Source organism: Shewanella sp. Pdp11 (genome assembly GCF_002838165.1).
GTDB classification, from domain to species: Bacteria; Pseudomonadota; Gammaproteobacteria; order Enterobacterales; family Shewanellaceae; genus Shewanella; species Shewanella hafniensis.
In genome coordinates this window covers 2,414,483-2,472,153 of the sequence record NZ_CP015194.1, presented here as the reverse complement: position 1 = coordinate 2,472,153, position 57,671 = coordinate 2,414,483, and the positions used below count along the sequence as shown (strand labels likewise).

Here is a 57,671-nt window from a genome sequence, read left to right as displayed (position 1 = left end):
TATTCCAAGATACGTTCTTTAACTTTTTCCAGACCGAAATGATCGGTATCGAGCACTTCTTGGGCTTTTGCTAAATCACGTTTGATTTTAGAGCGTTGGCTCCAAGGCACTGACGTCATCCAATCCACATAGCTGCGAACAACTGTGGCTTCTGCCGACATTGGCGACATCATACGTAGCTTGTTAAGCTCGGCTAGGGCTTTTTCTTTCGCCTCGGCGGGCATGTTAGCCTCTTCAATCTTACGATTTAAGGCTTCAAACTCGTCATGGCCTTCGTCTAAGTCACCCAGTTCTTTCTGGATGGCTTTCATCTGTTCGTTCAGATAGTACTCACGCTGACTTTTTTCCATCTGTTTTTTAACGCGGGTACGAATACGTTTCTCAACCTGCAATAGGTCGATCTCCGATTCCATCATCGCCATTAAATATTCCAGACGCTCGCCAACGTTGATCATCTCAAGCACAGATTGCTTATCTTCAAGCTTAAGTGGCATGTGTGCAGCCATAGTATCTGCCAGACGCGCCGCTTCATCGATACCCGATAAAGAGGTCAAGACTTCTGGCGGGATCTTTTTGTTCAGCTTGATATAACCTTCAAACTGACCAATAGCACTGCGCACTAACACTTCTTCTTCTTTGTCTTCCAGCGGTTCTGATTCCAGATACTCAGCTTTAGCCACAAAGAACTCTGTTTCTTGGGTGTAACGGGTAATACGGGCGCGACGACCGCCTTCTACCAACACTTTGACTGTGCCGTCTGGCAGCTTAAGTAACTGTAAAATAGAGGCAACCGTACCCACTTCGAAGATGTCATCTTTTGATGGTTCATCGAGTTCGGCATCACGCTGCGCCACTAAAATAATTTGCTTATCCTGCGCCATTGCGGTTTCGAGACATCGAATAGATTTTTCTCGTCCGACAAATAACGGAATTACCATATGGGGATAGACCACCACATCTCGCAGTGGCAGCACGGGGAGTTCGATATGCGCTTCACGCTCTTGGGTCATAGTTCGATTCCGTTTTGGTGAAATGGATTAATACTGGAGTATATTGGGACGCTTTATTGAGTTTCAATGGCTAATACGAAAAAAGGAGTCCATTGGACTCCTTGTTTTTCAGTTTATTAGCGATCAGTACAATTATTGTTCGCCTGATGCCACTTGGGCCTCATTGTGCTCGTAAATCAAGATTGGGGCAGACTCCCCTTTCACTACTGATTCATCCACAACGGCCTTCACCACACCGTCAACGGATGGGATATCGTACATAGTATCCAGCAGAATACTTTCAACGATGGAGCGTAGGCCACGGGCACCTGTCTTGCGAGACATGGCTTTGTGAGCAATCGCTTTAAGCGCATCTTCGCGGAACTCAAGCTCAACCCCTTCCATCTCAAATAACGCACTGTATTGCTTAGTTAGGGCATTTTTAGGTTGAGATAGAATTTGTACTAAAGCTTCTTCATCCAGCTCAGTCAGAGTCGCAACCACTGGTAGACGACCAATAAACTCAGGGATTAAACCGTATTTGACTAAATCGCCAGGCTCTACTTGCGATAAGGTTTCAGAGATCGTCGCTTTCTCTTTCTCGCCTTTCACCTGTGCACCAAAACCAATCCCCGAGCCAACGTGCGCACGTTGCTCAATCACTTTCTCAAGCCCAGCAAACGCACCACCACAGATAAACAGGATCTTAGAAGTATCGACTTGTAAGAATTCTTGCTGTGGATGCTTACGGCCACCTTGTGGTGGAACCGCGGCAACAGTACCTTCAATCAGCTTAAGCAGCGCTTGCTGTACACCCTCACCCGATACGTCACGGGTGATTGATGGATTGTCTGACTTACGGCTAATTTTATCGATTTCATCGATATAAACGATACCACGCTGCGCTTTCTCAACATCGTAGTCGCACTTTTGCAGCAACTTTTGAATGATGTTTTCAACGTCTTCACCCACATAACCCGCTTCAGTCAGTGTTGTGGCATCGGCCATAGTGAAAGGTACATTGAGTGAGCGCGCAAGGGTTTCAGCCAGTAGGGTTTTACCGCTGCCCGTTGGGCCAATCAGCAAAATATTACTCTTACCCAGCTCGACTCCGTCCTTAGGCGATGCATTTTTTAAGCGCTTATAGTGGTTATACACAGCCACTGATAGCACTTTTTTGGCTCTGTCTTGGCCAATCACATAATCGTCTAAATGTGCACGTAATTCATGTGGTGTTGGTAATTTATCGCTATCACGCTTCGGAGAGATTTCTTTAATCTCTTCGCGAATGATGTCGTTACATAACTCAACACATTCGTCGCATACATACACTGATGGGCCAGCAATGAGTTTTCTGACTTCATGCTGGCTCTTTCCGCAAAAAGAGCAGTACAGCAATTTACCGCTGTCACCATTATTTTTGTTATCGCCCATTAATTACCTCATTTGCAGTCTGCTCTACTGCCTGTCTTAAATTTGCTTAACTTTTACAGAGCATAGCTCAGTCAAAAGCAAAAATCAGCCGCGTTTCGTCATCACAGAGTCAACTAAGCCATATTCGACGGCTTGAGTCGCACTCATGAAGTTGTCACGGTCTGTATCACGTTCAACGACTTCGAGCGGTTGGCCAGTATGCTCGGCTAACATTTGGTTAAGCTTATTCTTAATGCCTAAGATTTCTTTGGCATGGATAGCGATGTCAGAAGCTTGACCTTGAAAACCACCCAGTGGTTGATGGATCATCACGCGAGAGTTTGGTAAACAGTGACGTTTGCCCTTCTCACCACCGGCTAATAAGAATGCACCCATGCTAGCCGCTTGACCGATACACACAGTGCTAACATTTGGTTTGATGAACTGCATAGTATCATAAATCGCCATGCCTGCCGTGACAGAGCCACCTGGAGAGTTTATGTATAAAAAGATATCTTTATCTGGGCTTTCTGATTCTAAGAATAATAATTGCGCCACGATAAGGTTTGCCATGTGTTCTTCAACTTGACCTACCAAAAAGATAATCCGCTCTTTCAACAAACGAGAATAAATATCGTATGAGCGTTCACCCTTAGCAGTCTGTTCGATCACCATAGGCACTAAAGCACTTTGTATGTCTGACGCATTATGCATTATTCACTTCCCTAAATAAAAATGGCTCGCATGAGGAGCCTCATACGAGCCATTATAAATGGCGAACAGCTAATCAAGTCAAGCTTAGCTTATGCGCGACCGGTAGCCTTGTTCATAAATTCTTCAAAAGCGACTTGTTTTTCGGTCACTTTGGCAGATTTCAACAGTGCTTCAACCGCTTGCTCTTCTAAAGCAACGTTGCGCATGTTTTGCATCAGCTCTTTGTTGCTGTTGTAATAAGCAACTACTTCACTTGGATCTTCGTAGGCTGAAGCCATAGAAGCGATCAAGCCTTGTACGCGTTCATCTTCCGCTTTCAGTTCGTTAGTCTTGATGACTTCGCCTAATAGCAGACCGATTTTAACACGACGTGCAGCTTGTTCAGTGAACAATTCAGCTGGCAGTTCTGGCATGTTAGCCGATTGGCCGCCAAAACGTTGCATGGCTTGTTGACGCAAAACGTTAACTTCGCCATCGATCAGTGCTTTTGGCAGAGTGATGTCGTTGTTCGCTAACAGACCGTTGATCACTTGCTCTTTCACGTTAGCTTTTAACGCTTGCTCAAGTTCGCGGTTCATGTTTTTACGGATTTCAGCTTTAAGGGCTTCTAAGCCACCTTCGCTGATACCGAACAGAGCAGCAAACTCATCGTTGACTTCTGGAAGATTAGCGGCTTGAACTTCAGTCAGCGTAATCGCGAACTTAGCGGCTTTACCTTTCAGGTTTTCAGCGTGATATTCTTCTGGGAAGTTCACGTCGATAACAAACTCTTCACCCGCTTTGTGACCTAAGATACCCGCTTCAAAACCTGGGATCATACGGCCGCTTCCTAGTTGCAGTTCGAAATCGTCAGCTTTGCCGCCTTCAAATTCTTCACCGTCAACTGAGCCAACAAAGTTCATCTTCACTTTGTCGCCATCGGCAGCTTCACGCTCAACAGCAGCGAAAGTCGCGTGTTGTTTACGTAGGGTTTCAATCATAGTGTCAACGTCAGCGTCAGTCACTTCAGCTTTTGGCTGTTCTACTTCGATTGCATCTAAGCCTTTCAGCTCAACTTCTGGATAGATTTCAAAGGTAGCGATAAATTCGAATTTTTCGCCATCAGTTGAACCAGGAACAAAAGTCGGTGCACCCGCTGGGTTTAACTTCTCAGCAATAATTGCTTCGATGAAGTTACGTTGCATCACTTCACCCATGATGTCTTGACGAATCGCTGCGCCGTAACGTTTGTTAATCACAGTAATAGGCACTTTACCAGGACGGAAACCTGGGATACGAGCACGCTTAGCTTCACGTTGTAAACTGTCTTTAACCAGCTTTTCAATTTGTTCAGCAGGAACAGAAATGGTCAGGCGACGCTCTAGGCCTTGGGTTGCTTCAACAGAAACTTGCATTGTTTTACCTCGAAATTTGTCTAACGTCCTTTGTAATAGCCGATTCATCAACTATTCAGGTATTCGTTTCTTGATCATTAAATTTGACTACAATGCCCACCACAACTGGCTTTAGGCACAGGTCGCTCATAGTTGATATCTATCAAGACGCGACATTATAGCCACCGTTTTCTGCAGAGTCGAGCCTCAACAGCCGAATCTGAGGTATAAAAAAAGCGACACAAGGTCGCTTTTTTTAATTTGTACTCAAAGTACTAAAAAATGGGGTGACTGATGGGGCTCGAACCCACGACAACCGGAATCACAATCCGGGACTCTACCAACTGAGCTACAATCACCACTGAAACTGGTACGCCCGGCAGGATTCGAACCTGCGACCACCCGCTTAGAAGGCGGGTGCTCTATCCAACTGAGCTACGGGCGCATGGTTTACAGAATTTTCTGTATCCTAACCGATTTGGAAAGCACTTAGCTAACCCTATCATTCGCCTATTTGAGTTCAAATTACTTTTTGAATTCATCGATGCAAATGACAATAAAGTGGTCGGTGATAGAGGATTCGAACCTCTGACCCTCTGGTCCCAAACCAGATGCGCTACCGGACTGCGCTAATCACCGAAGGTCTTACATTTTACTTGGTATCAACTCAGAGGCTCCCCTCTGGTCCGCTCTCGTCCAAAATCTGGATGCGTTACCGGACTGCGCTAATCACCGATGGTCTTACATAACATTTTCAGTGCTAGATGAACACATCTGCCTGAGAACGGAGCGCATCTTATCCCCTCACTTTACAACCGTCAACGATTTTTTTATTGATTGACTCTAGGTGCTGAATTATCAGGCTAATCCGGTTTTTTTTATCCATTTGGCGACGGCTTTAACCATGACACAGTAGCTGTGCCCTGTTAAAATAGCCGCGATTGCCAATCTCTGTGTTAACTACTGTTTTCACCATCGCCCATATAAAGGATATCCTACACCCATGACAGCCCAAATAATCGACGGCAAGGCGATTGCTCAATCCATCCGCACTAAGCTCAGCGAAAAAGTCACCGCCCGCAAAGAGGCTGGACAGCGCATTCCGGGTTTAGCCGTAGTATTAGTGGGAGCCGATCCGGCATCACAGGTTTATGTTGGAAGCAAACGTAAGGCCTGTGAGGAAGTTGGATTTATTTCTCGTTCATACGATTTAGAAACAAGTTGCAGTGAAGATGAGTTGCTGAGCCTTATTGATAGTCTGAATGATGATCCGACCATCGATGGCATTTTAGTGCAACTGCCATTACCTGCCCATATCGAAGATTCAAAAGTCATCGAACGTATTCGTCCAGATAAAGATGTCGATGGATTTCACCCGTATAACGTTGGCCGTTTAGCGCAGCGTATTCCTGTGCTGCGCTCTTGCACGCCGATGGGCATTATGACACTCATCAAATCCACTGGTGTCGATACCTATGGTTTAGATGCTGTTGTGGTTGGCGCGTCTAATATTGTCGGCCGCCCTATGACCTTAGAGTTACTGCTTGCTGGCTGCACCACCACCACTTGCCACCGCTTCACTAAGAATCTTGAGCAAAAGATCCGTCTCGCGGATCTCGTTGTTGTCGCTGTCGGTAAACCCGGCTTCATTCCTGGTGAGTGGATCAAGCCCGGCGCGATTGTAATAGATGTGGGTATTAACCGTTTAGATAACGGCACCTTAGTCGGCGATGTGCAATATGAAGTCGCCGCGCAAAATGCCAGTTTTATCACTCCAGTCCCAGGCGGTGTTGGCCCGATGACAATTGCGAGTCTATTGGAAAATACCTTATACGCTGCCGAGCAATATCACGACTAGCTTCTAGCTTCTAGCAAGCATAAAAAAACCTGCATAATGCAGGTTTTTTTATGCTGAAGATTTTCTTGAATTAAGAATATAGCGAATAAGCTTATTTCTTACGCCAAGTGGTACCACTTGGGCCATCTTCGAGTTCAACGCCTAACTCATTCAAACGGTTACGCGCCACATCCGCCGCAGCCCAGTCCTTTTCAGTACGAGCACGGTTACGTTCAACAATTAAAGCTTCAATTTCAGCCACTTCATCATCACTACCGCCGCCTTGGAAGAAAGCTTCAGGCTCTTGGCTTAATAAGCCTAGCACATCCGCTAACTGCTTTAAGGTGACCGCTAATGCCGATGCCTGTGCCATATCGGTCAGTTTTAAGCGATTAATGTCACGCACCATGTCAAACAGGACTGAATAGGCTTCAGGTGTATTAAAGTCATCATCCATCGCCGCTTTAAATTTAGCGATAAACTCTTCTGCTGGCGCCGCTGCGACAGTCAAGTCGACATCTTTAATAGCGGTATACAAACGCTCTAAGGCTGAGCGAGCTTGTTTCAAGTTATCTTCTGAATAGTTCAGTTGACTACGATAGTGGCCCGATAACAGGAAATAACGCACAGTTTCAGCATCATAGTGACCAAGCACATCGCGAATAGTGAAGAAATTGCCTAACGACTTAGACATTTTTTCACGGTCAACCATCACCATGCCCGTGTGCATCCAATAGTTTACGTATGGCGTGTCATGGGCACAGCAAGACTGGGCGATTTCGTTCTCATGGTGCGGGAACTGCAAGTCAGAGCCGCCGCCATGAATATCAAAATGCAGACCTAAATGTTTGCTGTTCATGGCAGAACATTCGATATGCCAGCCAGGACGACCCGGTCCCCATGGTGATTCCCACGTCGGTTCGCCAGGTTTCGACATTTTCCACAACACAAAATCCATTGGATTTTGTTTGGTTTCGTCCACTTCAACCCGAGCTCCGGCTTGCAGTTGATCTAAATTCTGGCCCGATAAACGGCCGTAATCAGGATAGGAAGCCACGCTGAAAAGCACATCACCATCGCTCGCCACATAGGCATGACCACGGGCGAGTAATAACTCAACCATGTCGATAATTTCGGCAATGTGCAGGGTTGCACGTGGTTCAAAATCGGGGCGCAGCATATTTAAGGCATCGAAGTCTTGATGCATTTCACCGATCAGACGCTCAGTTAAGGCCTCGCAGCTTTCGTTATTCTCGTTAGCACGCTTGATAATTTTGTCATCAACGTCGGTAATATTGCGCTGAAAATTCACTTCATAACCAGCGTAACGCAGGTAGCGCACTATCATGTCAAAGGAAACAAAAGTACGGCCATGACCAATATGACAGAGATCGTATATGGTCACACCACACACGTACATCCCGATTTTTCCGGGAGTAATCGGCTTAAATTCCTGTTTTTGGCGGGTAATACTGTTGTAAATCTTCAACATCGATATTCTCTTCAATGATACATTCAGGTGTAAAATCAAGGAGTCAGTCTATCACGGCCTGACAGGTTTTGAATACTGCACTTTGCGCGCAATCCGAGATAAGTTAGAATCGCGCCACTATTTACAGAGAGTATGAAAACATGATCACATTACACACCAATTTGGGCGACATTAAACTGCAACTGAACGCTGAAAAAGCGCCGTTAACAGTGGCAAACTTCATGAAATATGTTGACGAAGGTTTCTTCGACGGCACTATCTTCCACCGTGTGATTGACGGTTTCATGATCCAAGGTGGTGGCTTCAACGAAGACATGAGCCAAAAACGTTGTAACGAGCCAGTAAAGAACGAAGCCAATAACGGTTTATCAAACCGTACTGGTACTGTCGCTATGGCGCGTACTTCTGATCCTCATTCAGCCACTGCGCAGTTCTTCATTAACGTGAACGACAACACTTTCCTCGATTTTAAATCAGAAACCTCACAGGGCTGGGGCTACTGCGTATTCGGCGAAGTTGTTGAAGGCATGGATATTATCGAAAAAATCAAAGCAGTTAGTACAGGTAACCGTGGTATGCATCAAGATGTACCATTAGAAGCTGTAGTGATTGAAAAAGTCAGCGTTGCGGCATAATCCCTGCGCATGCGAACTTTATTTATAGGCGATCTGCACCTAAGTGCAGATCGTCTTGATATCACCCAAGCGTTCACTCGCTTCCTCGACACTGAACTCGATGATGCCGATGCCCTTTATATCCTAGGTGATTTGTTTGAAGTCTGGGTTGGCGATGATATTGCATTGCCTTTTGCCCTCGAACTCGCCGAAAAACTCAAGCAGGTATCGCAAAAGCTGCCAGTGTATTTCATCCACGGCAACCGTGACTTTATGTTAGGCAAGCAGTATGCACGCGCCGCAGGAATGCAAATCTTACCCGAAGTGACGTGCCTGAATTTATACGGCGTAGACACGGTTATCTTACACGGCGACAGCTTGTGTACTTTGGATAAGGCCTACCAACGCTTTCGAAAACTGCGCAGTTTGTCACTGGCGCGTTGGCTATATGGTTGTTTATCAAAGAAAACCCGTCAGGGTATTGCCGATAAAATTCGCAGCAATAGCAAAAGCAGCAATCAGCAAAAAAGCTATACCATCATGGATGTGGAGCCCAATGCGGTCGATGCGTTATTTGCCAAGACCCACACCAAACATATGATCCACGGTCATACCCACAGACCCGCCATTCATCAACTTGCCAATGGCTGTCAACGTATTGTGGTTGGTGACTGGTATGAGCAAGGCAGTGTGCTGAGTGTCAGCGCCAAAGGAATTAATTTACAATCGTTACCCTTCGAGCAGACAACTTAAGTTAGCTTGCTTTTTATTGACCTTGTTTGAGTTTAAAGACGCTTCATATTAACGGTTCGAGCGAACCGTTAATCGTTTTAGCCATATCGACTTAATTCATCGACTTTTAAAGAGAAGCTACTTTCAAATCAATTTGCTAGCGGCGACCCACTGTGGAAACGAAACTCATCATCCTGCGCCAGAATCAACTCAGCCTCTAACTCGCCAAAATACGTTACACGCTCGCGAATATCTTCAGGTGAAACTAACTGAGCTAACGCAAGATAATCTTGATAGTGGCGGGCTTCAGAGCGCAGCAGTGACACATAAAACTTACCCAGCTCACCGTCTAAATAGGGCGCCAACTTAGCAAAACGCTCGCACGAACGCGCCTCAATATAGGCCCCCACAATCAACTTATCCCGCAGGATATCTTTCTCATGGGTGGTCACATAACTCATCATGCCCTTGGCATATCGGCCTGCGCGAATATTACGGTATTCGATACCGCGTTTGTGCATCAATTCCAATACTTGTTCAAAATGATGAAACTCTTCTTTAATCAAACGGATTAAAGGTGACACTAAATTGGCGGCAAATTTAAAGTTTGGCTTAGGCATCAGTTCGGCCACCAGTTCATTCTTTTTCACATCGCGCGCCAGAAAACTCACCACATCGTGGTCTTGGGAATAGATAAACTCTTCATAGGGTTTAGCCCACGCCAACAGAGCTCGACCACTGTCTTTATCTAACGCATATTTTCGTAGTAAAAATATCGCTGTCTGAGCCGCTTTTAACTCACAGTTACAGTGATCGATCAGCAACTCATCCAAGGAATCTGATTTAATCGCGACATCAATCCAAGTTTGCGGTGTTTCACAGCGAAGAAACGCGTGGATGGGGGCAAGAAGTTGCTGCATGGACTCACTCAATCTCATTCTGAATATCGCGCTATTTTACGCATATTTACTCATAAGCTATAGCATTAGGCTTCAGTAAACTTGACGTGCCGAACTTTTTGTTTAATAAATAATCTACACTCTAAAGAATTGAGATCCTGATCACACAGCTTCTCACTTCTGTATGTGTCACCAATCGTCAGTTAAAGGAACAGGACACCATTTTAACCTCGATTGTGGAGCTGTTATCAGCTCGTCTGACGTTTGGCGAGCCATTCATCAATGCTGAACAAGGATAATTATAATGATACTGAATCACTTAATGGGGCTATACACTCATCCTAAACAAGAGTGGCACACAATTGAGAAAAACCATGAGGCACTAAAAAGTAGCTTAAGTCATGTGGTGCTGATCGCCTTAATTCCTGCGATTTGCAGTTATATTGCTACGGCTTATATTGGCTGGAATCCAGGCGCTGGCGATCCTATTTACCTCACACCTCAAAGCGCCATGTTTATGTCAGCTGGCATGTATTTAGGCCTAATTGCGGGCGTATTCGCCCTCGCCTACTTGGCTTATTGGATGGCAAAAACCTTCGATGCAAACCCAACCTACACCCAAGCGTTAGAACTCGCGTCCTACACAGCTACACCATTGTTTATGGTCGGTTTAGCCGCCTTGTATCCAGTGCTGTGGTTTATCATGATAGTGGGATTGATTGGTCTGGCTTACTCAGTCTACTTACTGTACGCGGGTGTGCCGATTATTATGAATATCCCTGAAGAGAAAGGCTTTATCTATGCCAGCTCTATGGTGACCGCTGGTTTAGTGTTGTTAGTAGGGCTAATGGCAACCAGCGTTATTTTATGGAGCCTAGGTTTTGGTCCTATGTATCAATAACCAGTTGAATTAACTGTCACTCACACCAACCAATAGCTCTATCGCTAATCCATAAAATAAAAAAGAAGGCCTAAAAGGCCTTCTTTTTTTGGGTCTGCTTAATGATCAGAACAACTTAGCTTAATTCAACTTAGCTTAATTGAGTTGAACTGTTTGACTCATTCCATCAAACCAATTCAATCAAGCTAATTCTATTAAATCATTCGAAAGAATCACGCAGCGCTACAGTTAAGTTAAACACTAAATTATCCGCTGACGAATCTTTGCTGTCTGCACAGAAATAACCTTCACGCTCAAACTGATAAGCTTTTTCTGCTGGCGCATTCACTAGGCTTGCTTCAGCAAAACCGTGCACTACCACTAAGGATTCAGGGTTTAATACTTCGTCCACAGTCTCTGCCGCAGCAGGATTAGGATCGGTAAATAAACGCTGATAGAGACGGAATTCAGCTGGTTTAGCAGTAGATGCCTCAACCCAATGGATCACACCTTTAACTTTACGGCCATCAGCAGGATTTTTACCTAAGGTTTCAGGATCATAAGTGCAGTAAACCGTCGTGATATTGCCTTCGCTGTCTTTGTCACAACGCTCAGCTTTAATCACATAGGCATTACGTAAACGCACTTCCTTACCTGCTACCAAACGTTTGTATTGTTTGTTGGCTTCTTCTCTAAAGTCAGCCACATCAATCAATATTTCACGGCCAAAGGCTAATTCACGTGTCCCCATGCTCTCATCATTTGGATGAGCGGCCGCTTGAATATACTCAAGTTCACCTTCAGCATAGTTTTCGATGATCACTTTCAATGGACGTAATACAGCCATCGCACGCGGTGCATGTTCGTTCAATTCTTCACGAATACACGCATCTAACATGCCGACTTCAATCATATTCTCTTGTTTAGTCACGCCGATACGTTGGCAGAACTCGCGAATTGACGCAGGCGTGTAACCACGGCGACGCAGGCCAGCAATCGTTGGCATACGTGGGTCGTCCCAACCTGACACGAGTTTACGGGTCACAAGGTCGTTTAGCTTACGCTTAGACATCAAGGTATATTCAAGATTTAAGCGTGAAAACTCGTATTGACGAGTACGATTCGGCGCTTGAAAATCATTCAAATTATCCAACACCCAGTCGTATAAACGACGGTTGTCTTGGAACTCTAAAGTACATAAAGAGTGGGTAATATGTTCTAACGCATCAGAGATACAATGGGTAAAGTCGTACATTGGGTAAATGCACCACTTGTCACCCGTTTGGTGGTGATGGGCAAAACGAATACGGTAGATGATAGGATCGCGCATACACATGAATGGCGACGCCATATCAATTTTGGCACGCAGCGCACACTCACCTTCTTTAAAACCACCGTCGCGCATCTTAGCGAATAAGGCGAGGTTTTCTTCGACTGATGTGTCGCGGAAAGGACTGTTTTTACCTGGCTCTTTTAACGTGCCACGGTATTCGCGAGTTTCATCAGCATTCAAGAAACACACATAAGCCAAACCTTTATTGATCAGTTCAACTGCATATTGATGTAACTGATCAAAATAGTTTGATGAATAGCGTACATCGCCATCCCACTGGAATCCAAGCCAACGCACATCCGCCTGAATAGAATTAACATAATCAATGTCTTCTTTTTCAGGATTAGTATCGTCAAAACGTAAATTACACAGACCGTTATAGTCTCGCGCTATCCCAAAATTTAAGCAGATAGATTTAGCATGACCAATATGAAGATAGCCATTCGGTTCCGGCGGGAAACGAGTCTGTACACTCGTGTGCTTACCGCTTTGTAAATCTTCATCTATGATATTACGAATAAAGTTACTCGGACGTACTTCAGTGTCCACATGACTCATGGAATTCCTCTTTGCGAACAATGGCAATTTTAAGAAAACCAGCATGATCCTACAGATCACTACTAGTTACAATGCCTAGTGCTAAAAACTATGGTTTTTGACCGGCTAGGTTATAACCGCGATAGTAAAACAATAAAAGCAGCCATGAAAGCTGCTTTTATCTTTGACCTAACTAAGCTGACATTTATTACCCAGTCATACTGACTCAGTAAATCTTACTCTGTGATGATGCGGATCCCTGGAATGATCTGCTGAGTTCTTCTGCCCTTACGTTTCAGCCATTGATAAAAGGCCACTAACGCAAACAGGAAGAAACCAATCCACAGACTCGATTGCACAGGATGCTGCGTAAAGGTTGCCGCTTGATAGACCACAGTCGCAGAACCATAGGCCAGAGAGAAAGTCCACGTAGCCGCAAACGTCGCCCAACGGGAACCAAACTCATGCACTAAGGCGCCCATCGCCGCGACACAAGGGGTATACAACAAGATAAACAGCAAGTAAGAGAACGCCGCAATTTTGCCACTGAAACCAGCTTGCAGGGCACCGAAGGTCGATGTTGCCACGCCTTGCTCTTCCGCTATCGCTTCTTTATTAGTCAAATCACCAACCGACAGTTTTAGCGGATCTTCCAGATCAATTCCAAACAAGTTTGCAGGAATCGTCGCCAGAGCCGCATTAAAGCTTTCACTCAATGGCGTAAGCTCTTCATCAGCGGGCGCTGCAGTGCTGTACAAACTGTTTAAGGTACCAACAACCGCTTCTTTGGCAAAAATACCCGTGATAATACCGACAGTTGCTGGCCAGTTATCCTGCTCTATACCCATAGGCGAGAAGATGGGCGTGATTTTTTGGCTCGCAACACTCAGCAAAGATGCTTGGCTATCTTCATGGCCGAAGGTGCCATCAACACCTATAGCATTGATAAAGTTCAATAAGGTTACCACCAGCACAATCGTTTTCCCCGCACCTAAAATAAAGCTCTTAGTGCGTTTGCCAGTGCGGACCATAACAGCTTTAAATTTGGGCATCTCATAGCTTGGCAGTTCCATCACCACAGCACTGCTGGTGCCGGGCAACAGGGTGCTCCTGAGTAATAAACCCGTACCGATAGCGGCAAAGATACCAATAACGTAAAGCAAGAAGACTAAATTCTGCCCAGAATCGGGAAAGAATGCCGCGGCAAATAACGCATACACTGGCAAACGTGCACCGCAAGACATAAATGGCGCCATCATACCCGTGACAATACGCTCACGTTCACTGCCTAAGGTCCGCGTCGCCATAATCGCCGGCACAGAACAACCAAAACCGACAATCATAGGCACGAAAGCTTTACCGGGCAGACCGATACGGCGCATTAACCCATCAACTACAAATGCAGCGCGGGCCATGTAGCCAGAGCTTTCAAGGACTGACAAACCGAGGAATAAAGCAGCGATCACCGGAATAAACGTGGTCACGGTTTGAATACCTTGGCCAACACCACCAGCGAGAATAGTGACCAACCAAGCTGGAGAGCCCATGTTCGTCAAGAATGCGCCAAAGTGGTCGACAAACAACGCACCCGCAAACACATCGAAGAAATCGATAAAAGCGCTGCCAATATTGATGCTGAACATAAACATCAAATACATCACGAACAAGAACACAGGAATGCCAAGCACGGGATGCAATACGAGTTTATCTAATTTATCACTGAGAGTGAGGAATCCCGACTCTTTCACTGAACCTTGAAACACTTTCTCAACGAAATTAAAGCGCGTGGTAGCCACCATCACTTCAATATCATGGCCTTGCGAAGAGATAATCTGGGTACAGGTATTTACTTCATCCTGCAACTCAGCATTTTGGCAACTGCCACAACCTGAACCATTGCCAAGCATAGCCAAAGCACGGCCACGGCTTAATTGCGCGTCTTTGCTGCAAAGCAACTGCACGCCCGCTTCAATTTGTTCATCGTAATGCAGTACTAATGGTGCTTCAGAGACTCGGCCTTGCAGTAAATCGAGTACCTGTGCCTGCACTTTTTCTACATCGGCAGGATCGCGTGAGCACACACCAATCACAGGGCAGCCCAGCTCTTTGCTCATTTTCTTTAAATCGACTTTGATACCGCGTTTAACTGCAGAATCAATTTTATTCAGCACCACCACCATAGGGATCGCGAGTTCACGCAATTGGGCGGTGAGATATAAATGACGTTCGATATTAGTGGCATCGACTAAATTGATAATGCCGTCGACACGTTGCTCAGCGAGATATTGCTGCGCAATTTGCTCATCGAGTGAACAATCGCAACTATTGCCCGCAGGCAGAAGATCGTAAATACCCGGTAAATCGGTCAGATAGACATCGGCACCGTTTAAGGTGAAATGACCAGTCTTTTTCTCGACCGTCACACCAGACCAGTTACCGACTTGTTGATTCGCGCCGGTTAGCGCGTTAAAGAGCGTCGATTTACCCGCATTCGGGTTACCGACTGTGACGCAATGAAACTGCTTAGCCATTCGTCTTTTCCACCTCAATGATGTCTGCCAAATCTCTGCGCATACAAAGTTTACTACCACGAATATCCAGTTCGAGACCAGAGCCCATAGGTGCGTATCGGATCAATAAAAAACGCGTATTTGGCGTGATCCCCATGGACAACAACTTGCGCTTCACGGTTTGTGGCAGCGCCAAACGCCCCACTTCAGAAATAAGACCGCGATCGCCGGGACTGAGTTCGCTTAACTTCATTACGTATTCCACCTTGCAACAGGTTCAGCTCGAAAAACTGCGCCCATTGTAACCGAGCGATGACCCTAATAACTTTACCTAGATCAAGATTTTTGATTGGTAACGATAATAGTTTTCAATTGTGTTGGGTATTATGTGATAAAAATTCCAATGAATAAACGACCAACCGAAAATAAAAATCCATACCTAAGCGCACAAGAGAATGATGCGATCGGCAGAAGTCAAAAAGCTGTGAACAAAACCCTTACCAAAGCAAACGTGATCAAGGTCACGCTTCCTCTATATCACCAGTAAAATCATCCCTCTTTACAGTGAAAAGACCCTCAGATGTTAAGCGAGTGTCACGCATTTGTTCTAATATTAATCAGCTTTAATAAGCTAAATTAGCAATGTCGAAAGCGTAAAAATAACAAATATAAATGCACTCGGGAAAAGATGAACATGGAAATAAGGCTAAAGTTCAAAAGCATAGCTAAGGCTATGCTATGTATTTTGTTATCAATCGTGAGTATCTCTGTCTCGGCGACGCCTTGGGATGACAAAAAACCAGAGGACGTTGTCGCGACATTAGACAAAAAATTCGCCGAAGGTAAGTATTCTGCCAAAGGGGCTGACACTTGCCTGATGTGCCACAAAAAAAGTGCCGTGGTCATGGCCATTTTTGATGGGGTTCATGGTAATCCTAATGTGAAAGCTTCGCCCATGGCCGATTTGCAGTGTGAAGCTTGCCACGGCCCGTTAGGAAATCATAACAAAGGTGGCAAAGAGCCAATGATCACCTTTGGTGCAAATTCTCCCGTTCCCGCGCAAAAGCAAAACAGTGTTTGTATGAGCTGCCACAATCATAGCCAACGTATCGCGTGGAAAGGCAATCACCACGATAACGCCGATGTGGCTTGCGCAAGTTGCCATCAAGTTCATGTAGCCAAGGATCCTATCAGTGATAAAGCCAATGAAGTCGCCATTTGTACCCAGTGCCATACCCAGCAAAAAGCCGATATGCACAAACGCTCGGCCCATCCATTACAGTGGCAACAGATGGTGTGCAGTGACTGCCATAATCCCCACGGCAGTTTGAACGATTCAAGCTTGAAACAAATGAGCGTCAACGAAAATTGCTATAGCTGCCACGCCGAAAAACGTGGTCCTAAATTATGGGAACATGCCCCCGTCACCGACAACTGCGCGAATTGTCACAATCCCCATGGCAGCGTAAACGACGCCATGCTGATCAGTAAGCCTCCGCAGCTTTGTCAACAGTGCCACGCCTCGGATGGTCATAGCAGCAATGCCTACTTTGGCAATCAAACCAATGCATTTACTTCAGGTAATTCCTGTATGAATTGCCACGGACAAGTGCATGGTTCTAACCATCCTTCTGGCAAATTGCTACAGAGATAACAAGGGAACGATCATGCCAACAGCTAAACTATCTCACCCTAGTGCTTGCTTCTTACTCACGTTACTCGCATGGGTGATAAGCGGTGTTTTATCTCAGGCACATGCCGAAGGTTATGAGCTACAACAGGCGAATCGAAGTGGCATAAAAACAGAAGCATGGAGCTGCAAACAATGCCAACCTAAGTCAGGGCATAGTGGTGATGTCAGTGCCACCCTCGCTTACAACGATGGCGAGGACAGCCGTTTCGGTAACCGCACTGGGACAGATAACGATGGGTTCGTTGGCGCAGTCGGTGCGGATATGCTGTACAAAACACCGTCGGGTTATCAAACTCAATTGATCGCGGATAAGTTAGGTTTTGATGCGGGCTCAGCTAAGCTCACGACAGGAAGGCCAGGGAACTATCAAATCAACTTAGGTTATAGAGGCTTAGCTAACTATAACCATAATCAACTCAAAAGCTCTTATACCTCATCGCAAGATAAGATGTTGTTGCCCGATAACTGGATAACAGGTGGCACAACACAATCTATGCCTATGCTACAGAGCAGCCTTGTTGGCCAAGATTTCAGTATTCAACGTGATCGCTTTATGATCGGTGGTTACTACGCGGGCAAAATATCACCTGAAGGTGACAATACCAGTCACTACAAAGCATCATTAAACTATCAGCATGAAGACCGCAGCGGAGCCAAAAAGACCAGCGCCAATATACTCACCAATAGCGTTATGCTCGCCCAACCAATTGATGACAGTACTGATGAAGTCGATGCGAGAGTTTATTTTAACGGTTCAGGCTGGCAGGTTGGCATCAATAGCCAAGTCAGCCAATATAAAAATGATCACCAAGCCATGCAATGGCAATCCGCCTACACGCCCACCTTTGGCGCGGCATACTTAGGTCAAAATGCGGCCGACCCCGACAGTAAAGCCTATCGCGTTGCCGCAGAAGCCTCTGGGGGAGCGAATGGTCAGAATGTGCTAATGCACGCAGGCTTTAGCCGTATGACCCAAGATGACACTTTTATTCCAGCCACCATCAATGGCCCGTCACCTGTCCTGCCTGCGGATACCTTAGATGGCCAAGTGGATATTATTGAAATGATCCTTAAATATTCGGGCCGGATCACCCAAGATTTAAGTGTACAGGCAAGCTACAACTATCAAGACAGAGATAACAAAACGGCCAAATTAGACTTCCCACAAATCATCACCGACAGTATTAACCAAGGCTCTGCTCAAAATAGCCTTTATGATAAGCGAACCAAAAAACTCGAACTTAAAGGCAAATACCGTTTTACTTCAGCCGCCTATGCCGAAGCAGGCTACAGCCGTAACGAAAACGATTACACTGAACTCGATCGCCAATCCGTCGATGAGTCAGGCGTGTTTGCCAAACTGAGCTATCGCTATTCCCCTGCTTGGTCAGCATGGTTAAAAGGAGAAGCACTAGAGCGCGATGGCAGTGAATACGATCCCGTCACGACCACTCAAAGCCAAAGCAATCCTTGGCTACGTAAATCCTACCTTGCCGACAGAAAAAGGCAAAAAGTCACCTTACACACTGATTATCAAACTGATATCGGCCTCTCGCTGGGCGCCAGCTTGCACAGTGTCGATGACGATTTTCACCACACCCAAGTGGGTCTTACTCAAGTGTCCTACCTAGGTTATGACGTATCGGCCCAATATGCGCTGAGTGACGATCTTCATTTCAGTGCCTTTGTTAACCAAGATTGGCGCGACTCAGATCAAGCAGGCAGCAACCACTTTTCAACGCCCGATTGGTACAGCACTGCCGAGGAAAAATCGACTTTAATTGGGGCAGGTTTTAGTTATCAAAACCTGTTCGATAATCACCTCGACATTGGCTTGGACTACAGCTATTCCGATGGACAGAGTGATACCGAGGTCGTCTACGGCATCACCAGTCCCTATGGCGATTTTTATGCCCGCAAACACAATATTAATGCCTACGCCAAATATAAGTTTGCCGACAGTATGTCGCTACGCGTCGATTGGTTATTCGAGAAGTATCAAGATGCTAACTGGCAAAACCAAGGCACAAATTGGGACACGCTTCCCAACGTACTCAGCTTTGGGGATATGAGCCACGACTACAACGCTCACTATTTAGGCTTGACCTTAAGCTACCAAATGTAACTTAGACACTGACAGCGCATTCCAAGGATAGAAATATGAACAAGTTTGCAAAAATGAGCTCGAAATTCAGTCTGATGCTGGCCTTAGTCTCGCTATTAAGCGCCTGTGGCGGTGATAACGGCCAAGATGGCAATCCCGGTGAACCCGCAAAACCGCCCGCGTTAACCATCACTAGCCTAAAGGTCACGGTCGATAAAGTTCAAATGATAGATGGTATTGCTCAAGTGGATTTTCAAGTGAGCAATCAAGATGATGAAGCCGTGATTGGTGTCCCATCGGCGACGTTTATTGCGGCGCAGCTTCTGCCGCAAGGTTATACAGGTGCGGGTAATAGCAGTGAATGGCAGCATTTTACCGCCGAAACCTGCGCGGCAACTTGCCCTGGCAGTCTCACAGATCATAAAAACGGTCACTACAGCTACATCTTCAGCGCACCGTTTAATGGCATGAATGGGGTGACGTTTATGCCCGAAGCGACCCAAAGAATGGTGGTCAAAATCGGCGGCGATAAACTTGCCGATAACACCCCCTTACCTATTACCAATCAACATTATGACTGGCAATCTTCTGGGGATAATGTCGCTTACACCCGTAACTTAGTCACAATAGAAACCTGTAATAGTTGCCACAGCGATCTTGCTTTCCATGGCAGTAAATATAATCAAATCGAAACCTGCGTCACTTGCCATAACAGCAAAAAAGTCAGTAACCCTGCGGATATTTTCCCGCAAATGGTCCACAGCAAACATCTAACCGGTTTCCCGCAACCCATCAGTGACTGCCAAACCTGTCATGTCGATAAGGCTGAGTTAGCTGAGCAGCAAAATTGGCACAGAGTCCCAACCATGCAAGCCTGTGGCGCCTGTCATACACAAATTAATTTTCCCGCAGGCGAAGGACACCCAGCGCAGGCCGATAACAGTAACTGCGTGGCGTGCCATAATGCCGACTGGACCGCAAGCGTTCACAGTGATGAAGACAAAACTGCGGCACTGATGCAATTTAGCCCAAGCATTACCAGCGCCAGTATGGATGCCAATGGTATAGTCACAGTCGCGGTTAAATTGATGAACCCAGCTACTGGTAGCGTCTACAGCGACAGTGCCGATAAGTTAAAATTCATCAATGATTTAAGGGTATATGCCAACTGGGGAACCAGTTTTGATTACGCGACCCGCTCTGCCCGCTCAATCAAGCTGCCGGAATCCACACCCGAGTCAGGCTCAAATGGCATTTATACCTATACAATAGCGGGCCTTACCGTGCCTGCGGGCACTGAAGCGGATCATGGCGGACTCGCGATCCAAGGCCGAGTCTGCGCCAAAGACAAGGTACTCGTTGATTGCACGACAGAACTGGCGGAAGTGTTAGTGATTAAAGCCAGCCACAGTTATTTTGATACGGCAGCATTAAGCAGTACGGGTCGTCGCACTGTTGTTAGTAATACAAGCTGCGGCAATTGCCATGGCGATCAAAAGCTTAATATCCACGGCTCACGCAACGATCTCGGTGGTCAATGTCAGCTATGTCATAACGCCAATATGCTGGCCGATGCGACGGCAGCCAATCCTTCCACCACATCGTTTGACTTTAAGCAGCTGATCCACGGTATTCACACCAGCCAATTCACAGGTTTTGAAAACCTAAACTACCCAGGAAAAATCGGTAACTGCACCCAATGCCATGTTAACGATTCTGCGGGCATATCTACCGTCGCCCTTCCTTTAAATTCAGCGGTACAACCCCTTGCCCTCGATAACGGCACTTTTACCAGCCCGATTGCCGCTGTGTGTAGCAACTGCCATTCAGCTACCAGCACTCATAACCACATGGCTCAGCAAGGTGCTGTTTTTGCAGGCACAAAAGCCGATGCAACTGCAGGAACTGAAACCTGTGCTTTCTGTCATGGACAAGGCGGCGTCGCGGACGTGTTAAAAGTGCATCCCATAAACTAAACCTATGATGCTGACCTAAAAAGGCCAGCAACTGCAGATATAAAAGGAACTCATACTATGCAGTCATCTACTCCTAAAGAAATAGTCAGATCTCAGTCACATTACCCACCTAAAGTGACTGATTAATACCAGTGACTTAGTTAGCCTTACAGATGGAAAACTAATTCCACACATCCTATGCGGGTAATGAGATTTATTCTTATCTACCAAGCATTTGATGATGATTACAACTATTGCAGGGAAATATCATGATGAAACGGTTCAATTTCAATGCCGCAACAAAAGCGATGTTGGGTGCCGGTTTACTCTCTCTACTACTCGCCGGTTGCGGTGGTAGTGACGGTAAAGATGGTGAAGACGGTAAACCGGGTGTTGTTGGTGTCAATATCGATACAACGCCTACACTGAAAGCAAGTTTTACTAATGCCACTATCGATGCAGGTAAGGTTACGGTCGATTTCACATTAGAAAATGCGAATGGCGTTGCAGTACTAGGCTTAAATAAAACTCACGACATACGTTTTGGTATTGCACAACTCACCCATGTGACTGAAGCAACGGATGATCCAGCCAAACCCGCCGACCGCGGTTACCAATGGCAAGCCTACATTAATGCCAAAAAAGAACCTGGCACAGCGCCTTCTGGCGTGGATAACCTCAATCCATCAGCTCAATTTCAAGCCAACGTTGAAGCCGCTGCCAAGTGTGATACCTGTTTAGTGGATCATGGCGATGGTAACTATAGCTATACCTATCAAGCCAATATCGCCAATGTCACTGAACCCTTAGCGATTACTTACAGTGCTGAAGCGACTCAACGGGCAACATTAGAACTTGAATTACCACAGCTTGCTGCCAACGCCCATTTTGATTGGCAACCTTCTACAGGCAAAACTGAAGGTATTCAAACCCGCAACGTTGTTTCAATAACAGCCTGTTATACCTGTCACCAGCCAGAAAGTTTAGCGTTACACGGTGGCCGTAGAGTTGATATTGAAAACTGTGCTTCTTGTCATACGGCAACCTCTGGCGATCCTGAGTCAGGTAATAGCATTGAATTCACTTACATGATCCATGCTATCCACAAAGGTGGCGAGCGTCATACCTTCGATGAGACAGGCGCTGAAGTACCTGCCCCTTATAAGATTGTCGGTTATGGTGGCAAAGTGATTGACTACGGCAAGGTCGGTTTCCCATTAAAACCTGCAGCGGATTGCGCAGCCTGTCACGTTGAAGGAGCGGGTGCACCAGCTAATGCCGATCTATTTAAAGCCGACTTAAGCAATCAAGCCTGTATTGGTTGCCACACAGAAAAACCATCAGCTCACCACAGCAGCAGTGATTGTGTCGCTTGTCATAATGCAACTGAACCATACAACGGCACAGGTAGTGCTGCTAAACGTCATGGTGATGTGCTGAAAGCTTACACAGAAACTAAAGCCATGGGCATTAAGTTCACTAATGTCGGCGTGAATGACACGGGCAAAATCACTTTTGATGTCCAAGTTGTTGACAAAGAGGGCAATGCCATTGATAAAGCCTTCGTAAATCAAAGCTCACGCGTTGTCGTAGCATGGGATTCTGATAAAGATTACCCAAGCTATGCTGATGCCTCTTATAGCAATCGTCGTATCGCTTTAAGTGAAGGTACCTATAATGAAGCGAATAAAACCTACTCATTAACAGGCACTAAGTTCAGTTTACCCGCTGATGCAAATGGTAAAACATTCGAGCTGTGGTCAACATTAGAAGTGTGCTTCAACAATGGCGGTTATGGCGTTGCTGACGTAGCTATGACAGATTGCACTGCTGACAGTGTAAGTAAAGTCGCGGTTAAACAAGCACCATATCATTTCGTTTGGAAAGATACGGGAGTGGACAGCACTGCCAAGGCAGCGACACGTCGCGACATTATTGATGCAACTAAGTGTCAAGGTTGTCACAATCAAGAAATCCACCACTATGACAACGGTGTAAATTGCCAAACTTGTCATACTTCGGATAAAACCTTGAAAAATGATGCCAACTATCCTGGCGGTAAGATCCCAACTAGCTTTGCGTGGAAAGCTCACGAACGTGAAGGCCATTACCTGAAATATGCGGGTGTACAATCAGGCACTGTGCTAAAAACCGATTGTGCGACATGCCATACAGTTGATAAAGCAAACGTCATTACAGGTATTACCTTAGGACGTCAGCCTGATCGCACATGGCGCTACGGTGATATCAATAATAACGGTGCCGATATTTGGGTATCTTCAGATGCAGGCGCATGTTTAAGCTGTCACCAAAAATATCTGACTGATGCGACAAAATCTCACATTGAGACTAACGGTGGTATTTTAAATGGCAGCAGTGCAGCCGATGTGCAAACTCGTGCATCAGAAAGCTGTGCAACTTGTCATACCCCAGCTCAATTAAGTAAAGTTCACGGTAATTAAGCAGATATAACGCTCTCATTCAGAGCAATGTTTTATCGTTACTAAAGAGAGAGGTTTTTACCTCTCTCTTTATATTCTTGCCATTTAAAAATCCGCTGTTTTTTTGATCTGAAATCGTTTTTACCTCTCGCTTTAAATACCTCTTTAGAAATAGAAAGATCCAAGTCACACATTAGCAAAGGCCTTGGAGATTTTAAGGTCATGTTAGGTTAGCCTTTCCTTGGGGAATTCTATTTCCAGCATCCACTTAAGTCGCTTCTAGTGACCAAAAACACAGACATAGAATCTGTTGGCTCTAGAACATAGCGTTTAAGCAATGCCAAACCTATGCAGGGAAAAAAATGATGAACGCACAAACAACTAAAATCGCACTGCTGTTAGCAGCAAGTGCAGTCACTATGGCCTTAACTGGCTGTGGTGGCAGCGATGGTAATGATGGTAATCCCGGTGAACCTGGTGGCGAACCTGCTCCAGCGATTCAAACCCTTAATTTCACGTTTGATAAATCTGTTATCACTAACGGTGTACCGAGTGTTGAGTTTACTGTGACTAACGAAGATGACTTACCCGTCGTTGGTCTCCAAAAGATGCGCTTCGCCGCAGCACAGTTGATCCCGCAAGGGGCGACAGGTGCCGGTAATGCCTCACAATGGCAATACTTTGGTGATGAAACCTGTGATGTGGCAGCAACATGCCCAGGGACCTTTGTTGACAAGAAAAACGGTCACTACAGCTATACCTTCAACATGAACTTGACCGCTAACGCTAAAATCACCTACAACGATCAGTTAGCTCAACGGGTATTAATCCGCGCTTATAACACGCCGTTACCCGATGGTACTCAAGTCCCTAACAGTAACGCCTTTGTCGACTTTACGGCCGATACCGGTGCTGCAGCGACATACAGCCGCAAGATTGTTGCCACTGAAAGCTGTAATACCTGTCACCAAGATTTAGCCAATGTGAAACACGGCGGCGCGTACTCAGATGTTAACTACTGTGCAACTTGCCACACAGCAGGCAAAGTTGGCGTAGGTAAAGAGTTCAATGTTCTCGTTCACGCTAAACACAAAGACCTGACTTTAGGTTCATTGGAAAGCTGCCAAAGCTGTCATGCTGCAAACGATGCCGCACCAGATTGGGGTAATTGGTCACGTATTCCAACTGCCGCTACCTGTGGAAGCTGTCATAGCGCAGTGGACTTTGCTGCCGGTAAAGGTCACTCACAACAGCTAGATAACTCTAACTGTATCGCCTGTCATAACAGCGACTGGACTGCCGAACTACACACAAGCAAAACTGCAGACAAGAAAGCCGTTATCGCTCAGTTAGGTATGCAAGCGACTCTCGTGGGTCAAGCTGATGATACTGCGGTATTAACTGTCTCTATCTTAGACAAAGACGGTAACGCGATTGATGCGGCAACGGTTCAAGACAAGATTAAACGTTTGGAAACTGTCACTAACGTTGGCCCTAACTTCCCAATTATGGGTTACAACAAGAGCCCTGGTAGTGGTGCGGCGAAAATTGCGAAAGACTTAGTCAAAGATGGCGCACTGCAAGCTGACGTAACCTTAGTTGACGGTAAACTGGTATTCACTACACCTGCCCTGCCTTTCGGTGCTGGCGATACAGATACGGCCTTTACCTTTATCGGTCTGGAAATGTGTAGCACTGGTACTAGCTTAACCGCATGTACCGCTGATAGCGCGACAACCAGTATGAAAGCTAAGCTCGCCTTTGGCACAAAATCAGGCAACGCCCCAAGCATGCGCCATGTTAACTCTGTTAACTTCAGTACCTGTCAAGGCTGTCACAGCGATACCTTCGAAATCCACAAAGGACACCATGCAGGCTTTGTAATGTCTGAACAAGTTTCACATGCTAAAGATGCGAACGGTAAGCCAATTGTCGGTGTGGATGCCTGTGTGGCCTGTCATACCCCAGATGGTACCTATGCATCTGGTGCAAACAAAGGTGGTTTCGAAATGAAACTGCACGTAGTTCACGGTGAGCAAGGCGTTATCAAAGAATGTACTCAGTGCCACAACGACTTCAACTTAGACGCGTTCAAAGTGAAGGGGGCACTGGCCACTTCTGCAGGTAAATACACCACGCCAATCACGGCAACTTGTACTTCATGCCACGCGCCAGAATCTATTGGCCACGGCTTAGAAAATATGGGCGCAATTGTGAATGGTGATTATGTTCAAGCTAACCAAGCGGCGCAGTCAGAAACCTGTTTCTACTGTCACAAACCCACACCAACAGATCACACTCAGGTGAAAATGTAATTTGCCCAAGCAGGGGGAGTTCGCTCCCCCTTTCTTGAAATTTGTTGGGACAAATTGGGAAGCCTATTATGAAGAACAGCCTAAAAATGAAAAACCTACTGCCGGCACTTGTCATCACCATGGCAATGTCAGCAGTCATGTCTTTATGCATCGCACCAAACGCTTATGCGTCAAAATGGGATGAAAAAATGACGCCAGAGCAAGTCGAAGCCACCTTAGATAAGAAGTTTGCCGAAGGCAACTACTCCCCTAAAGGCGCCGATTCTTGTTTGATGTGCCATAAAAAATCTGAAAAAGTGATGGACCTGTTCAAAGGTGTCCACGGCGCCATTGATTCATCAAAAAGCCCAATGGCGGGCCTGCAATGTGAAGCCTGTCATGGTCCTTTAGGTCAACACAATAAAGGCGGCAACGAGCCGATGATCACTTTCGGTAAGCAATCGACCTTAAGTGCTGAAAAACAAAACAGTGTCTGTATGAGCTGTCACCAAGATGACAAACGTGTGTCTTGGAACGGCAGTCACCATGACAATGCCGATGTCGCTTGTGCCTCTTGCCACCAAGTGCATGTGGCAAAAGATCCTGTGTTATCAAAAAACACTGAAATGGAAGTCTGTACTAGCTGCCACACTAAGCAAAAAGCAGACATGAACAAACGCTCGAGTCACCCACTAAAATGGGCTCAAATGACCTGTAGCGATTGCCATAATCCCCATGGGAGCATGACAGATTCCGATCTAAACAAGCCGAGCATTAACGAAACCTGTTACTCCTGCCACGCCGAAAAACGCGGCCCAAAACTGTGGGAACATGCACCCGTTACTGAGAACTGTGTGACTTGCCACAATCCTCACGGCAGCGTGAATGATGCCATGTTGAAAACCCGCGCACCGCAGCTGTGTCAGCAATGTCACGCCAGCGATGGCCATGCCAGCAATGCTTACTTAGGTAACACTGGTTTAGGTTCAAACGTCGGCGACAATGCCTTCACGGGTGGAAGAAGCTGTTTAAATTGCCACAGTCAGGTCCATGGTTCAAACCATCCATCTGGCAAGCTATTACAGCGCTAAGGAGACGAGAAAATGAAATTTAAACTCAATTTGATCACTCTGGCGTTACTGGCAAACACAGGTTTTGCGATAGCGGCCGATGGGTATGGCTTAGCCAATGCCAATACCGAAAAAGTCAAAATGTCCGCTTGGAGCTGTAAAGGCTGCGTTGTTGAAACGGGCACATCGGGCACTGTGGGTGTCGGCGTCGGTTATAACAGTGAAGAGGACATTCGCTCGGCGAATGCCTTTGGGACGTCAAACGAAGTCGCAGGGAAATTGGATGCTGATGTCACCTTTCGCGGTGAAAAAGGCTATCGCGCCAGCGTTGAAGCCTATCAACTGGGCATGGATGGCGGCCGTTTAGAGGTCAATGCCGGCAAACAAGGCCAGTACAATGTCAATGTGAACTATCGCCAGATTGCCACTTACAACAGCAACAGTGCCTTAACGCCCTACTCGGGTGTGGGCAGCGATAATTTAACGCTGCCAGACAACTGGGTGACGGCGGGTTCAAGCAGCCAAATGCCATTACTGATGGACAGCCTGAACGCCTTAGAACTGTCGCTTAAACGTGAGCGCACAGGGCTTGGTTTTGATTATCAAGGCGAGTCGCTGTGGAGCACACATGTGAGCTACCTGCGTGAAGAAAAAACCGGCTTGAAAAAAGCATCAGGTGGATTCTTCAACCAATCTATGATGTTAGCCGAGCCTGTCGATTACACCACTGACTCCATTGAAGCGGGTATCAAGCTTAAAGGCGACAACTGGTTCACTGCACTTAACTACAATGGCTCGATTTTTAAGAACGAGTACAACCAGTTAAATTTCGACAGTGCATTTAATCCAACCTTTGGCGCGCAAACCACGGGCTCTATCGCCCTTGATCCAGACAATCAGTCACACACTGTCTCGTTAATGGGCCAATACAACGACAGTACCAATGTGCTATCGGCTCGCGTGCTTGCAGGACAAATGAGTCAAGACCAAGCGTTAGTGACTTCAGGTTATGGTTATCAAGTGCCAACTGAAGCCCTAGATGCCAAGGTCGATCTTATCGGCTTAAACTTAAAAGTGGTCAGCAAAGTCACCAACTCACTGCGCTTAAGTGGTAGCTACGACTATAACGACCGCGATAACAATACGCAGATTGAAGAGTGGACCCAAGTCAGCATCAACAATGTCAACGGTAAGGTGGCCTACAATACCCCTTACGATAACACCAGCCAACGCTTCAAAGTGGCCGCAGATTATCGTATTACCAGCGGCATGAAACTCGATGGTGGCTATGACTTCAAACGTGATGAACGTAATTATCAAGACCGTGAAACCACGGATGAGAACACCGTTTGGGCGCGTTTTAGAGTCAACAGCTTCGAAACTTGGGATATGTGGGTTAAGGGCAGCTACGGTCAACGTGATGGCTCGCAATATCAAGCCTCTGAATGGACATCCTCTGAAACCAACAGCCTGTTGCGTAAGTACAATCTGGCGAACCGTGACAGAACCCAAGTGGAAGCTCGAGTCACTCACTCGCCTATCGAAAGCCTGACACTAGATTTCGGTGCCCGTTACGCATTCGATGACTACACAGATACTGTCATCGGTTTAACTGAGTCAAAAGACACCAGTTATGATGCCAACATCAGCTATATGATCACCGATGACTTACTGGCAACCGCCTTCTATAACTATCAAATCATTGAATCTGAACAGGCGGGTAGCAGCAACTACAGCACCCCAACCTGGATGGGCTTCATTGAAGATAAAGTCGATGTTGTCGGCGCAGGCATTAGCTACAACAACTTACTTGAGAACAAGTTACGTATGGGACTGGATTACACCTATTCAGACTCCAACAGTAACACCCAAGTGAGACAAGGTATCACAGGCGACTATGGTGATTATTTTGCCAAAGTGCACAACATTAACTTATACGCTCAATATCAAGCCACCGAAAAAATGGCGCTGCGCTTGGATTATAAAATTGAGAACTATAAGGACAATGACGCTGCCAATGATATCGCCGTTGATGGCATTTGGAACGTCGTAGGCTTTGGCAGCAATAGCCATGACTATACAGCGCAGATGATCATGTTAAGCATGAGCTACAAGCTCTAATCCTCAATGATAGACAATCCAAAAGCCCGCATCTTGCGGGCTTTTGTTTAACCGCAGCAGTCACATGTAAAGTCAGATGTAAAATCATTACATCAGCCCAGATATAAGTAAAAATCTTGAATAAGATCAGACTCTGGCGCAAAAGTCTGCCCATAAAAACCTTATTCCTTGAGTTTTAGCTCACTTTAGCGGATCTTAATTCAATCTTTTGGTTAATCCTCTGAGTCCATGCGTATTTATTCTTCCCTCTGCCAATCTAAGTGCTTGTCGTCTCTTCCCGCCCTACTGGGGCTGAGTCTATTGCCCTTACCCGCCTTGGCGTTCGACCCCTCGGGCGGCACCGCCAGCCTGTTTATCATTCTCGGCCTCGGCGGCTTTACCTTGATCAATTTATTTTTACAGGGTTTATTCTTTTTTGCGGGTCAGTATCGCAGCGCCGCCTTTGCCAAACGCCATGTATTAAGCGCCTTAATCGTACCGCTGATTGCCGTCGCGTTAGCCATCTATGATCACAGAGGTTGGAGTGATTTCGCCTTGAACTTAGGCATTATTTGTGTGGGGATTGGTTTGATATTATTGCCACTACAACTGTGCCAAATCGATAAACCCGCCAATCGTAATGCCGATTGGATCATCAGCCTAGGGGCATTATTCATCCTAGCCTTGAGCTATGTGATTGCGCCCTTAGCCTTTTTTACCCTTGTGCTAACCCACATCTGTTTGGCTTCAAGCCCAAGTAGAGTGCCTAAGTTATTAAGCTACTTGGGCCTATTGTTAGGGTACAGTCTTTTTGGCTACTGGCTATATCAAACGGCGATGATGTTCCAATCCTGATTGAAAATGGATCAGCGATGACATTAACTACTGGCACTGACCACTGACCACTGACTAAAACAAATTTTGACTAAAACACATTGCACTAACGCGCCGGCGTCATCACCGCTAAGCGAAACAGTATCGCCACCCAATTCTGCATCAATGGTAGCGCTGCTGACGAAAATTAACGCCTGTACTTTATGTCAGGCCGATTTACCCTTAGCGCCCAAGCCGATATTACAGGCCAGTAGCCAAGCGCGGATTTTGATTGCCGGCCAAGCTCCGGGCGTGAAAACCCACCATAAAGGCATACCATTTGACGATGCCAGCGGTGAACGGCTGCGCATTTGGTTGAATGTCACGCGGGAGCAATTTTACGACCCAGCCCTTTTTGCCATTGTCCCTATGGGATTTTGTTTTCCGGGCAGTATCGAAAAAAACGGTAAAAAGCAGGGTGATAAACCACCGCGCCCCGAATGCGCCGCCACTTGGCATCAAGCTTTACTTGCCCTAATGCCCCAAATAGAGTTAATCGTGATCCTCGGCCAATATGCCATCGATTATCATCTACCGCGTGAATCGTCCGTGACCATAAACCCCACTTCGCCGCTCACTGAGCCTCAAACAATCAGCAATAATGTATCGTCCAGCGCCAAAGCAAAAACCATCCCCAAACTGAAGCCCATCACAGTAACCCAAGCGTGCGCGCAGTGGCAGCAATATTGGCCTAAGTATCTTGTCTTGCCGCACCCAAGCCCGCGTAATAATCTTTGGCTTAAGCAGCATCCTGAGTTTGAACGCGATATGCTACCCAGATTAAGAATGCGTATTGCATCCCTGTTAAACCTTCAACCCCACTAGGCACTTATATGTATCTGCTTGATTCTGCCATCGCTAAACAGATTGTGAGTCGCACGATGAAAATTATCGGCCACAATATCAATGTGATGAACGGTCAAGGGGTGATCCTAGGTTCAGGCGATCCTAAACGTATTGGTTCTACCCACGAAGGCGCCCTGCTGGCGATTGCCCAAAATCGCAATGTGGAGATAAGCCAAGAAGTGGCCTCAGGGCTACATGGCGTTAAGCCAGGCATCAATTTACCCTTGCATTATCAAGGACAAATCATAGGTGTTGTCGGCATTACTGGCGATCCGAGTCAGCTTTCCCATTACGGCGAGTTACTTAAAATGACCGCCGAAATAATTGTCGAACAAGCCAACCTGCAGGATAAATTGCAGTGGGAAAATCGCCAGCGGGAAGAGTTTATTCTGCAACTGATCAAAGCTGAAACCGATGATGCACAGTTGCACCGCTGGGCAAAACAGTTAGAAATTGATATCAGCCTGCCAAGAGTCGCGGCCATCATTGAGATCAGCGAGAAACACACCCAGAAACAACATTTAAAGACTAACACCAACTCATCGGCCTTATCCTTAGTAGAGGCATCCACTCAGTCCGTAGATGAACGCAGCCCCAGAGTCAGCGAAACCCTCAAGCAAGTGCTGCATCTATTGCAAAATCCGGATCGTGGTAACTTGATTGCCATGACCTCAATGTCGCAGTTAGTGATCCTAAAGCCCGCTTTTTTAGATGGAAAACAATGGGATCCTGAACTTGAAAACCAGCGTATCGATAAACTGTTGCAGCGCTTACCCGCCCAAATGGATTTAAACTTTAAGATTGCCCTAGGCCATTTCTTCCCCGAAAAAGGCGGGATAGCGCGCTCCTATCAAACGGCTCAAGAAACCTTAGCCCTAGGTAAGCAGCTCAATGCAGAAGGGAATAAATACCTGTTTGAAGATTATTCCCTACAAGTGTTACTTGCAGGGCTGAAACATGACTGGCGCGGTCAGGCGCTGGCAACGCCCTATCAGCAACTCGCCAAGGCGGATAAAAACGGCCAATTACGCAAAACCTTAGCCGCCTATATCACCCACTTTGGCGATGCACAGCAATGCGCGAATGCCCTGTTTATTCATCGCAATACACTGAGATATCGCCTTGATAAAATTCAGCAAATCACCCAAGCCGACATTCAATCCCTGCATGGATTATTGAGTTTATATCTTGGGCAACTGCTTGATACTTCGTCCCCCCCAAGGTAAAGGATGTTATTTCCTATGCCATTAAGTCAATAAAGCATGTATTAACAGATCGATTGAAAGATTTATACCGTATTGCCTTTCCTATAGTTTCTGATAACAGTTTTGCGTCGACATATCGAACGCTCGACCCTGTCCATTGAAAGGAATTGCAATGACACCATTCAAACTGACTTTACTCGCCAAAGCCTGCATCATCACAGGCGTAGTGCTAACTTCACCCACATTAGTCGCGGCCGAGAAAACCATTCCCGAGCTGGTTGATGCCGTTAATGGCACGCCCGATGCGGCAAGTCGCGAGGCGGGTAAAAAAGTGAAACTGCGTAATCACACTAAGGGATTTTGCATCTCAGGCAGTTTTAAACCGGATCCGCAATTACAACAAACACTGGCGATTCCGTTTTTTAATCAAGATGCCATTAAGGTCACTGCCCGTTTCTCCCTCGGCGGCACAAATCCACAGATCTCCGATAAAACCGCTGGGCGCTTTATGTCACTCAAAATTGACGGCGATAAAGAAAACCTTAACTTTGTCACCACTAACGTTCCCGTTTTCTTTGCCAAAAATCTCGAAGAGTTTTTTAACTTTCAGACCAAAGTGAAACAAGGCCCTGAAGGCAAACAGTGGCTTATTGATAATCAACCCAGCGCTAAAGCTTTTTTCGACTACGTTAAACAGTTGCCTCCCAGCCCAAGTTTTGCCAACAGCCGCTACTTCGGTGTAAATAGTTTCCTGTTCAGCACGCAAAAAAACAGTGTTCAACAAGGTGAAACGGTCGCGGGTAAATGGATTTTTGAACCTATCGCTGGTACTGCCGAGCTGTCAGCCAGTGAACTTGCCAATCTCAGTGATGATTTTTTAAAGGCGGAATTACTCGAGCGCATTAAAACCCAGCCAGCACAATGGAACCTCTATATTCAACTCGCCGAAATGGGTGATGAGATTAATGACCCAACCGTGATCTGGCCTGAAACTCGCCAGCGTTTACTGGTAGGCCAAGTGATGATTAACGGTGAGCGAGATAGCGATCCCCTAGTTCAACAGTGTGATAAAGGCATATTTAACCCACTGTTATTACCTAAGGGCATTACTGCATCTGCCGATCCGATACTCAATGCCCGCACCGCAGCCTATGTAGAATCTTTTATTCGTCGTCAATAAAGATGTCGAGTTAAGTCCCTCCTGTTTAGGATTGGCAAATAGCCCTATTTGCCAATCCTTATCGACAAGCGCCTCCCTACCGACAAAACGCCTCCCCTTACATTCGAATTCACCTAAGCATTTTTGTGCACGAGCACAAAAATGGCGACTTATAACGCGGTAATTCCGTGGATTTAGCCAAAGCTATTCGAGCATGGCTGCACAATAATAGGATGCTCGTAAAATAGGATAACCTTAAAAAGCAGCCCTCATTTGGACTCAGGCCCAAATAAGCACTGCGCCCTACAATATCAATCAAAAAACTCACTTAAGAGCTCACTTAAAAACTTCAGCCAAGAACTGAACGGGACATAATATGAACTTAGTGCTTATTCTCATCGGCGTGATTGCATTTATTGTTATCGCGACCTCAAAATTTAAACTCCACCCCTTTTTAACTTTAATTCTGGCCGCCTTTATCGCGGCCTTCGCCTATGGCTTACCGAGCGGAGAAATCGCTAAAACCATCACCACAGGTTTTGGCGGCATCTTAGGTTATATCGGTCTTGTGATCGTCTTGGGGACTATTATCGGGATCATTCTGGAAAAGAGCGGCGCCGCCATTACTATGGCAGATGTGGTGATCAAGGTATTAGGTAAACGCTTCCCGACACTAACCATGTCGATTATCGGCTACCTAGTGTCTATTCCAGTCTTTTGTGACTCGGGCTTTGTGATCTTAAACTCGCTAAAACAATCGATGGCCAACCGTATGAAGGTCTCTAGCGTCTCCATGAGCGTGGCCTTAGCCACGGGTCTGTATGCTACTCACACCTTTGTACCGCCAACGCCAGGTCCTATCGCCGCCGCAGGCAACTTAGGCTTAGAGTCCAACTTAGGTTTAGTGATCGGTGTGGGTCTCTTTGTAGCCGCCGTTGCGGCACTCGCGGGTATGTTATGGGCAAACCGCTTTGCCGATGTTGAGCCCGATGGTGAAGGCGCAGAAGAACTTAAAGCGCAGGCCAGTGACTATGAAACGCTGAAAAAAAGCTATGGCACGCTACCAAGTCCATTAAAAGCTTTCGCACCAATTTTTGTGCCTATCGTATTAATTTGTTTAGGTTCTATCGCTAACTTCCCTTCAGCGCCTTTGGGTAAAGAAGCTGTGTTTGATGCGCTCGTGTTCCTCGGTCAGCCCGTTAATGCCCTGATGATTGGCCTGTTTTTATCCCTGCTGCTGTTAAAGGGTGAGAATAAGATCAGCGAATTTAGCGAACGCATCAGCCAAGGGCTCGTCACTGCCGCGCCGATTATTTTAATCACAGGTGCAGGTGGTGCCTTTGGTGCGGTATTAAAAGCCACGCCTATCGGTGACTTTTTGGGCACATCACTGTCGGCACTGGGTATCGGTATCTTTATGCCATTTATCGTCGCTGCCGCGCTTAAGTCAGCGCAGGGTTCATCGACAGTCGCGTTAGTCGCAACCTCAGCACTGGTTGCGCCTATGCTTGGCGATATTGGTCTTGGTAGCGATATGGGACGAGTATTAACAGTAATGGCAATTGGCGCAGGTGCGATGACAGTTTCCCACGCCAATGACAGCTTCTTTTGGGTTGTCACCCAATTTAGCCGCATGAGCGTCAAACAAGCCTATAAAGCCCAAACTATGGCGACCCTAATCCAAGGTGTAACGTCCATGGTAACTGTGTATGTGCTAAGTCTAGTGTTGCTCTAATATTAATGAGTTCTTGATTCAATATTGTCCCTTGGGCACATACCGTGCCCAAGATATATCTCTGTTATACGCCCTAATAATTGCAACAGATTAATGTGCCAGTGATGGATATAAATGCCTTTATATCACCTCAGTTTTAGCACAGGGATGTTGTTGCGCCCAACGTAAGTGGCCTTGGGTTTAGTGTTCAACATTTAGCCCTGTTTTATCCCATTTAGCTGTAGGATTTTTAATGAAAATAGTTATCGCCCCCGACTCATTTAAAGAAAGCTTAAGCGCGCTCGAAGTGGCCAACGCCATAGAACAAGGCTTAAAACAAGTGATCCCCGACTGCGACATAGTCAAAATACCCGTTGCCGATGGTGGCGAAGGCACAGTGCAATCTATGGTGGACGCCACGGGCGGCAGTATTGTCAGCTTAGAAGTCATGGGGCCACTGGGACATAGAGTGCAAGCACACTATGGCATCCTTGGTGAAGGCATTCTTGGTGAAGGTATTCTCAGCGCTGCGATCAATACAAGTTCTGCTTCAGTTTCACGTGCAGATCCAACGAACAAATCGCCACATCGAGGCGCGATTGCCGTGATTGAAATGGCCTCAGCGTCTGGGCTACACCATGTGCCGAGGGAGCAACGTAACCCGCTGCTTACCACAAGTTATGGCACGGGCGAGCTAATTTGTGATGCGCTTAATCGGGGGATAAAGCACATCATTTTGGGGCTAGGCGGCAGTGCCACCAACGATGGCGGCGCGGGTATGGCCCAAGCGCTGGACATTTTATTGCTCGATAGCCAAGGGAAAACCTTGCCTTCTGGTGGCGCGGCGCTAGCGAACCTTGCCCAAATCGATATGACCAACGCCCATCCACTACTGAGCCAATGCACCTTCGAAGTCGCCTGTGATGTTGATAATCCGCTGTGCGGCGAGCGTGGTGCCTCGGCGATTTTTGGTCCACAAAAAGGCGCAACGCCTGCGATGGCTAAGCAGCTCGATACCGCGCTCGCCCATTATGCCGATGTGATTGCCCAAAGTGGCATGAGTGATCAGCGTGAACATGCGGGTGCAGGCGCGGCGGGCGGTATGGGCCTTGGCGTAATGGCATTTTTAAATGCCAAGCTTAAACCCGGTGTCGAGATTGTGATGCAAATAGTTGGCCTTGCGGACAAAATCCGTGGCGCCGATATAGTGATCACAGGTGAAGGCCGCATCGATGGTCAAACCGTGTTTGGTAAAACCCCAATGGGCGTGTTAAAGCAAGCCAAACTGCAGGGTATTCCGACTATCGGTATCGCGGGCTGCTTAGGTGACAATGCCAATGCCATATTGGATCACGGTATGGCGGCTATCTTCCCTATTATCCCGCACTTAAGTCCGCTCGATGATGTGCTGGCCAATGCCAAGCTAAACCTTAGTAATACCGCCCGAAATATCGGCGCGGTACTCATGTTAGGCCAGCGCTAATTTTTAGGGCTAACATGAATTTTAGGACTCATGCTCAGGCTTAATGAGCGGCTCGTCGAGTTAAACATAAAGGCGCCATAACGGCGCCTTTGCTTATTTAGGCCGCAACGCTTTGGCAACACAAAATTTTAGTGCTTGATGCCTAAAAGGCCTTGCAGTAAAGTGAGCTCCCTTTTTGGTATTCCGCTGATTGAACATTTTGAGAGTCACTGGTCCGTTATACTCTTCGAGCAAATTTGCGGTTTCACTATAAAAATTAATAGACGGCAAGCCCCATGACCCAAAAACTCCCTCGCCAAGCCACAGCATCCGAATCAAGTCTGCTGCGCATTTTTACTGCACCGGAAGATGCAAGCTCAACGCTGAGTATTATCGAGCAAAAGCTCTCCGAGGACTTAGCAGGCTTTTTGGGTGACAGTATCGCCGCGCTCGAAAAACCTTTGTCGGAAATTGAAACCGATTTTCAAGCCTTTGAGATCCCAACTCAGCCGCGTTTTGTTTCCGATTACACCGACGAAATTATGCAAAATCTGGTGGCGCATTCGGTACACACAGCGGCACCGAGTTTTATCGGCCACATGACGTCGGCACTGCCCTACTTTGTGTTGCCGCTGTCGAAAATGATGGTGGGACTCAATCAAAATCTGGTCAAAATCGAAACCTCAAAGGCATTCACGCCGCTTGAGCGCCAAGTGCTCGGGATGATGCACCATTTGATTTACGACCAAGATGCGGATTTTTATCAAAGCTGGATGCACAGCGCCAATCATTCCCTCGGCGCATTTTGCTCCGGCGGCACGGTTGCCAACATCACGGCCCTGTGGATTGCCCGCAATCAATTATTAAAAGCCGATGGCGAGTTTAAAGGCGTCAGCCGCGAAGGATTACTCAAAGCACTGCGCCACTACGGTTATGACGATTTAGCGATTTTAGTGTCGGAGCGCGGTCACTACTCGCTGGGCAAAGCCGTCGATCTGCTTGGCATTGGCCGCGACAATATCATCAGCATTCCCACGGGCAGCGATAACAAGGTCGATGTCGCGAAAATGCGCCAAGCCGCCCTCGAACTTGCCAATAAAAACATCAAAGTGTTGGCGATTGTTGGCGTAGCGGGCACCACAGAAACCGGTAATGTTGACCCACTGACAGAGTTAGCGGCGCTGGCCAAAGAGTTAAATTGCCATTTCCATGTGGATGCAGCGTGGGGCGGCGCGAGTTTATTATCCAATAAATACCGCCACTTACTCGCAGGTATCGAACTTGCCGACTCAGTGACTATCGATGCCCACAAACAGATGTACGTGCCTATGGGCGCAGGTATGGTGTTATTTAAAGACCCAGAGTTTGCCCACGCCATTGCCCATCACGCCGAATACATTCTGCGCCGCGGTTCAAAGGACTTAGGCAGCCAAACGCTGGAAGGTTCACGCCCAGGCATGGCGATGTTAGTGCACGCTTGCTTGCAGATCATCGGCCGCGATGGCTATGAAATCTTAATCAATAACAGCCTTGAAAAAGCGCGCTATTTTGCCGAACAAATCAAAGCCCATCAGGATTTTGAGCTGGTCACTGAACCAGAACTGTGTCTACTGACTTATCGTTACGTCCCCGCCAGTGTCCAAGCCGCCATGCAAGTGGCGATAGAACAAGGCGATAAGGTAAAGCTTGAGCGTTTTAATGAGTTGCTCGATGGCCTAACTCAATTTATTCAAAAACACCAACGCGAACAGGGTAAATCCTTTGTCTCCCGCACCCGCATCTCCCCTGCCCGCTATTTTAGACAAGCGACCGTGGTGTTTCGCGTAGTACTCGCAAATCCCCTCACCAGCCATGACATTCTCAATCAAGTGCTTATCGAGCAAGGTGAAATCGCCGCCCTAGACAACGAGTTCTTACCCGCACTCATGGCGATGGTGGCTGAATAGCGAGTTGTCTGGAGTTAGTTTTATACGAAGCTTAAATAAAGCGCTTTAATGTCAAACAGCCGCAAATAATTTGCGGCTGTTTTTATTTTCGGCACAAAACTGGTTGGGTATTACGTTAAATAACAAAGAGTAAGCGTCATTTCACCATGCCATAGTACGCCGAATTCAACTGCTTCCGTGACTCGCCGTGAAGCCATCCATGGCGGCTCTACGATGACATCCATGTCATCGAAGGTCACGTCCGCAATCGAATTCGGCTTGGTAAACTTCGGCGTAATCTGCGGCACGTGTATATGCAAATGCCGCGATCACATGGTCAATTATTCTCCTAGGGCTACCGCATGAGTGATTGTTTTTAGTACAAATCGAGGCATGTATGTCCAATACTTCATATTCCAGCCATACAATTGGTTATCGACTGAACTTAGTATGATTATGATTTGCACATATTTAGATTAAAAAACGTTCATGCGGTCGCTTTGATTATGCTCCACGTACAAGAGTGGCACTTCTTATATCAAGATGGATTAACTCTGAAAGAACGGCCATGAAAACTGTGGATGTCCTCACTCTTGTAAGCGCTCGTTTATTGTGAGGGTGTAAGGCGAAAGCAAATCGCCCGATTTTAAACTGGGCGATTTGATTGATGTGGGTCCCGAGCGCAGGTGGAGAACGGATTAAAATTTCAATGGATTAACGCTATGCTTTGGGTGACTGAAGCATAACGTAAGCCGTCCCAGCCACGATAGCGGCGACAATAGCGCTTTGTTATGTTTTTCAGAGGTTATCACTAAATTCATAGGTTCAGATAAGCCTCTGTTTTAGCTGAATCTAAATCTTGGAAAAAACCGCCTATTCCAGAAGGCGACCAGTATCCTTCACCAATAAATTCCCAATCAGTGATATCCCATTTGTAAACAAAATACGTGTAAGCACCATCGGTACGCTGACCAACTACAGCAACAGTCTTCTTCGAGTCAGAATATTTTCTCTCGATTTCATCGAATCCTTCCTGTGTGCCGGTGAACTCACGATACTCTGGTGCTTCAGCCATATTTTGCCTTGAAAACATAACGCCCAAACCTGCGGCTCGTTTACACGTCCGACTGCCTTTGCTTGTTAGATGCTTCTTGCTTAGCCAAAGAAACTAGATTCAATGTTTCGTGCCTATCAGTAACGCGAATGGGATAAGTATCATAAACATGTTTGATAAATGAATCCCAATACAGATCTTTCGTTTCGCTGATTACACTATCTATAATATCGCGATCTTCTTCGCTAAGCCCTTTTTTAAACTCGGCGTTACTTTTTATGGCGAAAAGAGTCTTTGAATCTCCATACATGGTTGATGTTGAAACAACATTAAATCTAGGATCTTTGAGCGCAGTATCAACTACAGCATCAACATATGGTCCGTAGTTATGGAAGTACCATTCGATTTTGGTTAGCTGTTTATTGTTTTTCTGGGCGGCCTTCCAGTCAGCCAAGTAAACAAGTTTAGTTACCCTAGCTTTAGATAATTCATCTTTGTGTGGGTATGTTGCACATACATAGGCAGTGACATCCTTAATTCTAGCCATTTTCTAAATCTCCATCTGGGTTCAGAATCTCATCTAGCTTTCCTTTATGAATGATATATTTGGCTATATCTCCATTCTCTTGAGAAATGAGCCTTTCAAGCCTTTCCCTGCTGAATTTATCAGGTTCCGTACTCTCTAAAACAATGACGGCCATTTTGGTTTTATCAGGAGCGCGAACAGCCATCGCAAAATAATTTCTTGTAGGCATATTTGTTCTAGAACTAGGTAACTTGGCACCATGTTGAGCTAATTCTTTTTCAAGTTGTTGATTATAGCTCTGTGTAGAAAAACCATGCTGTAATGATACATGTGCAACACCATTATTCAGCCATGCCGCCCCTACAACACCCTCATCATCTGGTATTCTAAGTCTCCCCCCAGACTCGAATCGAGATTGAGTTGCATGCCTAAAAATTCTCTGTAAGTGGTTGTCATTTGTATGCCTGTAGATGGTTACTCGGCACGTATTGTCATAGGCATCATCTGTAGACACAAAAATAGATTGGATAATATAACCAATCGCTTCATAGTACTGTCTTTGCGTTTCACCATGGTTGTTTTTTTCAGCTCTATATTTCGCTTCCAAAGCATCGAATTTATTGATTTTATGTTGGTTTCTAAACCCTCCAAAACCACCAACCAACCCAATCACTAAAGCTAATGCGGTATAAGGAACAGGTTTACTAAAAGAAAATGCATTATGTGATGTAACATCCCAAAATGAGGCTGTTGTTATGGGGTTTTGTTGATTACTTGGCAATGAGTTAAAACTAGAGATATAACCCTTTTCTCCTTGACTGTACCAGCCACTAAACCATAAAGAACAAACAGAGATCCCAATAACCCCTATGAGCTGAAACGTTGGGAAAGCGTAAGCTCTCAAAATATTCGACATCAATTACTCCGATATTGATTCTTCCTGTGCATCTAACGCTTCGTTAAGAGGCAAATAAGATATTGGCTAAAATAAGCGACGCAGAAGCACGAAGCAAACTGTTATTTGTCCTTTTAAACGACTTGTTGAACGAAGCCGCTTTGCGGCAGGAACAAGATAAAGCCATCCTTTTCCCCTCATCCTAAATACTTGCTAGACGCGCCCAGCTTCGGTCGCCAACCTAGGAGGTTCATCATGGACATTCACGAACAACAACGCTTTGATTTACTTTATTAACATCTTACCAACTTAACCTTGCAAGGCAAGCGGCCTGCGACTATTGATGCCTATAGCCGCGCCATACGCCGCATTGCGGCTTATTTTGATTGCTGCCCCGATACCCTGACTACCGATGATTTGAAGCACTATTTTGCCGATTTGATTGCCTCACACTCTTGGAGCACCGTCAAACTCGACCGCAACGGCTAGCAGTTTTTCTACTTTCATGTCCTCAACAAATCTTGGCAGTGGCTTAATATTGTTAAACAACAAGAGTGAGGACATCCACATATTTTTAAGGCTAGAAGTGAATTTATGCCCTGATGTGTCGACTTGAAAATGGAAATTGATAGTGTGAAAACTAGCTAAAAAGGTACACAGGAATTAACGAAATTAAGCACGCTCGTGGTAGTGGCGCGATGGCAATTTGCTCTGTCGGCTTTATGCGAGACAATAGTACACTTGCCTTAGTGGTCAATTTAACGAGACACCCATTGTTAAATTTCTAAAAGTGGTTGTAAGCATTACTCGGTTTGCTTTGCATGACTTGCAAACAACACAATAGCAGAAGGAGTTCACCTTCCCCTCGGAGTTGCCGCAGGGCGAATAGACAAATTGCGTGAGTCTTGCCATGGATGGCAAGCTAGCTTTCGCAGGTGCAGGGATGCATCCTTCGGAAGCGATAGCAAATTTGGCAATGAGCACAAGGGGCTTTCAACTCCGTTGGGACATCTTGGAGCATCCAAGGAGGATAGGACGAGCAGTCCTCCTTGGTCGGGTGTGGGGTGAAGCCCCACGACTTTGACTTTGCTTTTAAATAATTTAACGAAGAAAAACAATTTAAAGAGACACCCATTGTTAAATTTCTAAAAGTAAATAAATCGGGCCACCCAAGATAAAACAAGAACATAATGCACTTTCTGTTAGCATTCAAGTGACGAAAAGTCACTTAGCCGTTAAAAGGCTAGCGAAGTGGGATTACAAAGGATGATGACTGACTAAGTTGACCTATTTGGCTGAAAAAACGATATTTTTAGTAAAAAAAGCCCAACCCATTGTCTCGTTGGAGGTCTTGAAGGAACGAGCAATGAAACAGGCTTGAAATCAGCCAGCGTTAAGGTACCGGCAGCATTTAGCAAAGTGCCGTCGTCGCTTCTCTAAATGCTCGCAGTAATCGGTCAGTTCTTGCAGCGTCCCCACTGGACCATGAAATATCTTGCCAAACTCAGTGGTCAGTTTTAACCAGTTTTCATGGGATATATTTAATCTTGTCAGTAAGTTGGCGCTATTTCCACTTATTGCACCACGCTTGTCGTTGCGGATGATCCGCCCTGTATCTTCAACTAACTCAAGATAATCCTTGAGTGTAAACGCGATTCCATTAGGTTGGTTATCGCGTTCATTGCCAATGAAAGGCAATAGATTGTTAGGCTGTTCACCTTTCAATGCAGCCCGAATGCGTAGCTGAATGCTGGTATGGTCTGATTGTTCTGGCGTGTCAGCCATTTTGGCTCTGATGGGATTCAAATCAACATAGGTCATACAGGCTAAAACAGCAGCTTCATCAAGTAGAGCCTGTGACTTAAAGCGGCCTTCCCAGAAACGACCACTACAGTTATCTTCTTGATTTGCTTGTCTTGCTATCGGTTCGTTTAAGCAACGCATGAACCAACTGATATCACATAAACGGCTACGGTAAATTGCTATTGCATGCTTTAGCCTGAGGACTTGGTGAGGTTCAACCAACTCACCTTTAGCGAATTTTTGCGTTAATTCATCGCCTTTAAATAGCTTATGCCACTGCTCAAGCACTTCGCGATCAGTCCAACGATTAGCACGGTCGATATCCACCCGTAACACCACATGCAAATGATTCGACATCACCGCAAAGGCTGCGATATCAATAGCAAAAACCGCCTCAAGTTCAAATAGTAGCGATTCTACCCAAGCGCGGCGATGGTCATAGTTTTTACCCGAATAGGTATCATCACCGCATAAAAATGCACGCCGAACAACGCGACTACAACAGTGATAGAAGGGCGTGTCTTCAACACTAATCTGAGTTCTTCTAGGCCTCGGCATAGCAACTCCTCCACATAAACACTTTTACTGAGTCTAGTAGAGGAGCCTAAATAACGCGATTTGTAATGGGTGGCTAGATTTTATTATTAGGTGGCTAGATTTTATTCATGGTCTGGTTTTACTCAAGCACAGGACACCAGCGCGTTATGGGGTAAAAAATACGCTGAGGTGAAATCGAGTTTATTGGCTGCTGGCTGGGTATTAGCACCCGTAGCAGAAGATGAAACGCCAATGACAAAAGATTACCCTGAAATAACCTGTGGTAGTGGCGCGATGGCAATTTGCTCTGTCAGCTTTAAGCGAGACAAAACTACGCTTGCCTTAGTGGTTGAACCTATTGAAAATACACTGGTGGTGACGGGCGAGTACTAGTCCGGCTCATCCCGCTATCTGCATCACAATAGGCACCACAAATTCGCACATCAGTTCGCATAAAAGAATGTACGAGTTAAGACGTACTTTAACGATGGAGACAGTTATGCCTGACACAACAACCCATTCCCAATTAGGCCCAAATCCTAACGATAGAGAACCAATGAAAGGCTTCCCTCAGGTTGGCTTTCTTAAAAACTTTATTACTCGCGAGAACATTATCGTCGGCGATTATACCTACTATGACGATCCTGCGGGGCCTGAAAAATTCGAGTCGAATGTACTTTATCACTTTGACTTTGTTGGCGATAAACTGATTATTGGTAAATTCTGCGCTATTGCGAAAGACGTGAAATTCATTATGAATGGCGCCAATCATCAAGTGTCTGGCTTTTCGACTTATCCCTTTTATATCTTTGGTAATGGCTGGGAGAAAGCGGCGCCAAATCCCGAAGATTTACCTTTTAAGGGCGACACCTGTATCGGTAACGATGTGTGGATTGGTTATAACGCCACTATCATGCCTGGAGTAAAAATTGGCCACGGTGCCATTGTTGCCAGTCAATCCGTGGTGACAAGAGATGTGCCGCCCTACGCTGTGGTTGGCGGAAATCCTGCCACTGTCATCAAGCTCAGGTTCGAGCAAGATGTGATAGATGAGCTCGTTGCCATCGCTTGGTGGGATTGGCCGATAGAAAAAATCACTCAGCACCTACACGCCATCGCGGGCGCTGATCTGAGTCAATTAAAGCAGGCGACCTAAGATAAACGGGTCGCGAGCAAGATTGACGAAAAATCTCAAGCGATAGCAATAAGCAACAAACATTAAGAAACCACCATTAAGCGCAGAACAAAATCCAATATGCGCAATTTTGTACAAAAGCGCTGAGGATTTCTGGGTTACTATCAGGTACAACCCGCCCATTCATCTATTCAAGAAAGGAGGCTTAATGAATACAGAACATGCGGCCTACCAGATTGCCGATGAATTAGGTGGCCTCGAGTTACTCAATGCCCACTACCATAAACAAAACTTCAGTCGCCACACCCACGAAGGTTACACGGTCGGCGTGATTGAAACGGGGGCGCAGCGTTTTTATCGCACCGGTGGCAACCATGTGGCGCCAAAGCACAGCATCATTCTCGTCAATGCCGATGAAGTGCATAATGGCTGTAGCGCCACCGAGGGCGGTTGGTCCTATCGTGCCATGTATCCAGTACCCGCGCAGTTTACCAATATAAACAGTGAGCTAGCAAACAGCGGAGCGCCCTATTTCCCAGATCCCGTAGTGTACGATCCCGAATTAGCCGAACTGCTGCGCCTCACCTTTAATACCTTAGATACATCGGATAATCGCTTACTGCGTGAAAGCTTAGTCTATTCAAGCCTAATGCAGTTAATGGCGCGCCATGGCAAGCATCGCCCGAGCGACAACCTCGCCGCAATAGCTAAGCCTGCGTTAGCGCTGGTGAAATCCTTTATCGACGATCATCCTGCAGCCGATATTTCCCTTGAAGAACTGGCAACGCTTGCAGGATTAAGCCCCTATTATTTACTCAAGCAATTTCAGCGTTGTTACGGCTTGCCGCCCCACGCTTACCAAATTCAGGCCAGAGTGAGACTCGCTAAGGGGAAAATCAAGCAAGGCACACGGCTACTTGATGTCGCCCTCGATTGTGGTTTTCACGATCAAAGCCATTTGAATCGGCATTTTAAAAAGACCGTCGGCGTAACGCCGGGGCAATTTGCCAAAGAAATAGGCCGCAATATTATCCAAGCCTAAACAATCACTTTAGGTTAATCTGCCATGCTCATGCTTGCTTTCTATCCCTAATAACAGGCCGGCTAATAACAGGTCTGCCATGGCTAAACACAAGTCTCTAAGAAAGAGTCGTAACTGAGCGCTAATAACAGAGCAAGCAAACCTTATCCCAGCATTCATTATTTAACAGCGGCCCTAGTGTCGCCGCAATTTTTAGGAGCCAAAGTGACCACCGACAAGCTTATAGAACCCGATGTTTCTCCCGCGCATCCCACAAAAGCCAAGGCTTTTTTAAAAGGCACCTTGGCCATGATGCCGCTGACAATAGCAGTGGTTCCTTGGGGAATTTTAGCGGGCTCCTTCGCTATTGAGGTTGGGCTCACGCCCATTGAAAGCCAAGCCATGTCAGCCATTATCTTCGCGGGCGCGGCTCAGTTAGTGGCGCTCGGCATGGTCAAAGCTGGTATTGGTCTGTGGAGTATCTTAATTACGACGTTACTCATCACCTCACGCCATCTGTTATATGCAATGGCGATGCGCAGTCAAATCAGTCCGTTGCCGTTAAAGTGGCGCCTAACATTGGGCTTTTTGCTCACAGATGAACTGTTTGCCATCGCTAATCAAGGCAAGTTGCATAAGTTCGATCGCTGGTATGCCCTCGGCGGCGGCTTGAGTTTTTATATCGGTTGGAACCTAGCGACGCTACTTGGCATAGTCGCGGGCAATGCTATCGAGAACTTAGGTGAACTTGGGCTCGATTTCGCCATCGCCGCCACCTTTATCGCGCTGGTCGTGCCCACGGTAAAAAAGCCGTCGATTCTCGTCTGTGTATTAGTCTCGCTCACCCTTGCCGTGGTATGCGCCTTATTTGAAATTCAAGCTGGATTACTGATCGCCGCCATTGCCGGAATGACAACTGGCGTACTTTACGCCAAAGTGACCAAGGAAGCGGAACGCGCAGAACAATCCGCAACTGAGCTTGCAAGCACACAAACCCAAGCAGAAACGGGGACTAAGACAAATAGTGCATCAGGAGAAAAAGCATGATTTGGTTAATGATTTTCTCAATGGCGGCGGTTGTGTTTATCAGTCGTCATTTACTGCTCGAACCTAAATTACCGCTGCGATTAAGTAAGGGCACCCAAACTTTTTTAAGTTACTCAGCCCCTGCAGTATTGACCGCTATCTTCGCGCCCATAGTATCTGTGCAAGAAGGCCAGCTCGATCTCAGCTTAGACAACAGCTATCTCATCTGCGCCGTGGTCGCGACGATACTCACGCTCGTCACCCGTAATACCTTGCTGACCACAGTGTTGAGTATGGGACTGTTTTTCTTGATCCATTAAGTAAACAACATTAAGAAAACAAAGAGCCAGTGCCAAACAGCGGCACTGGCTCTTGCATCAAGCACTTATACAGCCTCTACCACACTTTTACCCAACCTCATCCCCTCAGATACTCGTATATCAGAAAATCACTTTCACATTATCTTCCACTGTCTTCATGTCCTATACCCTTATGACTGTATCTATTAGGGTATTGACCTCGGTTTAACTTTCGATATCGCACTCGATATAACTCTTTGCATAAATTATCCATTTAAAAGTTTTCATATAAAAGTCAGTTTAAATATTAAATACGCCATGCTATTAATATTAATTCACGCACAAAATTAAACTCATTAAAAATTAAAGTAAATACACTATATTATAAAGTTCAAAATACCGTTTAAAAATAAACCAATTAACACTTTTAACCTAAATTAAACACTATTTAAATTAATCTATTTTTACTTTGTTTAATAAAAATAAAAGTGCTAGTTTTTAGATGTGCCTAGCAGTAATGATTATTTATATGATTTAGGACTACATATAATTGCCATCGGCGCTCTCAATGAAAGGACGTATTTTATTAAAATAAAGGAACAATCATGAGAACAAAATCTAGCCTGAGTATATTAACTTTATCCTGTTTAACCGCACTTTGAACTGTTTCTTTGTTGGCCGAAGCAGCTATTCCGAATACTATTCCAAAACTGTCAATGGTAGAACACGCTGCCCCTGATCTTGATTCGCTTAAAAATGATGTGATTAACGACCCCTCGTTTATCAGCTCGTTATTCTCCTTGGGACACCATCTTGGATATGCATGGGCTGGCGGTACGGCATCCCAGTATGTTGGTGAAGATATCGAAGTCAGAAGAGAATCGAGCAACGAATACAGTCTTAAAGCCCGCTATAACGGCAATGATCCTTATGCAAGCGGCTACAGAGCGAATGAGCGTTTGAAGGTGAATTTACAAAATATCCATTTTGTAACTAATCCTCAAAACCTTCAGTTAGGTTCACCTCAAGTTTATGATCGTGAAGCTATTTATACAGCTCCCGTAGTGATTTACAACTGGGGTGATACCGAAGATACCGGTGTCGCCACCCTCAACTATGATTACACCACTAGCTGGGCCAAAACCGATAATTTCTCCTTCTCCGAGAAAATTGGCGTAACCAATAAATATGAAGTGGGTATTCCAGGAATAGGTGGAGCGAGTTCTGAAATCAGTGCCGAATTTTCCGCCAGCCAAGGCTGGAGTGAAACTGACGGTAAAAGTACAACAATTTCGAGTCAGGCACAGTACCGCGCAATTATGCCTCCTCGCAGCAAACGTTATATCTCAATCACTCTGTTTAAACAAAAAGCGGATGTTCCATACACCTCAAGTTTATATATGATGTACGATATAAAATATGAGAACTTCTTAAAATGGGGAGGTAATGCGCATATTAATCATCCGACAAATAGACCTAACTTCCCTTACACCTTTGGCGGAGCGAATGCGAATAACTTAAATGGGCCAGAAGCCTTAGTCGATCAATATCTTCATCAAGATATAAACGGTTATGGTGTATGGGATTGGCCTGCAGCGATTAGTTCGGCACAGTCAAAAAGTGGTTTTGAGTGGCAATTGGCGAATATTGTTAGACAACATGGCGCACCAATTAGCGGTAAATTTACCGCAATAGATTCGAGTCAATTTAATATCGATGCCAGTGAATCCTATCCGCTAACGGATGAAGATATTGCTAATCGTCCGAAAAGTGCTCAAAAATTAGGACTGAGTCGTAATATTCAAGTTGCCGTCGGAGAGATCCAAAACAATGATGAAGATGGTTTAATCAAAAAACTGCATATTTCGCAATCAAGCGAAGTCATGTTAAACAATTAAAAACGGTGGGTTTAGGCTCTCAATAATAGCTATGATACGATTATCAGAGAGATCTCGATACAACTAGCAAAATACTAGAATGTTACTAGCAAATTAGAAATGTAAGATAAGCCACTCATTCGAGTGGCTTATCTTTTACTTCGGCTCGCGCCTTCGATTGTTCATCCATCAGGCAAATATAATCTTCCAACTCTTGCCCTGGTGCTAGGTCAAAATGACGGTTCAGCCGTACAAGACCCGTGATGCGATCGACCCTAAAATTACGAAAGGCTGAACGTAGCTCACACCATGTCAGTAAGGTCCAAGTGCCACGCCAAAAATAGATGGCGAGCGGGCGCACTTCACGCTCGGTGACATCGAGTTTGACGTCTTGATAGAAGAGTTTGACGTATTCGCGGCGCTGAGCTGAGTTACGCAGCGGATCGAGGAATTGGAACTCATTGGAGTCGAGGTAAAAATCCGGTGAAAACATCAAGGATTGATAGGCTTGTAGTCGTTTTGGCAGTACGGCTTCGACTTTGATCATCGCCTGCCTCGCGGCGCTACCAAGCTCTTTGCCACCCCAAGTTTGCACCATACGCATGCCAACTTGAATCGCTTCGAGTTCGGCTTCGTTAAACATCAAGGGAGGAACATTCACCTCGTGGCGCAACAAATAGCCGACACCCGCCTCCCCTTCAATGGGAATGCCACTTAAACACAAATCCTGTACGTCACGGTAAATCGTGCGCGTGGACACCTCTAACCGTTCAGCCAACTCTTGGGCTGTGGTCAGGCGTTTATGTTTAAGAATTTGCACTATTTGAAATAGGCGGTCGGCGCGGCGCATTGACTCTGATTTAATCCTTTAGTTGCCTATCCGTTGATTAAGCATTGTGAGTTTACATAAATCACTGGCATATCCTGATACTCACTTGAGTGATAGTTTACGATTTAAATCATAAAATCCCGATATAAATCTCCACCTCAGTGGCGCTGAGATAGACTTCAAAATCAGTTTGATAACGGCGCTGATGTGGACAATCGTTAGCACTAAAATAGCCCCACACTTGTCCCCAAAGATCGATAACACATTGTGGCATGTCACCTTGACCGCTGAATTTAAGGTACTTACCGGCTTCAAGCTCAAGCGACACCCAGTGATTTGCCTCGACTGGGGTATCAATTGCCTTGCCCACCAGCACAGAAAACTCGCCATTCATGTCTGACTCATAGTCATAATACACGCCATACATGGGCGAATTGAGCATAGCGGTGAGCTGGGATGATTCAAAAAAGGCTTGCCATAAATTGCCAATTTTAGCGCTATCGGCGGACATTTCTGCCCGATTGTTCGTGCGGGTGCTCAGCCCAAGTAGCGGTCGAGCATCAATATAAACCACGTCCATCTTCGTTTCTTCCATAGAAATCTAAACCCATACTTTAGTAAATTGCGTGATTTTAGCGTCGTGCCTTAAGGCCACGACGCTAATACATTTATCACTCGAGACTACTTATCCTTAGACCACAGACCCACTTTGTTACCTTCGCTATCGGCAAATAAGGCGATATAACCACACTCGCCGTCTTTAATCGGTGTGACTGGCAGGATAATCGTCACCTCTGCTGCAATAAGTTTATCCACTAAAGGTTGCAATTGTGCGCTGAAATGCAGATACACAGTGCTGCCTTGCATTGACGGCTGGCTCATGCTGCATTTGACTAACCCTATGCTCGCCGCACTCGCATCTTCGGTGACTATGGTCGCATATTCCATATCTTCCATATCGTCACGTTTAAACTCAACCCCAAAATGCTGCTGATAAAATGCAACGGCACGGTTCATATCACTGACAGGAATTTCACCCCAAACTAACGGTGCAATAGATAACATTTTCACTTTCTCCTTGTTGAAAAATATCAATGATTCAAAACCTTATTTATAAAATTCAGGACTGAATCATTAACGGGCGACAACAAGAATAAAACAAGGCTACTGACAGCATGATGTCAGTAGCCTTTTAATAAAAGTGAATGTTGAGGGTTTTAGCTTAGGGTGTTACTTTGGCAAACTGGCTTGATGGGCCTGAATAAAATCTTCCATGGCTTTGCTCGCCCTCGCCTGAGCGCTGGCTAAGGTATCAGTATCGACCATAGTTTCGACCACTTCGTAGTAGCACTTAATTTTGGGCTCAGTGCCAGATGGTCTGACGATCACCCGAGCCCCGCCCGCTAAGCAGTAGGTTAATACATCGCTCGGTGGTAAATCGATTTTCTCAACATTTCCATCGGCAAAACGACGCTCAAGGGCTTTTAAATCATCGGTTGATAGCACGTCTTGCTCACCAATCTTCACAGGGGGATGTTCGCGTAAATAGGCGCCAATATTAGGCGTGTCAGGTTTAAGTGCAATGCTCACCTGCGCATTGAGATGGAAGCCATGCTCACGGTAAATTTGCTCGAGTCTGTCCCAAATCGTTTGCCCCTTCGCCACCAGCTCGGCAGTTAATTGGGCAAATGCCACCAGCGCCGACAAGCCATCTTTATCCCACACCATACTGCCAACTGTGTAGCCAAGGGCTTCCTCATAGGCAAACAGGAATTGATCCTCAGGGGACGTTTTCGCAATACCCACATTCATCAACCACTTAAAGCCAGTGAGCGTGGTAAAGCTTTGCGTGCCAAACCCTTGAGCAATCTTAGATAACAGGCTCGATGACACTATCGTTGTACCCGTAAGTCGTTGATTATCTTTAGCGTGAGATAACAAGTAATGCCCAAAGAGCACACCGACTTGATCGCCCGTCAGCATCTGATACTCGCCATCATCGCGACGCACTGCAACCGCAAAACGGTCGGCATCGGGATCGTTAGCACAGGCGAGCATAGCGCCGTGTTTTTTCGCCTCAGCAATCACTAAATCCATCGCGCCCTTTTCTTCCGGATTGGGGAAGTTTACCGTTGGGAAATCCCCATCGGGTTCACGCTGGGAGGCAACCGAATACACTTGGGTGAAACCCGCATCTTTCAATACGGTTTCAGCCATTTCAGCGCCCACGCCGTGCATGGCGGTATAGGCTAAACTGACCTTTTCTGGAGCCGTATGGTTTTGCAGCACCTCAGCCTGCTGCACGCCATGGCGATAGCTTTGGTAAAAATCGTCCTGCAACAGAATCAACTTACCCTGTTTTACCGCCTCATCATGCTCTAAAAACGGAATAGCTTGATTTGCGGCGCGCTCAATTTGCGCGGCAATGCCAGAATCGTGGGGTGGAATTATCTGCGCGCCATTCTCCCAATACACTTTATAACCATTGTATTGCGGCGGGTTGTGACTTGCGGTCACCACAATGCCTGCTGCCGCATTAAAATGTTTCACCCCAAAGGCCACCAGCGGCGTTGGCGCCACTTTAGACGTTAAGCGCACCTTAATGCCCATAGCGGTGAGCACGCTCGCCGCATCATGGGCAAAATTGAATGAGTCGTGGCGGCCATCATAACCAATCACCACGCCACGCTCGGCTGCATCTTTAATCTGATCAAGTAGATATGCACCAAGACCAGCAGAGGTTTGGCGGATCACCAAACGGTTCATCCCCATAGGCCCAGCACCGACGACACCGCGTAATCCTGCGGTGCCAAACTCCAAGCGACCCGCAAAGCGCGCTGCGAGTTCGGCATCATTGCCACTATCAATTAGGGTTTGTAACTGGGCTTGAGTGCGAGGGTCTGGATCATTTTCAAGCCAATGGTTTACCTGTAACTGCAGATGGGTACTCATATCACGCCTCATTGAAAATCATTTGCAATCACCTTAGGAAAAAGCACGTAGAAGAACAAGCTAATTTGCATTAATTTCAAAATGAGCCAAGGGTATTGCCATAAAAAACGCACTATCTAACAGGTAATGCCAGATAGTGCGTTGGTGTTAACCTTAAACAAACTTCAACATTAACGAGAGGGTAAAGTGCCATCAAATACACGCACTTTGATATTCTTTTTCAGGTTATCTTGGTCTTGTTGCCATTCTTGCCACTGGGTGAGACTGATGCTGAGTTGTAATGAAAAATCAGTAGAAATCCATTCTTTTTGCCCTTGGGCATATTTAGGTATTGGGACTATGTTGCTCGGCCCAACAAAGGATGCTGAACACATAAAGGTTTTGAAATACACTTGGTCAATCGATAAATCGAGGGCGCTGGGCGATGTTAAACATTGACCACTGCCCGGCTCTTGATACGAGGCAAATTGGTACATGATTGCCGGTGTATTATTAGTGCTATCTGGAACGGATGCGGTTTGATGGCAAGATAAACAGCTACTTAATGCGTTATCCGCGGGGCCATTTAAACGTCCGTTACACCCTAAGTGTCCCGCATTGGTGTGCTCATTCAAGCGACCAACCACCTCTTGAAATACCGCGCTATCCTTAAGCCCTGTGATTGGGTTTTGAGGGAATGCTGCCGCTCCTACTGTGGCTGGCGGCGTGTCATTTCCCCACATTAATCCCAGTGGAGAGATACGATCCCAAGGATTTTTCTCTTTCGCTTTAAACTGGCCATCGGCGACAAAAGTGCCATAGGCCCAGCCCACGGGCGAGCGACTGTCACGCACTGCGATATCAAACTGCAATAAGTACACATCGGCAACGGAGCGTGGGCATTGCTCTGTTTCCTGTTGGAAACTACAGGCACTGCCATCGGCGTTTTTACATTCGCAGAAATCACTGGCACTGATATTGGCTTGCCAAACGGGTACGTTTTCGAGGAAAGGATAGTTATTAGGCGTTGCGGTAGTGAACAGTAACTTGCCAATCACACTAGCTTCATTAAATGCAAAATTTTGCTGCGGCATTACAGGCGATGGCGCCCCAGTCCATACCTTGCCAATACTATTTGCCGCTTGCGGATTATAAAACCCCACCGCCCACATAGTGGTTTTCAAATCGCCTTGGCCTTTTATCGCCATAGTAACAGGGGCTTCGCGGGTCAAGCCGTGGATAAATTCCCGTCCACTCATGGGATCATAGGTTTGGTAGGGAATATGATACCAAGAGCGTACCTTGTTATTACACAGATCCCAGTCCTTACTGATATCACCTTTGTCGATATTTCCCTCTTGGATGTACTTCATCACAGCCCAAAGGTATTTCCACGCTTGGGTATTTTTATCACTTTCACTCAGATTTTTATCGAAGGGATTAAATTCAAGCCAAGGTGCAGCACTATCTGGTTTGGCACTCGCATAAGCATCACTGAGGCTAAAAATAGGCCCCTTCCAGCCCGAATAAGCTTGGTTGATAATGACTTGATTGTCCCACATGCCTGTTTTTGCAAAAGCAGGATCTTGAAAGTAACTTGGATAGGCTCCAGTACAGGTTGAATTTGCATTAGATGTAATGTTCGTCGATTGTTTATCTGCAGCTTTTACGTTGACAGTAGTGAACAAACAAACGTTGAGCAGAAGTATGGCGGCAATGTTAAGTTTCATAATATCGTCCTTGAAGAGTATGAGTCCTAAAAACTCCCTTTGTGAGCCTCGAAACCAGCGGCGACTCAAAGTAAGCATAGACTAATTTTTAGTATCCTCATTTTTTAACATCCGCTGTAAAGCATAACGATTCGGATAGTAAGAATATAAAAAAGGCCGTTTAGCATGGGCTAAACGGCCAAGAGATTCGTTATTGGACTCGCCACGAGTCACGCAAACTGTTTCCCTATTTATCGATTTCTTGGCCGCGCGTCTTCCATAGCGAATACAAGACACCTAAAACTAACAGACCAAAAGTCACCCCAAGAGACAGTGCGGTTGGAATAGTAAAATCCACGATTCCCTCGTGATTGAAATACACTAAACCCACCTTCACCCCAATAAATACTAATACCACTGACAGCGCATATTTTAGGTATTCAAAACGATGCACCATAGCCGCCAAGGCAAAATACAAGGCACGTAACCCCAGAATCGCGAAGATATTTGAGGTATAAACGATGAAAGGATCTTGGGTAATCGCAAAAATAGCTGGAATACTGTCGACAGCAAACACTAAATCTGCGGTTTCCACTAAGATCAACGCTAAAAATAACGGCGTTGCCCACCATCCTTTTGATAACTGATGATCTTCACCCCGTACCCAGAATTTTTCTTTATGTAGCGTTGGCGTAAAACGCATCTTAGTGCGTAACCATTTATAAAACTTATTATCTTGGATATCACCGTGCTCATCGTTTGAGAAGAGCATTTTCACGCCAGTGAAAATCAAGAAGAGTCCAAATAACACAAGTACACCTTGATACTGGGCAACAAGCACTGCACCAAGACCAATCATAATCGCGCGTAGCACTATTACGCCCATAATGCCCCAGAAGAGCACTCTGTGTTGGTATAAACGTGGGACACCTAAGCTACTGAAGATTAACGCGATAACAAATACGTTATCCATTGAAAGCGATTTTTCAATCAGATAACCCGTCAGGTATTCCATACCCGCGGTTGAGCCCTTGTACCACCAGAGCCAAGCCCCAAACAATAAGCCCATACAGATATAAAAAGCTGAAAGCTTTAAACTTTCGGCCACAGTAATTTCATGCTGCTCCTTGTGTAATACGCCAAGATCGAAGGCCAATAATGCCAGCACAAAACCGAAAAACATCAACCAAACCCAAAGCGGGTAACCCACAAATAGGGTGGTAAAAAACTCCATAAGTCTCCTTAAAAACCAACATAACGGTTGAGTAAAATCAGTACAATTGAGCAGATAGACATTAACTCATTGTAGAAATATAAACTGTGAAATCCTATATAAAAACGCAACCATCAAGATTAAAATTCATTTATAATCAATATGATTTCACTACTTGCTTACACTTATTCTTAGAATAAGATCACAGCTCAATCACAGTGCTTCCCTAAGCAAATCATCTAACCTATCTATTCGTCACACTCATTTAGAGGGCGGCCTCGTACGAGTACGAAGATGTTCTCAAATAGTACAAAATCGCCACACCGTCTATAGAAGGACGAACAACAGCGAAATCAAGGCTAAAGACGCTAACATAAAACTGCCACAGTTGAATTCTGGCCACTATGTAGCACTCATTTCTTAACTGAAAATGAATAAATTGAGCCACAGAGTCTGACTCAAAAGCAGGTTAAGCACAGTTTCAAACAATGGCGAAATGGTGAACTAAGCAAAATATTCATCAGTTTCAACCCCCTTGGCTGTTCCATATCATCCGAGTGTGATTAACTGCTGCAACAGCGCCGTATTTTAGCGATCAAAAGCGCCGCGATAATCACAAATAATGAAAAATAATTAATAAAATTCATTACGATAAAATGAATCATTAGCTGCTCGGCGCATAAAGTGCCAGCATTGGGAGTCTTAAGTGTCAACAAAACAACATCCGCCACACGCTATGCAAGGCCCACAGGGTTCGCCCCCGCCAGAAATGCTCTTTGGGCATCCTAAAGGCTTGTTTGTCTGCTTTTTTACCGAAATGTGGGAACGTTTCTCCTTCTACGGTATGAAAGCATTACTGTTTCTTTACCTGATTAAATATCATCTATTTACCGACGAATTTGGCTATAACGTCATTGGCGCTTACGGTGCCTTAGTGTACGCCATGCCCGTGGTAGGTGGTTTATTGGCCGACCGCTATATCGGCATGCGCAAAGCGGTAATCTTTGGCGGTATTTTATTAGTGCTCGGCCACTTAGGCATGGCCTTTGAAGGCCATCAAGCGGTTATCGTCGCCGGTGAAGTTCAGCGCGATGAGCAAGCACTGCAGGTGTTCTATTTATCCCTCGCCTTGATCATTGTCGGAGTGGGCTTTTTAAAACCCAATATTTCCACCATAGTCGGTCAGCTGTATCCCGAGTCATCTCCAAAGCGGGATTCAGGCTTTACCATTTTCTACGCTGGCATCAATTTAGGCGCCACCTTAGCACCGTTGATTTGTGCTTATTTAGGTGAAACCTATGGCTGGAAGTACGGCTTTGGTTTGGCCGGTTTAGGCATGTTAGCGGGTTTATTGGTATTTATTCGTGGCAAGAAACACCTGCAAGGCTTCGCTGAACCCAGAGATCCCGCAATAATTTTGAAGAAAACCGCCGGCATCACCACAGAGCAATGGATTTACTTAAGCGCCATCGGCAGCGTAGTACTGGTCTGGGGCTTAATTCAAACCCACTCCCTCGTACTTTCGATTAGCAGTTTATTACCCGCAGTGAGCCCAGTGATTTGGTTTTTGCACTCAGTATCACTAGTGCTCGCCCTCGGCATTGGCTGGTTTATGGTGAAACACTGCAACCCGATTGAACGTCAACAGATGTCGGCTTTGCTGCTTTTCATCGTCGCAGGTTTGATCTTTTTTGGCTTATATGAGCAAACCTATGGCTCTTGGGTAGCATTTTCGGACCGTGTGATGGACCGTAATATGCTCGGCCTCGAATGGAGTGCGGGACAGTTAACTTTCCTCGGCGCTTTCTTTGTGATCAGTTTATCACCCATCTTTGCTTGGCTCTGGCCTGCCCTCGCCCGCAAAAATTGCGACCCGAGTAAACCGGTTAAAACCGCACTCGGTATTTTGTTCGCGGGTTTATCCTTTATGGTACTTGTGCTCGGGATCCAGATGCCGCTAAGCAATGGCCTAGTGAGTATTTGGTTTTTAGTCGCGGCTTATTTTGTATTAGAAATCGGCGAGTTATTGCTGTCGCCCATAGGCTTATCTGCCGTGACTCAGCTTTCGGTAAAACGCGTGGTCAGTCTGATGATGGGTGCTTGGTTTCTCGGCACTTCATACTCTGAAATCTTAGCTGCCGAATTAAACAAGCTCGCCGCGATTGATACCCAAGGCGGCGTAATAAGTGACGTACCGAGTGCGATGGCGCTATATGAGCAACTGTTTATCTTCTCGGCGCAAATTGGTGTGGTAATGGCGTTAGTCTTCTTTGCCCTTGCGCCATTAATGAAAAAAATGATGCACGAGAACACAGCAACAAATTAAGTCAAAGAATTTAAAAGGAAAGGAAACTTGGCTTACTTTCGCCCTCTGAGGCGACGGTAAGCCAAGACGATGAGGTGCAAAGCCAATAGCCCCGTAAAAGCCGCGCAGAAAAACAGTAATGCAATCGAGTTTACATCCCTAGGCGCATCACGATAAAGCCACCACCACAACGGCCAGCCGATGGTCGATAAAGCCGTAAGCTGCCACATACAGCGTTTGCAGCGACCCATCTTTTGCCTGAAAATCGACGTATTACAGTCACTGCAACTCATAAATCCCCAGCTAAACTATGCTCACAATAATAGTGCTAATAAGAGTGTAAATAA

46 protein-coding genes and 3 tRNA genes (1 of these 49 cut by a window edge) are annotated in these 57,671 nt (G+C 46.0%); 26 read left to right on the top strand and 23 right to left on the bottom strand.

The genetic code is table 11. The annotated features are described in order from the left end of the window. From lon to AYJ58_RS10885, 7 genes are all read right to left on the bottom strand, one after another. Nucleotides 1-1,010, bottom strand: the 5' end (the start) of a protein-coding gene (gene lon / locus AYJ58_RS10915; RefSeq protein WP_106650144.1) for an endopeptidase La. It extends 1,348 nt beyond the left edge of the window; only the first 1,010 of its 2,358 coding nucleotides appear in the window; it begins with the start codon at nucleotides 1,008-1,010; its stop codon lies beyond the left edge, outside the window. 132 nt (nucleotides 1,011-1,142) lie between these two features. Continuing rightward, on the bottom strand, nucleotides 1,143-2,423 hold the full coding sequence (clpX, locus tag AYJ58_RS10910; RefSeq protein ID WP_106650143.1) for an ATP-dependent protease ATP-binding subunit ClpX: 1,281 nt from the start codon (nucleotides 2,421-2,423) through the stop codon (nucleotides 1,143-1,145). 84 nt (nucleotides 2,424-2,507) lie between these two features. Then, nucleotides 2,508-3,116 carry an ATP-dependent Clp endopeptidase proteolytic subunit ClpP gene (clpP, locus tag AYJ58_RS10905; RefSeq protein ID WP_006081124.1) on the bottom strand — a complete coding sequence of 203 codons (609 nt, stop codon included), beginning with the start codon at nucleotides 3,114-3,116 and terminating at the stop codon, nucleotides 2,508-2,510. An 89-nt stretch (nucleotides 3,117-3,205) separates the two neighbouring features. Next, nucleotides 3,206-4,510 (bottom strand): trigger factor, encoded by a 1,305-nt coding sequence (tig, locus tag AYJ58_RS10900; RefSeq protein WP_106650142.1) that lies wholly within the window; start codon nucleotides 4,508-4,510, stop codon nucleotides 3,206-3,208. 262 nt (nucleotides 4,511-4,772) lie between these two features. Further along, a tRNA-His gene (locus AYJ58_RS10895) sits at nucleotides 4,773-4,848 on the bottom strand. A 9-nt stretch (nucleotides 4,849-4,857) separates the two neighbouring features. After that, nucleotides 4,858-4,934 (bottom strand) — tRNA-Arg (locus AYJ58_RS10890). Between the two features lie 117 nt (nucleotides 4,935-5,051). Then, nucleotides 5,052-5,128 (bottom strand) — tRNA-Pro (locus AYJ58_RS10885). A 364-nt stretch (nucleotides 5,129-5,492) separates the two neighbouring features. Between AYJ58_RS10885 and folD the strand changes: the two genes are divergently transcribed. Continuing rightward, nucleotides 5,493-6,347 (top strand): bifunctional methylenetetrahydrofolate dehydrogenase/methenyltetrahydrofolate cyclohydrolase FolD, encoded by an 855-nt coding sequence (gene folD, locus AYJ58_RS10880; RefSeq protein WP_106650141.1) that lies wholly within the window; start codon nucleotides 5,493-5,495, stop codon nucleotides 6,345-6,347. A 91-nt stretch (nucleotides 6,348-6,438) separates the two neighbouring features. Here the strand turns inward: folD and cysS are convergent, their stop codons facing one another. After that, on the bottom strand, nucleotides 6,439-7,818 hold the full coding sequence (gene cysS, locus AYJ58_RS10875; RefSeq protein WP_106650140.1) for a cysteine--tRNA ligase: 1,380 nt from the start codon (nucleotides 7,816-7,818) through the stop codon (nucleotides 6,439-6,441). Between the two features lie 140 nt (nucleotides 7,819-7,958). Between cysS and AYJ58_RS10870 the strand changes: the two genes are divergently transcribed. Continuing rightward, on the top strand, nucleotides 7,959-8,453 hold the full coding sequence (locus AYJ58_RS10870; RefSeq protein ID WP_106650139.1) for a peptidylprolyl isomerase: 495 nt from the start codon (nucleotides 7,959-7,961) through the stop codon (nucleotides 8,451-8,453). 9 nt (nucleotides 8,454-8,462) lie between these two features. Further along, a complete protein-coding gene (locus AYJ58_RS10865; protein ID WP_106650138.1) occupies nucleotides 8,463-9,185 on the top strand; it encodes a UDP-2,3-diacylglucosamine diphosphatase in 723 nt (240 codons plus the stop codon). Nucleotides 9,186-9,313: 128 nt separating this feature from the next. On the opposite strand, the gene miaE is transcribed toward AYJ58_RS10865, so the two are convergent. Beyond that, nucleotides 9,314-10,084 carry a tRNA isopentenyl-2-thiomethyl-A-37 hydroxylase MiaE gene (gene miaE / locus AYJ58_RS10860; protein WP_106650137.1) on the bottom strand — a complete coding sequence of 257 codons (771 nt, stop codon included), beginning with the start codon at nucleotides 10,082-10,084 and terminating at the stop codon, nucleotides 9,314-9,316. A gap of 283 nt (nucleotides 10,085-10,367) precedes the next feature. Here miaE and AYJ58_RS10855 point away from each other — a divergent pair, with 283 nt between their 5' ends. Beyond that, the gene (locus AYJ58_RS10855; RefSeq protein ID WP_006081117.1) at nucleotides 10,368-10,964 is read left to right on the top strand and encodes a Yip1 family protein; all 597 of its coding nucleotides are present in this window, start codon (nucleotides 10,368-10,370) and stop codon (nucleotides 10,962-10,964) included. Between the two features lie 199 nt (nucleotides 10,965-11,163). Here AYJ58_RS10855 and glnS read toward each other — a convergent pair whose 3' ends face one another. The 3 genes from glnS to AYJ58_RS10840 form a co-directional block, all read right to left on the bottom strand. Next, entirely contained in the window at nucleotides 11,164-12,834 is a 1,671-nt protein-coding gene (glnS, locus tag AYJ58_RS10850; protein WP_106650136.1) for a glutamine--tRNA ligase, read from the bottom strand. 215 nt (nucleotides 12,835-13,049) lie between these two features. Then, on the bottom strand, nucleotides 13,050-15,344 hold the full coding sequence (gene feoB / locus AYJ58_RS10845; protein WP_106650135.1) for a Fe(2+) transporter permease subunit FeoB: 2,295 nt from the start codon (nucleotides 15,342-15,344) through the stop codon (nucleotides 13,050-13,052). Continuing rightward, the gene (locus tag AYJ58_RS10840; RefSeq protein ID WP_028760477.1) at nucleotides 15,337-15,576 is read right to left on the bottom strand and encodes a FeoA family protein; all 240 of its coding nucleotides are present in this window, start codon (nucleotides 15,574-15,576) and stop codon (nucleotides 15,337-15,339) included. Before AYJ58_RS10840 ends, feoB begins: the two co-directional genes overlap by 8 nt. Nucleotides 15,577-16,011: 435 nt before the next feature. Here AYJ58_RS10840 and AYJ58_RS10835 point away from each other — a divergent pair, with 435 nt between their 5' ends. The 14 genes from AYJ58_RS10835 (at nucleotide 16,012) to panP (ending at nucleotide 38,185) form a co-directional block, all read left to right on the top strand. After that, nucleotides 16,012-16,977 (top strand): DmsE family decaheme c-type cytochrome, encoded by a 966-nt coding sequence (locus AYJ58_RS10835; protein ID WP_106650134.1) that lies wholly within the window; start codon nucleotides 16,012-16,014, stop codon nucleotides 16,975-16,977. A gap of 13 nt (nucleotides 16,978-16,990) precedes the next feature. Beyond that, nucleotides 16,991-19,141: an MtrB/PioB family decaheme-associated outer membrane protein gene (locus tag AYJ58_RS10830; protein ID WP_106650133.1), complete on the top strand. Its 2,151-nt coding sequence runs from the start codon at nucleotides 16,991-16,993 to the stop codon at nucleotides 19,139-19,141. 35 nt (nucleotides 19,142-19,176) lie between these two features. After that, nucleotides 19,177-21,096, top strand: a complete 1,920-nt coding sequence (locus AYJ58_RS10825; RefSeq protein WP_106650132.1) for an OmcA/MtrC family decaheme c-type cytochrome — start codon at nucleotides 19,177-19,179, stop codon at nucleotides 21,094-21,096. Nucleotides 21,097-21,344: 248 nt separating this feature from the next. After that, a complete protein-coding gene (locus AYJ58_RS10820) occupies nucleotides 21,345-23,537 on the top strand; it encodes an OmcA/MtrC family decaheme c-type cytochrome (RefSeq protein WP_106650131.1) in 2,193 nt (730 codons plus the stop codon). Between the two features lie 341 nt (nucleotides 23,538-23,878). Beyond that, nucleotides 23,879-25,831 carry an OmcA/MtrC family decaheme c-type cytochrome gene (locus AYJ58_RS10815; RefSeq protein WP_106650130.1) on the top strand — a complete coding sequence of 651 codons (1,953 nt, stop codon included), beginning with the start codon at nucleotides 23,879-23,881 and terminating at the stop codon, nucleotides 25,829-25,831. 68 nt (nucleotides 25,832-25,899) lie between these two features. Continuing rightward, nucleotides 25,900-26,901 (top strand): decaheme c-type cytochrome MtrA, encoded by a 1,002-nt coding sequence (gene mtrA, locus AYJ58_RS10810; protein WP_012588040.1) that lies wholly within the window; start codon nucleotides 25,900-25,902, stop codon nucleotides 26,899-26,901. Between the two features lie 12 nt (nucleotides 26,902-26,913). Further along, nucleotides 26,914-29,001, top strand: a complete 2,088-nt coding sequence (locus AYJ58_RS10805; protein WP_106650129.1) for an MtrB/PioB family decaheme-associated outer membrane protein — start codon at nucleotides 26,914-26,916, stop codon at nucleotides 28,999-29,001. A gap of 228 nt (nucleotides 29,002-29,229) precedes the next feature. Then, on the top strand, nucleotides 29,230-29,835 hold the full coding sequence (locus AYJ58_RS10800; protein WP_106650128.1) for a hypothetical protein: 606 nt from the start codon (nucleotides 29,230-29,232) through the stop codon (nucleotides 29,833-29,835). A 144-nt stretch (nucleotides 29,836-29,979) separates the two neighbouring features. After that, nucleotides 29,980-30,678, top strand: a complete 699-nt coding sequence (locus AYJ58_RS10795) for a uracil-DNA glycosylase family protein (RefSeq protein WP_106650127.1) — start codon at nucleotides 29,980-29,982, stop codon at nucleotides 30,676-30,678. Between the two features lie 8 nt (nucleotides 30,679-30,686). Continuing rightward, nucleotides 30,687-31,925, top strand: a complete 1,239-nt coding sequence (locus AYJ58_RS10790; RefSeq protein ID WP_106650126.1) for a sugar diacid recognition domain-containing protein — start codon at nucleotides 30,687-30,689, stop codon at nucleotides 31,923-31,925. A gap of 151 nt (nucleotides 31,926-32,076) precedes the next feature. Beyond that, entirely contained in the window at nucleotides 32,077-33,084 is a 1,008-nt protein-coding gene (locus AYJ58_RS10785; RefSeq protein ID WP_106650125.1) for a catalase family peroxidase, read from the top strand. Nucleotides 33,085-33,439: 355 nt separating this feature from the next. Continuing rightward, a complete protein-coding gene (locus AYJ58_RS10780; RefSeq protein WP_106650124.1) occupies nucleotides 33,440-34,798 on the top strand; it encodes a GntP family permease in 1,359 nt (452 codons plus the stop codon). 232 nt (nucleotides 34,799-35,030) lie between these two features. Then, nucleotides 35,031-36,260 (top strand): glycerate kinase, encoded by a 1,230-nt coding sequence (locus AYJ58_RS10775; RefSeq protein ID WP_106650123.1) that lies wholly within the window; start codon nucleotides 35,031-35,033, stop codon nucleotides 36,258-36,260. A 275-nt stretch (nucleotides 36,261-36,535) separates the two neighbouring features. Continuing rightward, the gene (gene panP, locus AYJ58_RS10770; RefSeq protein ID WP_106650122.1) at nucleotides 36,536-38,185 is read left to right on the top strand and encodes a pyridoxal-dependent aspartate 1-decarboxylase PanP; all 1,650 of its coding nucleotides are present in this window, start codon (nucleotides 36,536-36,538) and stop codon (nucleotides 38,183-38,185) included. Between the two features lie 796 nt (nucleotides 38,186-38,981). Here the strand turns inward: panP and AYJ58_RS10760 are convergent. From AYJ58_RS10760 to AYJ58_RS10750, 3 genes are read right to left on the bottom strand one after another with little or no spacing between them, the layout of a single operon-like run. Continuing rightward, on the bottom strand, nucleotides 38,982-39,239 hold the full coding sequence (locus AYJ58_RS10760; protein WP_106650120.1) for a hypothetical protein: 258 nt from the start codon (nucleotides 39,237-39,239) through the stop codon (nucleotides 38,982-38,984). Nucleotides 39,240-39,279: 40 nt separating this feature from the next. Beyond that, a complete protein-coding gene (locus AYJ58_RS10755; protein WP_106650119.1) occupies nucleotides 39,280-39,765 on the bottom strand; it encodes a Panacea domain-containing protein in 486 nt (161 codons plus the stop codon). Further along, a complete protein-coding gene (locus tag AYJ58_RS10750; RefSeq protein WP_106650118.1) occupies nucleotides 39,758-40,660 on the bottom strand; it encodes a hypothetical protein in 903 nt (300 codons plus the stop codon). The genes AYJ58_RS10755 and AYJ58_RS10750 overlap by 8 nt, the downstream gene beginning before the upstream one ends. A gap of 294 nt (nucleotides 40,661-40,954) precedes the next feature. Here AYJ58_RS10750 and AYJ58_RS10745 point away from each other — a divergent pair, with 294 nt between their 5' ends. Continuing rightward, entirely contained in the window at nucleotides 40,955-41,128 is a 174-nt protein-coding gene (locus tag AYJ58_RS10745; protein WP_232790880.1) for a phage integrase N-terminal SAM-like domain-containing protein, read from the top strand. Between the two features lie 894 nt (nucleotides 41,129-42,022). Here AYJ58_RS10745 and AYJ58_RS10740 read toward each other — a convergent pair. Further along, nucleotides 42,023-43,000, bottom strand: coding sequence for a transposase (locus AYJ58_RS10740; protein WP_106650117.1), 978 nt, complete (start codon nucleotides 42,998-43,000; stop codon nucleotides 42,023-42,025). A gap of 90 nt (nucleotides 43,001-43,090) precedes the next feature. On the opposite strand from AYJ58_RS10740, the gene AYJ58_RS10735 reads away from it, so the two are divergent. The 6 genes from AYJ58_RS10735 to AYJ58_RS10710 all read left to right on the top strand — a co-directional run bounded on the left by AYJ58_RS10735 (nucleotide 43,091) and on the right by AYJ58_RS10710 (nucleotide 48,358). After that, the gene (locus AYJ58_RS10735) at nucleotides 43,091-43,372 is read left to right on the top strand and encodes a hypothetical protein (RefSeq protein ID WP_106650116.1); all 282 of its coding nucleotides are present in this window, start codon (nucleotides 43,091-43,093) and stop codon (nucleotides 43,370-43,372) included. Nucleotides 43,373-43,478: 106 nt separating this feature from the next. Then, nucleotides 43,479-44,135 carry a Vat family streptogramin A O-acetyltransferase gene (locus AYJ58_RS10730; RefSeq protein ID WP_106650115.1) on the top strand — a complete coding sequence of 219 codons (657 nt, stop codon included), beginning with the start codon at nucleotides 43,479-43,481 and terminating at the stop codon, nucleotides 44,133-44,135. Nucleotides 44,136-44,322: 187 nt separating this feature from the next. Then, nucleotides 44,323-45,156 (top strand): helix-turn-helix domain-containing protein, encoded by an 834-nt coding sequence (locus AYJ58_RS10725; RefSeq protein WP_106650114.1) that lies wholly within the window; start codon nucleotides 44,323-44,325, stop codon nucleotides 45,154-45,156. Between the two features lie 204 nt (nucleotides 45,157-45,360). Continuing rightward, on the top strand, nucleotides 45,361-46,182 hold the full coding sequence (locus tag AYJ58_RS10720) for an AzlC family ABC transporter permease (protein WP_106650113.1): 822 nt from the start codon (nucleotides 45,361-45,363) through the stop codon (nucleotides 46,180-46,182). Next, complete coding sequence (locus tag AYJ58_RS10715; protein ID WP_106650112.1) at nucleotides 46,179-46,481, top strand: AzlD domain-containing protein; 303 nt, start codon at nucleotides 46,179-46,181, stop codon at nucleotides 46,479-46,481. Before AYJ58_RS10720 ends, AYJ58_RS10715 begins: the two co-directional genes overlap by 4 nt. Nucleotides 46,482-47,131: 650 nt before the next feature. Continuing rightward, entirely contained in the window at nucleotides 47,132-48,358 is a 1,227-nt protein-coding gene (locus AYJ58_RS10710) for an aerolysin family beta-barrel pore-forming toxin (protein ID WP_232790879.1), read from the top strand. Nucleotides 48,359-48,473: 115 nt separating this feature from the next. Here AYJ58_RS10710 and AYJ58_RS10705 read toward each other — a convergent pair whose 3' ends face one another. From AYJ58_RS10705 to AYJ58_RS10680, 6 genes are all read right to left on the bottom strand, one after another. Next, nucleotides 48,474-49,187: a helix-turn-helix transcriptional regulator gene (locus tag AYJ58_RS10705; protein WP_106650111.1), complete on the bottom strand. Its 714-nt coding sequence runs from the start codon at nucleotides 49,185-49,187 to the stop codon at nucleotides 48,474-48,476. A 109-nt stretch (nucleotides 49,188-49,296) separates the two neighbouring features. After that, entirely contained in the window at nucleotides 49,297-49,746 is a 450-nt protein-coding gene (locus AYJ58_RS10700; RefSeq protein WP_106650110.1) for a GyrI-like domain-containing protein, read from the bottom strand. 101 nt (nucleotides 49,747-49,847) lie between these two features. Next, entirely contained in the window at nucleotides 49,848-50,231 is a 384-nt protein-coding gene (locus AYJ58_RS10695) for a VOC family protein (protein ID WP_006081088.1), read from the bottom strand. Nucleotides 50,232-50,396: 165 nt separating this feature from the next. Beyond that, complete coding sequence (locus tag AYJ58_RS10690) at nucleotides 50,397-52,118, bottom strand: phospho-sugar mutase (protein ID WP_106650109.1); 1,722 nt, start codon at nucleotides 52,116-52,118, stop codon at nucleotides 50,397-50,399. A gap of 170 nt (nucleotides 52,119-52,288) precedes the next feature. Beyond that, nucleotides 52,289-53,827, bottom strand: a complete 1,539-nt coding sequence (locus tag AYJ58_RS10685; protein ID WP_106650108.1) for a hypothetical protein — start codon at nucleotides 53,825-53,827, stop codon at nucleotides 52,289-52,291. 226 nt (nucleotides 53,828-54,053) lie between these two features. Further along, a complete protein-coding gene (locus AYJ58_RS10680) occupies nucleotides 54,054-55,040 on the bottom strand; it encodes a TerC family protein (protein ID WP_106650107.1) in 987 nt (328 codons plus the stop codon). Between the two features lie 685 nt (nucleotides 55,041-55,725). Between AYJ58_RS10680 and AYJ58_RS10675 the strand changes: the two genes are divergently transcribed. Then, entirely contained in the window at nucleotides 55,726-57,345 is a 1,620-nt protein-coding gene (locus AYJ58_RS10675; RefSeq protein WP_106650106.1) for a peptide MFS transporter, read from the top strand. A gap of 32 nt (nucleotides 57,346-57,377) precedes the next feature. Here the strand turns inward: AYJ58_RS10675 and AYJ58_RS10670 are convergent, their stop codons facing one another. Next, nucleotides 57,378-57,617: a DUF3624 domain-containing protein gene (locus AYJ58_RS10670; protein ID WP_106650105.1), complete on the bottom strand. Its 240-nt coding sequence runs from the start codon at nucleotides 57,615-57,617 to the stop codon at nucleotides 57,378-57,380. Nucleotides 57,618-57,671 lie beyond the last annotated feature (54 nt).

Coding starts and splice junctions, on each gene's coding strand:
- AYJ58_RS10835 (WP_106650134.1), top strand. CDS start 16,012: ATGAACATGGAAATAAGGCTAAAGTTCAAAAGCATAGCTAAGGCTATG.
- AYJ58_RS10830 (WP_106650133.1), top strand. CDS start 16,991: ATGCCAACAGCTAAACTATCTCACCCTAGTGCTTGCTTCTTACTCACG.
- AYJ58_RS10705 (WP_106650111.1), bottom strand. CDS start 49,187: ATGCGCCGCGCCGACCGCCTATTTCAAATAGTGCAAATTCTTAAACAT.
- AYJ58_RS10685 (WP_106650108.1), bottom strand. CDS start 53,827: ATGAAACTTAACATTGCCGCCATACTTCTGCTCAACGTTTGTTTGTTC.
- AYJ58_RS10775 (WP_106650123.1), top strand. CDS start 35,031: ATGAAAATAGTTATCGCCCCCGACTCATTTAAAGAAAGCTTAAGCGCG.
- AYJ58_RS10670 (WP_106650105.1), bottom strand. CDS start 57,617: ATGAGTTGCAGTGACTGTAATACGTCGATTTTCAGGCAAAAGATGGGT.
- AYJ58_RS10725 (WP_106650114.1), top strand. CDS start 44,323: ATGAATACAGAACATGCGGCCTACCAGATTGCCGATGAATTAGGTGGC.
- AYJ58_RS10825 (WP_106650132.1), top strand. CDS start 19,177: ATGAACAAGTTTGCAAAAATGAGCTCGAAATTCAGTCTGATGCTGGCC.
- clpX (WP_106650143.1), bottom strand. CDS start 2,423: ATGGGCGATAACAAAAATAATGGTGACAGCGGTAAATTGCTGTACTGC.
- AYJ58_RS10700 (WP_106650110.1), bottom strand. CDS start 49,746: ATGGACGTGGTTTATATTGATGCTCGACCGCTACTTGGGCTGAGCACC.
- AYJ58_RS10790 (WP_106650126.1), top strand. CDS start 30,687: ATGTATCTGCTTGATTCTGCCATCGCTAAACAGATTGTGAGTCGCACG.
- AYJ58_RS10755 (WP_106650119.1), bottom strand. CDS start 39,765: ATGGCTAGAATTAAGGATGTCACTGCCTATGTATGTGCAACATACCCA.
- AYJ58_RS10795 (WP_106650127.1), top strand. CDS start 29,980: ATGGTAGCGCTGCTGACGAAAATTAACGCCTGTACTTTATGTCAGGCC.
- AYJ58_RS10695 (WP_006081088.1), bottom strand. CDS start 50,231: ATGTTATCTATTGCACCGTTAGTTTGGGGTGAAATTCCTGTCAGTGAT.
- miaE (WP_106650137.1), bottom strand. CDS start 10,084: ATGCAGCAACTTCTTGCCCCCATCCACGCGTTTCTTCGCTGTGAAACA.
- feoB (WP_106650135.1), bottom strand. CDS start 15,344: ATGGCTAAGCAGTTTCATTGCGTCACAGTCGGTAACCCGAATGCGGGT.
- AYJ58_RS10820 (WP_106650131.1), top strand. CDS start 21,345: ATGATGAAACGGTTCAATTTCAATGCCGCAACAAAAGCGATGTTGGGT.
- AYJ58_RS10715 (WP_106650112.1), top strand. CDS start 46,179: ATGATTTGGTTAATGATTTTCTCAATGGCGGCGGTTGTGTTTATCAGT.
- tig (WP_106650142.1), bottom strand. CDS start 4,510: ATGCAAGTTTCTGTTGAAGCAACCCAAGGCCTAGAGCGTCGCCTGACC.
- AYJ58_RS10865 (WP_106650138.1), top strand. CDS start 8,463: ATGCGAACTTTATTTATAGGCGATCTGCACCTAAGTGCAGATCGTCTT.
- AYJ58_RS10785 (WP_106650125.1), top strand. CDS start 32,077: ATGACACCATTCAAACTGACTTTACTCGCCAAAGCCTGCATCATCACA.
- clpP (WP_006081124.1), bottom strand. CDS start 3,116: ATGCATAATGCGTCAGACATACAAAGTGCTTTAGTGCCTATGGTGATC.
- panP (WP_106650122.1), top strand. CDS start 36,536: ATGACCCAAAAACTCCCTCGCCAAGCCACAGCATCCGAATCAAGTCTG.
- cysS (WP_106650140.1), bottom strand. CDS start 7,818: ATGTTGAAGATTTACAACAGTATTACCCGCCAAAAACAGGAATTTAAG.
- AYJ58_RS10780 (WP_106650124.1), top strand. CDS start 33,440: ATGAACTTAGTGCTTATTCTCATCGGCGTGATTGCATTTATTGTTATC.
- AYJ58_RS10855 (WP_006081117.1), top strand. CDS start 10,368: ATGATACTGAATCACTTAATGGGGCTATACACTCATCCTAAACAAGAG.
- AYJ58_RS10760 (WP_106650120.1), bottom strand. CDS start 39,239: ATGGCTGAAGCACCAGAGTATCGTGAGTTCACCGGCACACAGGAAGGA.
- AYJ58_RS10800 (WP_106650128.1), top strand. CDS start 29,230: ATGCGTATTTATTCTTCCCTCTGCCAATCTAAGTGCTTGTCGTCTCTT.
- AYJ58_RS10870 (WP_106650139.1), top strand. CDS start 7,959: ATGATCACATTACACACCAATTTGGGCGACATTAAACTGCAACTGAAC.
- AYJ58_RS10740 (WP_106650117.1), bottom strand. CDS start 43,000: ATGCCGAGGCCTAGAAGAACTCAGATTAGTGTTGAAGACACGCCCTTC.
- glnS (WP_106650136.1), bottom strand. CDS start 12,834: ATGAGTCATGTGGACACTGAAGTACGTCCGAGTAACTTTATTCGTAAT.
- AYJ58_RS10840 (WP_028760477.1), bottom strand. CDS start 15,576: ATGAAGTTAAGCGAACTCAGTCCCGGCGATCGCGGTCTTATTTCTGAA.
- mtrA (WP_012588040.1), top strand. CDS start 25,900: ATGAAGAACAGCCTAAAAATGAAAAACCTACTGCCGGCACTTGTCATC.
- AYJ58_RS10750 (WP_106650118.1), bottom strand. CDS start 40,660: ATGTCGAATATTTTGAGAGCTTACGCTTTCCCAACGTTTCAGCTCATA.
- AYJ58_RS10815 (WP_106650130.1), top strand. CDS start 23,879: ATGATGAACGCACAAACAACTAAAATCGCACTGCTGTTAGCAGCAAGT.
- AYJ58_RS10730 (WP_106650115.1), top strand. CDS start 43,479: ATGCCTGACACAACAACCCATTCCCAATTAGGCCCAAATCCTAACGAT.
- folD (WP_106650141.1), top strand. CDS start 5,493: ATGACAGCCCAAATAATCGACGGCAAGGCGATTGCTCAATCCATCCGC.
- AYJ58_RS10680 (WP_106650107.1), bottom strand. CDS start 55,040: ATGGAGTTTTTTACCACCCTATTTGTGGGTTACCCGCTTTGGGTTTGG.
- AYJ58_RS10805 (WP_106650129.1), top strand. CDS start 26,914: ATGAAATTTAAACTCAATTTGATCACTCTGGCGTTACTGGCAAACACA.
- AYJ58_RS10690 (WP_106650109.1), bottom strand. CDS start 52,118: ATGAGTACCCATCTGCAGTTACAGGTAAACCATTGGCTTGAAAATGAT.